Below are 57,516 nucleotides of genomic sequence, written 5' to 3'. Positions count from 1 at the left end.
ATCAGCTTTCAAATCTTCTATAAATCTTGAATCCGTAGTTATTATCGATTTATCTTTATTTAGCTTTTCAGCAACCATTTCAATAACTTTCTGTTCGATCTTATCCGTTGTACTCATAATTTTGAACTCCATAAATCATTTAATTTTATATGCTGTATAATAGCGGTTATTCAGCTATTAGACTTTATTTTAACTGTATGAATATTTATTTAAAATATTCATCGCATTTTATCTTTAACAGAACTTCTAGCACAAAAAATTATTTTATGCTAGCACAAAATAATCTTATTAATTTTTATACCATTAACATACCGCCATTTACATGTATAGTTTGACCGGTAATATATGATGCCTGATCGCTTGCTAAAAATGCAACTGCGTTTGCCACGTCTTCCGGCATACCGTAAGTGCCTAGCGGAATTTTTTGTACTATAGCTTCTCTTTGTTTTTCATTTAGTTTATCGGTCATATCTGATTTAATAAATCCTGGAGCTACTGTGTTAACCGTAATGCCTCTGGTTGCAACTTCGTAAGAGAGCGATTTGGTCATACCTATTAAACCTGCTTTAGAAGCACAATAATTAGCCTGCCCGGGGTTACCTGAAATTCCTACTATTGAAGATATGTTAATAATACGTCCATACCTGTTTTGTATCATTTTTTTTATTGCTTCACGATTTAAAATAAAATTTGCTTTTAAATTAATATCAATAACTTTGTCAAAATCTTCATCTTTCATTCTAATTGCTAGCGTATCGCTAGTAATACCGGCATTACATACTAAAATATCTAACTTTGATGCTTTAGATATTAAATTGCTACATTCTTCCTTATTGGCAAGATTACATACTTCTATCGTATAATTATCTTTTACAACCTTTCCAAGGGATTTTAATTTTTCCTCATTACTACCGCTAATAATTACATGGCTTCCGAGTTTGTGCAGTAACCTCGCTATAGCTCCGCCTATGCCTCCTGAAGCTCCCGTAATTAAGGAAGTTTTACCTGTTAAATCAATCATTTTCTTTCTCCGTTTGATCAAGATTTATATTAGTAATTTTTGACGATTTTTCACGTATTATTTTCTCAATTTCGTTGGAAATTTGTGGATGTTCTTTTAAATATTGTTTGACGTTTTCACGCCCTTGACCTATGCGTACGTTCTTGTAGGAAAACCAAGAGCCGGATTTCTCAACAATATCAAGCTTAACTCCAAGGTCGATTATCTCGCCTTCTTTTGAAATACCTGAACCGTACATTATATCAAAATCTGCAGTTTTAAATGGAGGAGATACTTTGTTTTTGACTACTTTGACTTTGGTTTGGCTGCCTATTACTTCTTCTTTGTCTTTAATGGAGCCGATTCTTCTTATATCGATCCTAACAGAAGCATAGAATTTTAAGGCATTACCGCCTGTCGTAGTTTCAGGACTACCGAACATCACACCTATTTTCATTCTGATTTGATTGATGAAAACAGTAATACAATTGGTACGATTAATTGATGCAGTAAGTTTACGCAAAGCCTGGCTCATTAACCTTGCTTGAGAAGCCATTTGAGCATCACCCATTTCGCCTTCAATCTCTGATTTCGGTACTAAAGCCGCAACACTATCTATTATTATCATATCAATACCGCTGGAGCGAATTAACGTATCGGCAATTTCTAGGGCTTGTTCACCTGTATCGGGCTGTGAAATAATAAGCTCATCAATATTTACGCCTAATTTTTTAGCATAAGCAGGGTCTAGTGCATGCTCGGCATCAATAAAAGCACATGTACCACCCTTTTTTTGAGCTTCTGCAATTAAATGCAATGTTAGAGTGGTTTTACCTGAGCTTTCAGGACCAAAAATTTCGATGATTCTACCTTTAGGAACACCGCCGATTCCAAGAGCTATATCTAGCCCAAGTGAGCCGGTCGATACGGCCTCTATATCAATATGCGGACGCTGCCCTAGTTTCATTACCGAACCTTTACCGTAGCTTTTTTCAATTTGTGCGAGTGCTGCGGCAATGGCTCTTTCCTTATCGATATTTGACATAAATTTCCATATTATAAACTTACCGATTAAAATATAAGCTTGAGAAAGAAAAATCAAATTTTATTTATGTTATTGTGCTTGTAAGATTAAATCTTGACTTCCATACTAGGTGATGCTTAGATGTTAAATTTACTTGTGTTATGGTTAATTGATTTGGACTTGCTTACTATGTTACCAACTGAATTAACCTAGGACTATTAACAAAAGAAATTTTAAAGCTAATTAAATTACTTGTTAACAGTCCCATAGTTCGCGAAAAAGATAGATTTAGTAAAACCCTTATTAAATAACTTATCACATATGGTACCACAATTTCCGCAAACTGAATATATAGCTAAAGATAATTCATCATCTATATCTTATAAATTTAGATGGCATATTTTAATTATTTTAAACATTTGCTTACTTTTGGTATCGATGGATGCTACAGTCTTGTATACTGTTATGCCTACTATAATCCTTGATTTAAAACCATCTAACTTATAACAATTATGGATAATCAATGCATATGCATTAGTATTATCAGGTCTTCTCATTACCGCAGGTGCATTAGGAGATAGATTTGGTCGTAAAAGATTATTACTTTGGAGGCTTTTAGTTTTTTCCATCGCTTCAATGTTAGTTTATGTATTTGATAGCTCATGGGGATTAGTATTATGTCGTGCTTTACTTGGGTTAGGAGGATCAGTGATGATTCCTTCCACTTTATAATACACATGAACGTATGATCACAATATCTGTGTGGGGAATAATGGCAACCGTAGGAGCAGCTATAGGACCAGTATTAGGAGGAGTATTGGGTGAGCTTTTAAGTTGGCAATTTGCATTTTTTAATAAATGCACCTATTGCATTAGTAATTATTGCTTTTGGTATAGTTTGGATTCCTAAATCATCTAATCCTAGTAATGAACCCATGGGATTGGATAGGAGTATTTCAATCGTTTTTTGGGATGGCAGCTTTAGTTCAAGGCATTAAGATGTTGGCTAAATACGGTATTATGAATCTAGCATCCGGCTGAATGCTATTAATTGGCATTGTATTACTAATAATATTTATCTTACGTTATGCCAACTTAAAAGTGATGATCCGTTAGTGGATATGCATTTATTCTTAAATTAGCAATTTTAGTATAGGAGTAATAGTTTATTTGCTGATTATGTGTGTCTTAGGATCCATAATGTATCTTATGTCCTTATGGTTACAGTTTATCAAAGGGTTAAGTCCTTTGTATGCAGGTCTTTATATGTTGCCTGCAGCAGTGTTTGCTTTAATTGCATCTTTAGTTATGCCATATTTATTCACACGGTTTATCACATGTGTAATAATGTTTAGTGGGCTTATCTTTACTACTAATATCATTGATTTTACCTTAGTATATTAGACTATAGAGATTTATTATCGAATACTATATTATATATCTTGGATTGCTTGGTATAGGAAGTAGTCTATGCCTCTCTACACCGTAACAGTTATGATGAATGCTAGTACCGGCAGAGAGATCTGGAGGTGCAGCAGCATTACAAGAAACAGCATATGAATTAGGTAATGTATTAGGTATAGCTGTTATTGTGAGTATTACGTCTTTATATATATAGTAACAATCTAGTAATGCCTCACGGTGTTTCTATATCAATTGCAGACATAGCTCATGACTCAATCAGTGAAGGAATAATTATTGCTCAACAACTACCACCCTCATTTGCTTACGAATTAATTAAGGAGGTTAATATTACTTTTATAAATGCATTTAATATAGTAGGTATTATTCTAGGAATAATCATGCTAATATTGGTGGGTGTGATTATATATGTTCTTCCTCCTTTTAAAGTATCTACCTCTCTACATTAATATGATGAAACTGGTATAGAAACCTTACCGTCTTTTGCTATTTTTGCACTATTTACCATAATGGTTAATAATGATCTTAGTGCTTATTTTTATAGTAGGTAGTTAATAAAATGAGATGATGATATTTTCAAGGCTATAAATCATTACTAAATATTTTTTCTCATTCTGTTAAGCGTTGTTCTATTCTTTCGATATCGCTTTTTGTTATAGGTCTTTCTAGTAAATCTGCTATCTCGGCTCTTAGATTTTTTTATTTGCATTTAAAATATATTCTATGATGAGTCTTGAGATGGTTTTAGTATTGTGGTCAGACATATTTGTTCCCGATTAATTAAACTTAAACTGCTTAAGTTTCAACCACCGAAGAGAAATAAATTCTTGGTGGTCGGGGGAGTAAGAAAACCATCAACAATAGCCATAATAACCTTTAGGTTCTAAGCTTAAGCTTTAAACCTTGGACATAACTATTATAACCCCGACCGTAAAGTCGAGGATTGCATCAGTTTTGTAAGAAATGTTCTCACTTTTGGCAGAGGTTTCGACACCCCGAAATAGCACTTTGCTACTCTAAGCATTATTTTATATATAACTTTCAAAAAGTCAATGATGGTTTGTTATGGCAATAACAACGTTCTATACTTCTATACCCAAGGAATTATATGGTGATGATACATCGGCTAATAACGGCATTTCGCAATTTTGATAGTCAATATCTGTGTAACAAGGATTAAATATCTCAAATATTTCTATAATGCTTTCTTTATATTCTTCAGACTTGGGATTTGCTGTTCGTATAATTGTTATTAAGCGTGTAAAGTTGCTTATAGTCTGAAAACTATCATCACCGCCAAGACTCTTACATATTTCATGCAATATTCCGCTTGAAGAATCTAGGTTTATTGCTATAGCGGATGGGGAATTTAATTTTACAATTTCATTATTTAAATTAGTTAGTGGTAGTATTGAGAATTCATATTCCTTAATAGATTTTGCTAGTTTTATAATATCATGTAAATTATTTATTTTTATAACTTCATCGAATATAACTGCATTCTGCTTAAAATTTTCATATAGTAGTTCTACAAATGCTAATTCTTTATTCTTCATTACTAAATCTAAATTTTCATTTTTTATATTTCTTCCCTTATACCAATCCCATCCATATTTAATGCAATACCCTAAGATCGTACCTACAGCTAATGTTCCTAATGCTATTCCAGCTATATAAGCACCGCTGCTATATCCACCGTCATTTGTATCATTGTTAGGTCTTTCTGTAGTAGTAGGGTCAGTGTAAGCTTTACCGAGTTGATCTAAAATATTTTTACCTATTTCTGTAGGAGAGACATTATCTAAAGAGAGACCTAAGTGATTTAGAGTATTTTCAAGAGTATTTATAAACGATTCACGAGGGATTAAAGTTTCTTTATAAGCGTTATAGTTTTGTAAAGCACTCATAGCTTCTTCTTTAGTGCATTCATTTAAACCTAAGAAATCAGCTCCGCTAGTTTCGGTAATATTGCCTTGAGAGAATATATAATCATTCATTACTTTATAAAGTTGACCAAGAATACTAGCCGTACCGTTTTGATTAGGTATTACGGCTTGTTGTAAAAGTATATGAGGATTATTGTCAGCATCGATAAAAATATTATGTATTGGAATATTTAAACCATTGTTGCACTCTTGGTGTAGTATTGAAAAATCATTTGGGGACTCATTGAAAGATTGTTCAATGTTTTTCCAATTACACTGTGTATTATCCACTATATAACCTTTTTTAAAAGCTCCTTCAATAGTACTATATACTGATGAAAATATAGTACTGCTTAATTTATGAATGATGTGGCTTACATGACCCGGTAAACGGCTTACTATTTCATTGCTAAATATAGGCATAACGCATTTAAAATTTATATTTAATATAGATGCCATAATGTTACTCCTTTAATTAATAACGTGGTTTCTAGAGTATGTTAATGTTTTTGTCAAGATAAAGTTAAAATAAATTAATATATGGAAAGATTTGAGAAAGATGATTGTTATGCTGTAATGTCTCGTTTTTTCGTCATTGCGAGGAGAGACAAAGCTTCGACGTAGCAATCATTTTATACTAGACTTCTTGCATAACCTATCTTATAAAGAGGAATGTACAGGAAACGGATGTGAGTACCAGATTGAAGTACAAATTATCTTTAGAAGGAGGTTATACAAGAAATCTACTGTTTCATGAAGTTGCCATGCTCCTTACAGTCGCTCGCAATGATGATTTGGTGTCCATGCAATAATACCTTGCGGGGATGACATAGAACGAGCTATACAATATTACTTACCTATGCAGAAATTTTTAAAGATCTCGCCTAGTATTTCTTCTACGTTGATAACACCCGTAATTGCACCGATGCAGCGTGCCGTCATTCTAATATCTTCAGTTGCTAGAACTAAATCATTATCTAAGCTAAAAGCCGTTAAATGTAAGAGAGCTTGTTGTAAATAGTTGCGATGACGCTGATTTGTTATATAAGGAGTTGCAGTAAATCCTGCCATATTTTCGGCAATATTTTCAATATTTTTTAATATACTTGAAAGAGCAATATTATTTTTTACTGAAACTCTTAAGCATTTATATTTATTTTCAATAGAAAAGATTTTACTAGCTTCGATTAAATCTATTTTATTAATTATTGTGATAGTATTTTCATCAATTAAATTAATAATATCTTCATTTATAGAGGAGTCTAATTTTTCGGCATCAAACATTATAATTTTAATATCTGCTGTTTTAGCTGAATTTATAGCTCGTTTTATACCTTCCTGCTCGATAATGTCACTACTTTCTTCTCTTATACCTGCTGTATCCTGTAAAATAATAGGATAGCCGCCAATGTCTAAATGTCCCTCAATTATATCTCTAGTAGTTCCTGCAATATTTGAGACAATCGCTATATCTCTCTGCATTAAGAAGTTTAGTAAGCTAGACTTACCAACGTTTGGCGGACCGATAATTGCAAGCTTAAGACCACTTCGTAGTAATTCTCCTTTTCTGTTATCATTAAGATATTCCGATATTGTATTTACAAGAATTGTATGAGTATTAGTAACTTCATTAAGGACGGTATCAGGTATATCTTCATCCGGGAAATCTATATAAGCTTCAAGCAGAGAGATAATTTTTAAAAGCTGACTACGCCAATTATTATATAATGCTTCAAGTTTGCCGCTTGCTTGTCTAATTGCTTGCTTATGCTGCATTATAGTTTCGGCATTAATTAAATCGGCTATCCCCTCTGCTGCTGTTAAATCAAATTTGTTATTTAAAAAAGCTCTTTTGGTAAACTCTCCTGCTTCTGCCAAACGAATACCAGCTATATTTAATAATGCATTTGTCAGCATTATAGATATAGCTTTACTGCCATGCGTGTGAATTTCGACTACGTCTTCCCCGGTAAAGCTACCAGGTGACTTAAAATAAACAACCATAACATTATCGATTAGCTCCTTAGTTTCAGGGACTGTAATTTGTTGATAATACATTAATCTCGATTTAAAGTCCTTTCTACCGGTAAGTAGCTGTAAAACTTCTAAACTTTTAGGACCAGAAATCCTAAAAACTGCTACGCCTGCTTTACCGAATGCAGAGCTTTGTGCAAATATCGTTTCCACTTATTTTCTATGCCTCTTGCTTAAGTTATTTTATATTATATAATAACAACAGAAATAATCATATTATTATTTAAGAAAATCATGACCCCAAAAACAACCTCTTTAAACTTTAGCCGTTTAAATTGTCAAATCCCGAATTATAAAACTAAAATTCTAGAACTTAGCAAGGAACGTGAGTCAAGTTCCATATATATAGATTTTGTTCAAAAGTTTTTAAATTATATTCCGATAGATTATGATTTTGAGAATAGAGCAAAATTATTCCAAAATTTTGCAGATGAAGCCTTTAAGTTTTTTAAGCAAAGGATAGCAAGAGCAAGAAAAATAGCAATAACAAAAGCAGTTATCGAAAATGATCCGGCAATAAATGTCTTGATATTACTTGATAATAAGCCACATATTGTTGATTTTATCATATGTCTGCTTAAAAACATGAATTTACAAACTAAGTTTTTACTCCATCCGGTAATAAATTGTGTCCGAAATAGTAAAGGAGAATTAGAAAAAATATTAGAAAATTCTGTGTCGGATGAAAAATCAGAATCCATACTACATTTAACCATTTTAGGAAATTTTGACGATAAAACTACTACATTTTTAACCGAGGCTATAAATGAAAGATTAGAAAAGTTAGAGCAAAGCTATAGCCATTTACCGCAATTACGCATAAAGTTACAAGATTTATCTAAAAATATAATTGATAATTATAAATTAAATTTTAAAGAGGCTAAAGAATTCTTAAATTGGTTACAAAACGATAATTTGGTTTTATTAGGGACTCTTGATTTTAAAGTAAAATCTTTAAAATTAAGCAATGAAATAGGAGCAGCAAAAATATGGCAAGAAGTAAAAGACGAGATTGATGATATTATAAAATGTTCTGCTAATCCTTTATATCAAAATCAATTAATAATACTCGGTAAAATAAATAGTGCGTCGCTTATCCATTCAGATAATTTAATCGACTATATCTTAGTGAAAAATTTTGACTCTTCGGGTGAATATATTTCGGGAAGTATAATTTTCGGTATGTATAATTCAAATATGTATTACCATTCAATAAGTAATATTCCAATCCTACGACAAAAATTTAATTTTGTAATTGAGAAAGCCGGTTTTGCATTATCTGGTTATAATGCCGATAAGTTAAGAATTTTAATGGAGTCGTTACCGAGAGAAGCTTTAATACAAATTGATCAAGGCGATTTATATTGTATGTGTTTACATATGCTCTCAAGTATGATGAGTAAGAAGCTTAAATTATTTATTCAATATGATTGGTCTAGTTCTTTTCTTAATATCATAATTTTTCTGCCACGAGAACGTTTAACGGCTGAAATCCATAATATGATAGATTGTTATTTAGCAGAAAAATTCGGTAGTAAAATTTTATCCAACTATATCACCGAAGTAGCCGGTAATTTTTCTTATCTTTTTGTAACGCTTGAAGCACAAGGGGAACATAAAATAAATTTTGAAGCAGAAATAATACAGCAAGATTTAGATCGTATCTCTACATGTTGGAGTGAAGATTTTTATTTTAAGTTTTCTAAAAAATTCGGCGAGTATCAAGCAGGTATTAATTTAAAGCTTTTTGATAATGTTTTTTCGGCAGATTATCGGCAAAAATTTTCTCCGGAAATAGCTTTAGTAGATATTGAATATCTAACGGAAGCAAGTAAGTCACAAAAATGTATGTTTAATCTAGTTTCTGTAAATGAAACGGAATTTTACTTAAAAATATATAGTCCAAAAGTAAAACTTGCACTTTCTAATATATTGCCGCCAATAGAAAATTTAGGTTTTAAAGCAATTGATGAACAAACTTTTGCAATTAAGGAGGCTCTCGAAATCAAAGAAAGCTGGATATATAATTTTATCTTAACTTCTATTGTACCTGTAAAGGATAATATTACCGAATTAAAAATAAATGTTGAAGAAGCTTTAGACAAAATGGCACTTGGGATGCTTGCTAATGATTCTTTAAGTAAATTAATAGTGCTTGCCGGTTTTAATTGGAAGCAAGTTAAACTCGTCAAAGCTTTAACAAGATATTTACATCAAACGGGATTTAGTTACGGTAAAGGCTATGTACAGTTAACGTTACTTAAACATCCCGAATATACAAAAATGTTGGTAAATCTATTTGATATAAAATTTAATCCTAAACATTCGGATAATAATTGTGACGTAATTAAAGATAAACTAAATAATTACTTAGTAACTGTTGAGATGAGTAGTGAAGATAAAGTACTACGTAATATGCTTGGTATAGTTAATGCTATTACTAGAACAAATTACTATCAACCACATAAACATATTTTTTCATTTAAGTTTGATTCTTCAAAAGTACCGGATTTACCTAAACCTGTTCCGTTTGCCGAAGTATTTGTTTATTCTAGAAATTTTGAAGCTGTTCATTTAAGAGGCGGTCCTGTATCACGCGGAGGGCTTAGATGGTCGGATAGAGCAGAAGATTATAGGCTTGAGGTCCTTGGGCTTATGAAAGCACAAATGACTAAGAATTCTGTTATTGTCCCTGTCGGTTCTAAAGGCGGATTTTATGTTCATTTTACTGAGGAAGGGCTTACTCGTGATGAATATATGGAAAAAGTAGTAGAATGCTATAAGAATTTCCTTAGAGGTTTATTAGACATAACTGATAATATCATTGACGGTAAAGTAGTACATCCAAAAGACGTTATTATTTATGATAAAGAAGATCCTTATTTAGTGGTTGCTGCCGATAAAGGTACAGCCTCATTTTCGGATTATGCTAATAGTGTGGCAAGAGAATATAATTACTGGCTTGATGATGCTTTTGCTTCCGGTGGTTCTGCAGGTTACGATCATAAAAAAATGGCTATTACTTCCAAAGGAGCTTGGATTTCCGTAACTAACCACTTTAAAACTTTAGGGTTAGATGTCCAAAAAGACCCTATTACCGTCGTAGGTATAGGAGATATGTCAGGAGATGTGTTCGGTAACGGTATGCTCAGATCAGAGACTATTAAGTTAGTTGCTGCCTTTAATCATAAACATATATTTATTGATCCTACTCCTGATCTTTTATCAAGTTTTAATGAGCGTTTGCGTTTATTTAATTTAAAGGGGTCTAATTGGTCTGATTATGATTCTAAGCTTATTTCTAAAGGAGGCAAAGTATTTGAACGCAGTAGTAAATTAATAAAATTATCGCCGGAAATTAAAAAATTACTTGATATAAATGATAATGAATTATCACCGGAAGAATTAATTAAAGCTATTTTAAAAGCAGATGTTGATTTATTGTGGAATGGCGGAATAGGCACTTATATCAAAGCTAAAACGGAAAATAATTTAGAAATCGGTGATAAAGCAAATGATAACCTTAGATGTAACGGTGAAGAAATTAGAGCAAAAGTTATAGCAGAAGGCGGTAATGTTGGGGTATCACAGAGAGGTAGAGTTGAATATGCTAAAAAAGGCGGGCGCATAAATGCTGACTTTATTGATAATTCAGCAGGTGTTGATTGCTCCGATCATGAGGTAAATATCAAGATTGCTTTAAGTAGTGCGATAACCTCAGGAAAAATTACTTTAGAAGAACGTAATAAACTTCTAAACGATATGACAAAGCAAGTTGAAGAGTTAGTATTACTTGATAATTATAAGCAAACCGAAGCAATAACAATTATGCAACTATCTCCTACTTTAACTGTTAATATACTTAGTCAATTTATAGATATTTTAGAAGAAGAAAAAGTATTAGAGCGGGAAAATGAATTCTTGCCTAGTGCAGAAGAATTGAATAGCAGAGCTATTAGCGGTGAAGTATTAACTCGTCCTGAGCTTTGCATATTGCTATCATATAGTAAGAGATCTGCTTATCATGAGTTAATTAATTCTACTTTTTCCCATGATAAATATTTTGATGCATATCTTATAGATTATTTCCCTGAAATGATGCAAAAAAAGTTTCGTAATGAAATTTTATCTCATCCACTTAAACATGAGATTATTAAAACTGTTACTATAAATAAAATAATGAATCAGCTTGGAGGACCGCTTATTAGTATTGTAAAGCGTGAGATTGGGGCTCCTCTTTGTGATATAATAAGGTCATATACCATTATTTGTGAAATTTTTGATCTTGATGATATATGGGAAACGATAAGTAAGCTATCTACTAATATTGATTACAATGTAAAAATCGACATGTTTACCGAAATAACGAAATTAATGCGTCGAGGTATTTCGTGGTTTATTAAAAATTTAAAACATCCTATTAATATTAGTGAAACTATAGAAAAGTTTAGAGTTCCTGCACAAAACTTAAGAAAAACGGTAGATACTTTATTAGTCGGAGAAACTAAAATAAGATTTGAAGAAAAATTAAATTATTATACCACTAGCGGGGTAGAGGAATCATTGGCTGTTACTATCGCTACATTTGACAATTTAATTTCAGTATTTGACATTATATATGTAACAAAACAGACTTCAGGGAATAATAAAGAGATAGCAAAAGCTTATTTTGTTATAAGTGATATGTTTAGTCTTGATTGGTTACGTAAAGCTTGTGATAGGCAATTGAATGATTCATTTTGGCGTCGCTTAGGTATTCAATCGCTAAAAGATGATTTATATGACAAACAACGTAGATTATTAATAAAAATAATTAATAAATCTAAAACAACTATTGATTTAGATTTATGGATTGATAATAATAATAACTTAGTTAGAAATTTGCTTGATTTTATTAAAGAAATTAAAGCTCAAGAAACTATAGACTTAAATATAATTATTTTAGCAAACAAGAAATTTGAAATATTCTTACAAAAACTTGAGTAAATTATGTCGTCAATGCTTAAGCAAATTAGGTTAGATTCAGGTAAAACTTTAAATCAGGTATCTAGTGATTTAAAAATTAGAAAAAAATATTTAGTAGCTTTAGAAGAGGGTGATTTTGATGTTTTACCGGGAGAAGTATACGTAAGAGGTTACTTAAAATTATACTTGGATTATCTTAATGTAAAAGATAGAAATGCAGAGCAGATAGAAGCTACTAAACAGAACGAAACCGAAAAATTATTAAATAATAAAAGAGCTACGGTGATAAATTATAAACGTAAAAAACAATTAGTACTTATATCTATTATAATGTTATCAATTATTATGTAAGTCATCCATTCATAATTAACGCTTAAACGAAAATGGATAATGAAATATTAGACTGCTTACAGAATGAAGCTAATAAAGAGGCATTTGAAGGAGACACGGAACGCGGCACTGCAGCGTACATAGACGTACGTGAGGATGCGAGTACAGGATCGACATACAAATTACCTTTAGAAGCAAGTTATGTAAGCAGTCTAAAGAAATTAATGGAAGAAGTAGAACATAAACTCGATGATTTGTTGAGTATGCTTGTAAATAATCAAAATGAAGTTCAAAAATTACAAAACGAAAATAAAGCATTAAAAGATAATTATATAATAATGCTAGATCAAATTAACATTTATATTAATGAACTTGAAGCAATAAAAAAACAGCAAAAATAATTATGTCAATTGTTACGGTAACATTAAATAACAAGAGTTTTCAATTATATTGTAATAATGGATATGAGGAAGAATTACTATCTTTAGCGAATAAATTGAATGATAAAATAGCGGAAATTAAACTTGGTAGTCCCACAGCTTCTTTTGAGCTATTATTAGTTATGGCATCACTTAATGCACAAGCTGAAATAGCTAGTCTAACAGAAAAACTTAATAAAAATGGTCTTCAAAAAAATCATCCCGACGAAGAAAAATTCGCAGAAACCTTAACTACTATAGCAGGTTACCTAGAAAACCTTGCACGTAAAATGGGAAAGTGATATATTAGCTCTTAGCTGCTTGGTTCGTGAGCTTAATATTAACCTAGGACTACCACTAACTTTTAGGACGTCGTCCCTGTCTAATACTAATTCAGTTTAGATATATGAAGTCCACCTTTACATAAAGGTCTTTGAAGGATTTTAAGTAACGGCCAAAGCGGTCATGTATACTCGTTTAATTTGAAAAATTGGCTATGTTGTCTTTTGCTGATAATCCTCACATACTAGTATGTACACTGCGGTTATCAGCTTCAAGACGCCTTGCTCTTTTTCAAATTAAACTTCGTTGTCTACCTACTTTTCGTTTACTCACAGTATACCTTTAAAATGAAACAAACAAAATCACGCAATAAAGTTCTCGGTGCTTTTTTAGGCACTATTATTGAATATTACGACTATAGTTTATATGGTTTTTCAGCGGCAATTATCGCGGATAAATTCTTTTCAGCCAGTACTGATCTATTAACAAAGCTTGTAAATGTTTTTGCCGTTTATGCAGCAGCATATTTATCAAAGCCTATGGGTGCTTATATTTTTGGACGTATAGGGGATATATACGGTCGAAAAAAAGCCTTAAGTTTTACGATTATTGGTATTGTAATCCCTACCTTAATAATAGGTTTATTGCCCGATTATTCCTCGATAGGAGTTTGGAGTACAATAATTTTAGTTTTATGTCGCTTCATGCAAGGTATTTTTATTGGAGGGGAATATGACGGTGCAGCGATTTATGTTATTGAACATTTAGGAGCAAAATACCGATTTACTGCCTCGGCAATAACTAGATGTACAGGAGTAATGGGTTTATTATGCGGAATCGGTGCAACTAATTTCTTTAATTCTCATATTTTTCCAGAGTGGAGTTGGCGTATTCCGTTTTTACTAAGTTTACCACTTGCATTAATAACTCTTTATTATCGCCGGAAATTTGATGAAACACCGGAGTTTAAAAAAGCACATTATAGCCAAGATTCTATTGAAAAACTTAGCTCTATAATTAAAAAGCAATGGAAAAATATTGCACGGTTAATATTTTTAGCCGGAGGTTTTGGAGCAACATATCAAATTGCGATCATCTTTATGAAGCAATATTTACCGATCGTATTACCTTCAGTCGGTATTATTATGAGTGCTTTTTCGGTCTTAATAGTAATATGTTTTGCTGTTTGCATGCCGATTGCCGGTTTTATTGCCGATCGCTTAGGAGTTAATTCAGTATTAAAAATCGCATTTATATGTACTATTACAGCAAGTGTATTTTTTGTGATAGCAGTAAAATATCAAATGACTAATTTAGGGCTTGCAGCTAGTTTAATGTTAGCTGTATCAGTTGCACCTTTTAATTCTCTTGCTCATAGTATAGTTATTAAGTCTTTTGTAGTTAAAGAACGCTATCGTGTTATAAGTTTAGGACATAATATCGGCTCAATGTTAATGTCCGGTACTGCTAATTATATTTGTGCAAAGGTAATAAAATCATTTGATTTTAACCTATTCCCGATTTTATATCTTTGCATGTTTGCCGTACTTGCTTATTCTATGACCATATTATTTAACTGTAATAGGTAAAAAATAAATCTTGACGATAACTTTAAATGTTATGCATAAAATTTTTCATAAATCTATAATTTTTATTATCTTATGTATACAAGGAAATATTAGTTTTACCGATGCAAACGGAAGTATATACGTTAGATATTGGTCATTGCAAAGAACGTAAATATAACTATGAAGATCATTTGGGAGAATTGTTGAAGCAAGAAATTTCTTTAGCAATGCAGAAGAATAGTTTAAGAGTTAAGCTATTGTACAACAAAGATATTAGAACACAAAAGCTTGATGATTGAGTATCTCGTTTTCGTAGCTCCTATAATAATACTTATACTGCTTTATATACGCCTTTATTATGGTCTGAAGGAAAAGCTTTCTCAATGACTCAAAATATAGGTGAACCTGTTATAATGTTAGGAGAAAAAACAGGAGCTGATATATTTGTATTACTTCATTATGTGCAAATGATAAAGATTAATGGAGCTCGTACATGTGACTTTTTAATGAGTGCTTTAGGTTGTTCAGTAAGTAATGCAGATAATATATTTATGTCTATAGGAATAGTAGAAGCAAAAAGTGGTAGAATATTATGGACTAATGCAATGCCCCAAGCACAACCATTTAGTAGCTCTATTTTCTCTTCTCGTGATAAATCAGAAATTGGCAATTTTTCAGTAATAAATATGCTTTTATCTCCATTATAAACTGAATTTTGTGTCGTTCAGGGGTGGTTGGTGTGGCTTATTATTCCTCTCTGTCATTCCGTGATTTTATTCACGGGATCCAGTAAAACATATGGTATGGGTAGACAAAACACATCTAATTTAAGTGCATAAACTATAAATCATTTTTATCAAATAGGAAAAATTCACCTATTTCAGGGGTAATCAACTTATTTTCATCAATATTATGTTTTTTCCCGATCTCTTTAAAAAGATTATCGTTATAACCCGAATCACCTATAAAACAAATATCTCCTATCTTAGTTTTAATGATCAAAGTTCCCTAAATGCTTTATTTTTATCAAATATTCCTCTAGCCGACAAAAATGCTGTGTCGGTTCTAAATAAAATTCTACATCGCCTTTAATTTCATCTTCTTAGAAACTTTTTGAATTTAGCTGTATTTCTTGTTCTTTATATGACTCTCCCAACCCTAAGGTAACAATTTCTGCATCGGTAATATGTTTTTTGATTATTACGTAATTCATTAGCGGTGTAATAATCTTAGGCTTATCTTGTACCCATAAATCTTTAATTGTTCTGATGTCTAAATGGTCATAGTGATTATGGCTTATTAATATAACATCTATTTTAGGTAAATCGGTAAAATTAATACCGGGTTTTACCACTCTCGTTGGTACTGTAAAAGTAAAAGGACTAACCCGCTCTGACCATACCGGATCGGTTAAGATATTTAAACCGTCTATGTGAATTCAAAAGGTTACATGTCCTACGTAGGCTACTCGTACAGCGTCATCTCGATCGCTTGATACTAATGAATTTCGTGGAACTCGTCTGTAGTCACGTACTAATGTACACTGTGCAGACTCGTCCTTAAATTCATCTTGTCTGAAGCGATCGAGATTTAGCTGTGTATTTTTACTGCTAGTTATTTTTGGTGGTGGAATATCAGTGGAAGTAAACGGCAGTGTTGTTGGCCATTTTGGTCGTTTTGAAGTTATTTTCCATTTTAGAATATCAAGTAAGGTTTTAAGTTTTATATTAGGCTCAATATTGAAAAACATATTTTTATTTAGATAGACCTTCCTTTCGGTTTATTAGAGCTTTTAACTTGTTCAGCAAAAGATTTTGTCTTTTTATTTGTTGGTTTATGAATAACCCCTCTAGTTTTTTCTCCTATCAACATGGCTTCTTGCAGTATATCTTTTGGTAGTTTAGCTATAGATGCCGATATTTCCAGAGTTTGTTTTTTTTCTACCATTATCTTTTTTGTTTTATTTATATCTCTGCCTATTATTTCATCTAGTGGAACATTTTTATAATCTGCAAGAGCAACAATTGCTCCCATATCAGGCATTTTTGTACGACCATCTAGAAAATTTTTCCACGCTGTTTCATGAGTACCTGTTTTTTCACTTAACTTATACGGGGTTATATTGTCTGTTTCTAATATATTCAGTACAAATTTTTTAAAATGGTTTCTAATTTCTTCTGGATCATCTTTATTTGTTTCTGATATATCGTTAATCCGATTAAATTGTTCTTTTGACCTTATATCTTCGCTCATTATTTTTTCCTGTAAAATTTACTCCTAAAAATTGAGAGTTAAAATAACTTCATAGATAGTCTCTTGGACTTATTTATTAATATATAACTAATAAATAGTAAATAGAAGATAATTATAATGAAAATAATAAATTTAAGCTATTGAATTAAGTATTTAGGTCTTATATATGAAATTTAAATTAATCTATTTTAACTTTTTTTGTCACAAATTATAAAATTTTTCTGTAGTATGAGTCATGTCTGTTCCACTTCTTTTTCTATAAATTAAATTTCAGATGCAGAATCTAAGATATTTTAAAAAGATTATATAAATTAAAAATTGTTTTTTCTGCATCTTGATCATTTATGAATAAGGTAATTTTAACTGCTGATAATTGTATCATGTGAACATTTATATTATCGTTCGTTAACTTTGATAATATCGTTTCAAGTAATTTACAATCATTTTTAATCCCATAACCAATAAGAGAGATTGTAGCAATTTCGGTATCAAAAGTAAAATCTTGTATCTGCTTATCATCTTTTAAATTAGTCAGTAAAGCTTGTAAATTATTTTTATCGGTTAAATTTGTAATAAAACTATATTCTTCATTATTTTTTATCTCTTGCATAAACTCAATATGATTATTATTTTGTGTAATCATATTTGCAACTTGCAAAAAACTTACAGACATGCTCTTTACAGATATTTTTAATAAATTTTTATTAGAAGTAATGCTGTTAATAATCCCATTCTCCATATTTTTATCCTTTGAAGTGATTAACGTACCTTCTGTATCCGGTGAAAATGTTGACAGAACACGCATATCTATTTTATACCGCATTACTAACTCTCCGGCTCTAGGGTGTAGTACTTTTGCTCCACTTGATGCTAGTTCTAACATTTCTAAAAAATCTATTTCTTTTATTTTCTTGGCATTTGGAATAATTCTTGGATCAGCAGTAAATATTCCCTCTACATCAGTATAAATATCACATCTATCGGCTTTCATAGCTGCAGCGATTAAGGCGGCAGTAGTATCAGATCCTCCTCTGCCCAAAGTAGTTAACCTATTGGATTTGTTAATTCCTTGAAACCCGGCTATTATAGGGATGGTATTTAACTGTAAATATTTTTCTAGTAAATCTGTAGTAATTGATTCTACTAAAGCTTTACTATGATTATTATTGGTGAGCATCGGTAATTGCCAAGCTAGAAATGATCGTGCCTTTATGTTTTCTTCTTGAAGAGCGAGCGCTAGTAATGAAGCAGTGACTATTTCACCGCTAGAAAGTGCTACATCATATTCTGCAAATTGAGAAATGTTATTAAGGCTTGATACTTCATTACACAATGTGACAAGTTGATTAGTAACACCTGCCATAGCCGAAACTACTACAACTACTTGGTTATTTTTAGCTATTTCGGTTTTTATGATAGGAACGATTTTTTTTATTCTATCAATATTTGCAACGGAAGTGCCACCGAACTTTTGAATTATTAAGGCCATAAGTAAAGAAAGCCTAAAAGAATATTATGTTATATAATTAATTTCCGCCTATCGTCATCTAGCGCACTTACAGACATTATTGTGTGGAATGATTTTCAATTGTCATTTCGCGACTTGATCGCGGGATCCAGCTTAAAATACTAATAATATTAGTATTTTAAATTATTTTATGGCCCCTTTAGTCAAGCCACAGGGTGACCAAGTGGATTTTACCAATCAACGTAACAATGCCATAAAAAGCACTTTTCGTTCCACGTAACACTAGTGGATCAAACCGCAACACTTAAGTACTTGCAATTTCTTTAACATTCACGATTTTATGATTTCGCTTAGTTAAAAATTCTACTCTACCTTCTATCAAAGCAAATATTGTATGATCTTTGCCAAGCCCTACATTCATTCCAGGATGAATTTTTGTGCCGCGTTGTCTAACTATAATATTACCGGGTATTACATATTGTCCATCGGCTTTTTTAACTCCCAGCCTTCGACCGGCCGAGTCTCTCCCGTTTCTAGAACTACCACCGGCTTTTTTGGTTGCCATTTTATAATTCCTTTTAAGTTATTATTATTGTTTGATAATATCTAATATTTTTAATTCCGTCAATTCTTGACGATGACCGGCTTTACGACGATAATTTTTTCTACGCTTTTTCTTAAAGACTATAATTTTATTATCTTTAAGTTGGTTAGTAATTTCAGCCGTAACGACAGCCCCTTTAACTATTGGAGTCCCAATAAAAGAAGGCTTTGAGTATTCGCCAATCATTAAAATTTGATCAAACTGAATTTTAGAGCCAAGTTCTCCATCAATTTTTTCGACTTTAATAATACTATTTCTGTCTACTTTATATTGTTTTCCACCTGCTTTTATAACTGCGAACATGAAAACTATCTCTTTAAAAATTTATAAATATTTATCATATCATATTATTATATTAGAAATTAGTCAATGATCTTTTTTTATAGCAAATCTATTGTAGAATATCTATTAACACAAATATAATTGCGTATTGAGTTACCGCAGCAAATATTGCGGCTAGCAAATCATCAAGCATAATGCCGATACTGCCCTTAATATTTTTGTCCAACCAATTAATAGGCCAGGGCTTTACTATATCAAAAAATCGGAATAGACAAAAAGGTAATACGAAAAGTAATATAATATTTATTGTTAGCGGACTAAAATATTTAATTAAATACGATTCATTAGCAAATAAAGCAGAAAAAAATACTAAAACAATAGTTAGTATTTGCCCTACTACTTCATCAATGACCACTTCTTTAGGGTCTTCTGAATTTGTATAATTTAAATATATTTTAGTAAAATAAGTGCCGAGTATTAAGAGTATCAAACATAGGCTAAAGCTTATAATAAATATACTGACAAGTTGAGCTTCACCGAGAGTAAGACTTAAGAAAGGAATGATTATTTTGTTATTAACAATAAAATATATTAAGAAATAAGTTAGAGGGAAAGCAGCAATCGATCCAAAAGTGCCTGGGCAGTATTTTATTTTCCCGATATAAAAAAAAGTAGCAAAAAATTCTGAAAATTGTTTTTTAGTAAACATTTCTTTAATTATTTTATCCTAGATTAGAGCTATAATATCTTATATAATTAAATTTTAACTTATACAGCAACAAAAATATCATGGGAATGAGCTTTAGCCATTTATTAATAGTTTTATTAATTATTTTTGTATTATTCGGTGCCGGCAAATTACCGCAAGTCATGTCCGATCTTGCTAAAGGTCTTAAAGCTTTTAAAGACGGCATGAAAGACGACGGTAGTGATAATGATAAAAATAAATAATTAATCTTTAGTGTCCCTTTGTCATCCTGTGGCTTGACCAGCCTTGTTGCATGGTTTGAAACACCTACTCAATGTTCATTCCCGCTTTCGCGGGAATGACATCCTGAACATTCGTACAACACATGGTCAGGTCACTGAGTGACTAAGATACAACAACGCCCTAATTTTCTGAAACAGTAGAATATATCCCATTCTTTTTCCTAATAATATCATATCGTCTCTGAGCTACTCCATCGATGAAATAAATATTACCGGATAAACCTATATAAGGTTGTCTACTGTTCATTCTATTTAAAAACCTTTCAGATGCAAATTCATTGCCTATATAGTTTGCAGTCATACGTCCTAAATCATAAGAAAGAAGATGCATGAAGCCTATATGGTTAATACCTAAGTCTTTTGCCCTATCTGGAACGTTGCTATTGAGTAAATTTAAAGAGCCGGTAAAGCTAATATCGATATTTTCAGGGTAATCGATATCAATACGATGATCACCGATTAAAATAGCCTTTTTATCTAAATTATATTTACGAATACTATCAGCGAGTAGGTTTAAATTTTTTGGATCGTCTGATAGATAAATAACCGGTTTTGTCGTGTCGCTACGTTCATTTATAATATCGGTATTGTCTGAAATATTTCTTGCGGCTTTTGCTATAGATTCAGGATTATCCTCATAAAATTCAGTGCATGATAATGATGCATTGTTCTGAATCAATATATTTTGCATTACTTGACTAATAGTTTGTGAATGCTTCCCTTTAGGTAATAATGCCATAAAATCTTTATGGTTATTACTTGCGTAATAATTAATGATACGTATCAGTTGTTTTAAAGGTGCATGACCGAATATAAATAATTTATCTTCTGCAAGAGCCGGATTATTTGACATAGTTATTATAATAATATCATTTGCCTTTGCTTTTTCGGCTATTAGAGAGGTAAAGTTGGAATATAGAGGACCTAAAATAATTTTAGTTTTACGTGCTACTATTTTATCCATAGCGGCTAAAACGTTTTTTTCGTCTGAACCATCGTAAGAAGTAACATGTATGTAAGACTTGATTCCGTCGTTAAGTCCCATTTTAATTAAATCTTTATATTGTTTCCCGACAATACTATCAGGACCCTGATTTGGCATTAAAATTGCAATCTCAATTTCTGTTTGTTCTTTTTTAGGAAAACTTATGGGTTCTTCTTTAGGAGTTTGACAGGACGTTAAATATACCAAGCAAAAAAATGATAGAACGATTCGTAGTTTATGTTTTATACTAGCCATAATGTTACTTAAAATTAAAAAACTATGATTAGATATCTTTCCAAACCAGGATTATATATTGTTTCAACACCGATCGGTAATTTTGAAGATATAACGCTTCGTGCTATATCGACTTTAAAAAATTCGGATATTATCTTATGTGAGGATACTAGAATATCACAAAAATTGCTAGCAAAACATGATATTCATACAAAATTACAAATTTATAATGATCATAGTGACGAGAAAGATAGAGAAAATATCATAAGTTTAATAAAATCTGGCAATATAATAAGCTTAATTTCTGATGCAGGGACTCCTTTAATTTCCGATCCCGGCTATAAGTTAGTTAGAGGTATACGCAATCTTAATTGTCATATAGACGTAGTACCGGGAGTATCTGCACCGGTTACTGCTCTAACTTTATCGGCTCTTCCTACTGATCGATTTTTATTTCATGGGTTTTTACCTAAAACTATAGAAAGTAAGAAAAAGATTTTTTCTGAACTAGTAAATCTTAAGGCTACTTTGATTTTTTTTGAAACAGCTCCTCGTGTGATAAATACTTTATCGGTAGCTAAGGAAATACTAGGAAACCGAGAAATATGTGTAGCTCGTGAGTTAACTAAACTGTATCAAGAAATAAAAACAGGGGATATAGATGAAATAATAGAGTTCTATCAAAATAATATTTTAAAAGGTGAGATAGTATTGTTGATTTCAGGAAATATACAGGAACAAAACCAACACAAAAATTTAGAAAAATTTATAGAACTTTGCTTAAGTAAAAACTTAAGTAGCAAAACTACTACCGAACTTGTTTATGACAAATTCAAAGATGTTTATAGTAAAAAAGAGATATATAGATTGGTGAATAAGCAAAAGATTTAATATAAATTTATAGTAGAATATTTACCTCAGAATATGTAAAATAAAGAGAAAATCACATTCAGTAACATAATAATATGTCAAAAGTTAATCCGAGAGTAGATTTAGCATTTAAAAAAATCTTCGGAGTAAGTAGAAGAGAATAAAGATTTATTGATATCGCTTATTAATTCGATAGTAAGTGAGAAAGATCAGATTGTAGAAGTAACATTACTTAATCCGTATAATCCAAAGAATTTTAAAGCCGATAAACTATCTATACTTGATATAAAAGCCAAAAGTAAAAGTAGTAAAAGGTATAAATCACAATCCAAGTAACCGATGAAGTGGATTACGATAAAAGAGCTTTGTATTATTGGGCGAAAATGTATACGGAGCAACTGAAAGAGGGATCAGATTATGTGGCATTAAATAAAACAATAGGGACATACATACTTAACTTTACCAGTAATTACAGATACAGATGAATATCATAATTCCTTTCAGTTAAAGGAAATAAAAAGTGGTTTAGTATATTTTAAAGATATAGAGTTACATACTATAGAGATTAATAAATTTGCTGAGCATCCTAAGGAGGAGTTATCTGATGTCGTCAAGAAAGTTAAAAATGCTTTAGATATATGGCTAGCATTTTTAACACGTAATGATTTATTAAATAAAAATAATTTATCGAAAGAATTGGATAATGATGTATTGAAAAAAGCATTAATCGTGCTTGAGGTAATAAATTTAAATGATGCAGAAAGAGAGGAATATGAAAATCGTTTAGAGTTGCTTAGAATTGAAACTAGTGCTTTTAAAAAGATGAAAGAGGAAGGAAGAGCTGAAGGCGAAGCTAGAAGAAATATTGAAATAGCAAAAGAAATGCTAATTGATAAAGAGTCTCTAGAAACAATAATTAAATATACTAAACTTTCAAAAGAAGAAATAGAAAAGCTAAAAGCAGAAATCGATAAGGCAGAAAAATAAAAAGTCGTCTGCGATATATACTCCGAGTAAATGAAGAATCGGCAGACGACCCATTATAAAAAACAGTATATTTAGTTAGCTGAGTTGTGAGGACAGCCGCAACCTTTTTGAGGCTTATTGCTTTCTGCCGAATCTTTAAGTTTTTTACCGGCTGCCTGCATATCTTGACCTGCACCTTGCATTGTATTACAAGCACTTGTTAAGAAAGCTACAGCTACTAATATAGAAGTTATAAGTGCTGAACGCATAAATTTTACCTTTATAAAATTGAGCCTAGATATTATGAAGTAAGCAAAAAATTGTCAACTTGAAAATATATTAAAATTTAAAGTATTTGTACACATCACTTAGCCGTATCTTTATAATCACATAAGATATTTTGTTGATAAAATATTAATTTTTAGTATTTCTTTAAGAATTAATATTTAAAAGAGTTATAAAATGCAAGAAAAATCAATGATCAATTGAAAGAAGCACTATCTTTTATGAAAGACGGTGTCTTAGATTGTACAAATTTAGAGGGAATAAGCTTACAAGAGATTTTTAATTTTCTTCAAAATCCTTATATAGTAAAGGATAAAATTATCGCTCTTGATATATCAACTTATGAACATTGGAAAGAAGTAAATGATTTTATTTTGCAATTAAATGATAATTCATCTTTTAAGCCCCAAACTATAGAAATTTATACCTTCTATTAGATATATGGAAGATATTTTGAATTTAAGATTAAAAACAGGCATAAATATTACTAATCATATTGATGTTAATATGACAGATCCTAGAAAAGAGGATTTATTAAAAAAATTCTTAGAGAGATTTAAAAAAAATAATTTTACTAAAGATGAAGAACAGTTAAGTCAATTTATAAAAGCTGTATGTAAAGAAGATAAAACCCCGGATGGAATCGAAATGCAATATGGGTGAGCTTTACGGCTTGGTTCTAAGTATAATTTCAGTAAAATAGATAAAATATTCTGATTTACAGGGTATTTTTAAAAAGTTATAAGAGACACAAATACAAAAAGTAAATTCAGAAATTCATCATTATAAACAGGAAGATGATTTACATTTTTATATGGTAAAAGTCAACGGAGCGAATATGTCTGCTTAGCAAGATTTTTTGGGTAAGCAGAGTAGCTTTCAAAGTTCTTATCAAGATAATGATCTGGTGATAAAAAGTTTTAAGGGGAAGTATGCCTTTTCCGCTAGCTTAGATTATCATGATCAAGGCTTAACCTATGTATTATGTAGCCTTTGTTTCCAATAAAATATGATTCGCGTGATACTTCATCTATAGAGATGTTTATAACCATGCTGACTTCTCAAAATGCAAGCTTTATTTCGCATTCTGGTATAGCAAGACTTCCAATATATCACGAAAAACCTTTTATTATAAAACATAAAAATCTTATAGTTAAACTTCATAGTTTTATTGCCGCCTGTGCTAAAGATATTTATTCTAATAAAAAAGACTATATGATTACTGTATCGGTAAAAGAAATGACACAAATAATTCTTAAAGAATATGAGAAAAAAGGAGTTTTAGATAAAATATATATAGGACATCAGCAAGAAAATTTAGATAATAAACAAACCCCTATAAAACTTATTGAAGATAATGACTAAACTTTATTTAGTCTTTATGATAAAAACGGTAATATATTACATGAATTAACTAGTGCACAAATGGAAGGAGAATTCGCTTGGTTTTGTAAACATCCGTATCTATGCAGGGGGCAAGGTAAAAAGGTGCACCGTTCGTTATTTGTCATTTAGAAACATTAGCAACACTTGATCCTAAACCTAATTCTATAGAACATGAATATTATTCAGAAATAATTGGTAATTTATAAGATTTACTATAACTCATTATTTAAGGTTAAAATAATAATCGCAATACTCTTTAATAGGGCAGATGTCGCAATCGGGTTTTCTAGCTTTGCATATATATCTGCCGTGCAGAATTAGCCAGTGATGGGCATGCGTTAGCCATTTTTTATCGATAATCTGCAGTAGCTCTTTTTCTATTATTTCAGGAGTACCGCCTTTAGCAAGCCCGATTCTGTTGGCTACTCTAAAGACATGTGTATCAACTGCCATTGTAGGCATGCCGAATAAGCAATTTAGTACAACATTAGCAGTTTTTCTGCCAACGCCCGGTAGTTTAATTAATGCCTTAAAATCATTCGGTACTGAAGCTTGATAATTGCTTATCAATATTTTACATAATGCGATAATATTTTTTGCTTTGCTGTTAAATAGTCCTATAGATTTTATATATTTTTTAAGTCCTTCTTCGCCGAGTGCTAAAATTTTTTCTGGTGTATCATAAGTTTTAAATAAAGATTTAGTTGCTAAATTTACTGATATATCGGTGGCTTGAGCAGATAATATTACCCCTACTAATAAGGTAAAATCATTCTTATATATTAATTCGGTTTTCGGATTTGGATTATTCTTGCTAAAAATCTCAAAAATTTTATTAACTATTTGTGCTTGCATATATTGCTATAGAAAGTGTATTTTAGAAGATAAATTATTGAGTCTTAAAATGCTAGAAAATAAAAATTTTAAATTTATAGAAAATGAGATAAAAAATAATAAAGTAGTATTGTTCATGAAAGGTATTAAAAAGTCGCCTGCATGCGGGTTTTCAGGAACCGTAGTAGCTATTTTGAATAAATTAGGTGTAGAATTTCGTGATATTAATGTACTTTTTGATGCTGAATTACGTGAAGATTTAAAAAAATTTAGCGACTGGCCGACATTCCCACAATTATACATTAACGGAGAATTAGTCGGCGGGTGTGATATTGCTAGAGAGTTATATCAAAGTGGAGAACTTGAGAAGATGTTGAAAGCGTATACCCGGTGAATTTCAAAAATTGGCGTATTCGTCTAGTAAGTGCTGCGGTGTTCACGTATTCAGTATACGTTCCGCTCCTCGCCTTGCAGACTCCTTGCTCTTTTTGAAATTGACCTTCACTACTACTCAACCTTAATATTTTAAGTACATAAACATATAAAAACATGAGCAAATATTTAGAATACCCCGAAGTAGAAAGTAAAGAGCAGCCGCCGAAGAAGCTAGTAGTATTACTGCACGGTGTCGGCTCGGACGGACATGATTTAATAGGACTTGTGCCTTATATCAAAAATTATTTATCCAATTGTCATTTTATTTCCCCGCATGGTATCGAGGCTTATGATATGATGCCTTATGGTAGACAATGGTTTAGTGTGCAAGACCGCAGCCCGCATATTATGGCAAAGCTAATTGCAAATAATATTTCTAAGGTTGAAGATATAATAAAGCAAAAGCAGGACGAGTTAAATCTCACCAATAAAGATACTATCATTATTGGCTTTTCTCAAGGTACGATGATAGGATTATATTTAACGCTAGTTCAAAAAGAGCCATTTTTCTGTACTATAGGTTTTTCGGGTGCATTAATTCCACCTATGGAAGTTAATAATAAGCTTACTCCTATATGCTTGATTCATGGGGAATTAGATGAGGTGGTCGGTGTTAGCGAGATGTATAATGCTTCAAACTATTTATCTAAACTGCATATAGAGCATAGCGGACATAAATTAACGTCTCTTGCTCATTCAATAGATGGACGGGGGCTTAAGATTGCGATTAATTTTATAAATAACCGTCATTGCGAGCAGCCGTAGGCTGCGTGGCAATCTCAGGATTTTGGTATGAGATTGCTTTGTCAAAATTTTCAATTTTTCCTCGCAATGATGATTAGATATCCGCACAACAAAACCAAAAAAATATGAGGATGAATGAATATTTTTAATAATAATTTACACGAAACGGATCAAGAGATTAATGAAATAATAAAGCATGAAAAGCTACGTCAAAGTAGCGTAATCGAGCTTATTGCATCAGAAAATTTCGTAAGTCCTGCTGTGCTTGAAGCTCAAGGGGCGCTTCTGACTAACAAATATGCTGAAGGATACCCAAGTAAGCGATTCTATAACGGTTGCGAGGAAGTAGATAAAGCTGAAAATTTAGCTATAGAACGAGTAAAAAAACTCTTTAACTGCAAATATGCAAATGTCCAACCTCATTCAGGATCACAAGCAAATCAGGCTGTATATCTTGCTTTATTACAGCCGGGTGATACGGTTCTTGGTATGTCCTTAGATAGCGGCGGGCATCTAACGCACGGTGCAGCTCCTAATATGTCTGGTAAATGGTTTAACGCCGTTTCTTATAGTGTAAATAAAGAGACTTATTTAATCGATTATGATGAGATTGAACGCTTAGCGGATTTGCATAAACCAAAATTACTTATAGCCGGTTTTTCTGCTTATCCTCGTAATATTGATTTTGTAAAATTTAGAGAAATCGTGGATAAAGTAGGAGCTTACTTTATGGCAGATATTGCTCATATTGCAGGACTTGTTGCCACAGGTGAGCATCAAAGCCCTATTCCTTATGCTCACGCTGTTACCTCTACTACTCATAAAACACTTAGAGGTCCAAGAGGCGGTTTAATTTTATCTAACGATGAAGAGATAGGTCACAAAATAAATTCTGCATTATTTCCAGGACTACAAGGTGGTCCGTTAATGCATATAATAGCTGCAAAAGCCGTAGCTTTTTTAGAAAATTTGCAGCCTGAATATAAAAGTTATATTCAGCAGGTAATAAGTAACGCTAAAGCTTTAGCAAGTATCTTGCAAGAAAGAGGATATGATATATTAACAGGTGGTACCGATAATCATATTGTTTTAGTGGATTTGCGTAAAGACGGAATCACTGGTAAGCTTGCCGCAAATTCTTTGGATAGAGCAGGGATTACGTGTAATAAGAATGCTATCCCGTTTGATGAAACTTCGCCTTTTATCACTTCAGGTATTCGCCTTGGTACTCCCGCATGTACTACTAGAGGCTTTAAAGAAAAGGATTTTGTATTAGTCGGTCATATGGTAGCAGATATTTTAGACGGCTTAAAAAATAATGAAGATAATAGCGCTCTTGAGCAGAAAGTATTAAATGAAGTGACAAAATTAATTGAATTATTTCCGTTTTATGGCTAATTTAAATAAACGACCTGATTGGATAAAAGTAAAAGCTCCTAATTCTACAGAGTACTATAATACAAAAGATTTAATAAAGAATCTGAGATTAAATACTGTGTGCGAGGAAGCTGCTTGTCCTAATATTGGTGAGTGCTGGTCAAAAAAACATACAACTGTGATGATTTTAGGTTCGGTTTGTACTAGAGCTTGTAGGTTTTGTAACGTTAAAACGGGTAGACCGGATTTACTTGATCCGTATGAACCGCAAAGGTTAGCGGAGGCAGTACAAAAGCTAAATCTTAAGCATGTAGTAATTACTTCCGTCGATCGTGATGATCTTGAGGATGGCGGAGCGTCACATTTTGCGGAGTGTATTAGCGAAATCCGAAAATCATCGCCAAATACTACTATTGAGATTCTAACACCCGATTTTTTAAGAAAAGAAGGAGCAGCTGAAATAATAGTAAACGCAAAACCTGATGTTTTTAATCATAATGTCGAAACAGTACCGTCTTTATACAAAACGATTAGACCGGGGGCTAGATATTATAATTCTTTAAGCTTACTTCATAATATTAAAAAATTATCTCCTGAAATTTTTACAAAATCCGGTATGATGGTAGGACTTGGGGAAGAAATAAATGAAGTAGTACAGGTTATAGATGATTTAAGAGAAGCAAAGGTTGATTTCCTAACTATCGGGCAGTATCTGCAGCCTACCAAAAATCATGCTGAGGTCGCAAAATATGTTACGCCGGAAGAGTTTAAATATCTAGAGCGAGTAGCAAAAACAAAAGGATTCTTGATGGTTTCAGCAAGCCCGCTAACCCGTTCTTCATACCATGCCGATGAGGATTTTCAAAAATTAAAAGAGAATTACCAACAAAAACTGGTGTCTTAAAATATCATGCTTATTGTCTGTGTGGTCAGTTTGCATAAATAATCCTTATGTTGATTAACTTATATATATAATATCATACGTGTAACACACGTGTATACGAGTATTTTATGCAGAAGAAATTGACAATTACTATAGATGAAGCGGTTTATTATAGGCTTTATTCTGTAATAGGTGAACGTAAAATTAGCAAATTTATTGAGCAACTTGTGTAAAACCTTATGTAATTAATGGGAAGCTTGGAGCCGCTTACAAAGCCATGGCTCAAGATACAAAAGCTGAGGAGAAGGCCAATGAGTGGGTAGAAGGGTTAATAGAACGCGATTTTTATGAAAAGAGCTGAGGTATGGTGGTCCCTTTGTTAGGTGGAAGTCGCTAAGGTAAGACCGGCAATAATGACTCAAATGCTTCATTAAATCGTGTGCAAGTAATACCTTTAACTAGTAACATCGATCAATGGTATCCTTGTGAAGCCTACGTAATGATAGGTAGCAAAAAAGGTAAAGCCATGACTGATCGAATAATGACAGTAAGCAAATTAAGATTAAAATCTAAAATTAACGTTATCTCTAATGAAGATATACAGCTTTTAAAATATGCTCTTAAGTTACAGCTAAGTCTATAACGACTATTTATTCAATATTTGATACAATGATAAACGTAGAAATTGTAAGACACTACAACAAATGGCGTGAGCATAAGCAGATAAATAAGAGTTTAATCAAAAAAATAACTCAAAATATTTTATTGCGGTTTGATAATTTTAGTAAAATAAAACAATTTGAATTATCAATTTTACTAACAAATGCTGCAGAAATATTGATCTTAAACAAACAATTTCGTAATATAGAAAAAGCTACTAACGTTCTTTCTTTTCCAAGCAACAAATTAAATTGGCAGGATTTATATTCTAAACTTGAATTTTTAGGTGACTCTGATTATATGCATTTAGGTGATATAGCATTTTGTTATGAGGTAATATATAATGAATCGTGCGAGCAGCACAAAACTTTTGAGAATCATTTTATTCATCTTTTAATACATAGTATTTTACACTTAATTGGTTTTGATCATCAAAATGACACAGAAGCAAATATTATGGAAAATCTAGAAATTGAAATATTATCATATTTCGGTATTTTCTCCCCTTATTAACTAAATAAAAAAATTTATGTTAAAATCTTCAAAAAAAGAAGATTCTAGTAAAAAAAATCAAAATAATAAGTTAATTTTTACTGTACGAAAATTATTCTCTCCGATAAAAAATTTTTTTAGAAAAACAAAAACGCCCGATAATTTTTTTGGTGTCATAAAACGCCTTAAAATTAATAGCCAAAAAATGACTTTAGACGAGCGTAATATTTTAGCTAATTTATTGGAGCTAGAAGATAAAACTATTGAAGATATAATGGTACCGCGTTCCGATATTGCGGCAATAAAATTAACTACGAATCTAGAAGAATTAAGTGAGTCTATTAAGTTAGAAGTCCCACATACACGAACTCTTATATATGACGGTACTTTGGATAATGTAGTAGGGTTCATTCATATCAAGGATTTATTTAAAGCATTGGCTACAAAGCAAAACGGTCGTTTAAAAAAGCTTATACGTAAGCATATAATTGCAGCTCCTTCTATGAAATTATTAGATTTGCTAGCAAAAATGCGTCGTGAGAGAACACATATTGCAATAGTTGTTGATGAGTATGGCGGTACTGACGGTTTAGTTACTATTGAAGATCTTATAGAAGAAATAGTAGGACGAATAGATGATGAGCATGATCAGCAATTAGATAGCGATAATTTCAAGGTTATTAATAACTCAACAATTATTTCAAATGCACGTGTTGAAGTAGAAGTGTTAGAAGAAATAATAGGAGAAAAGCTACACAATGATTATGATGAGTTTGATACGATAGGTGGATTAGTATTGACTAGAGTCAGTAGTGTTCCGGCTATCGGTACTAGAATAGATATTTCAGAAAATATTGAAATTGAAGTTACGGACGCAACTCCTCGTTCTTTAAAACAAGTCAAAATTAGACTAAAAAACGGTTTGAATGGTCAATGAATACGAATTTAGAGTCGGTGTGTCCTCTAAATTCGTTAAAAATATTTTATTATTATATTGCAGCTTGTGCTTCATTTCCTATCATCGGATTTTCTTGCGAAGTTGCGTCTGTATAATGCTCATATGCTAGCATTGCTCCCATTGTTGCTACTATATCGGCACCACATTTGAGAAGAAAAGCTGGAGATTTAAGTAAATCACCTGTTATCACATAAATTCCAACAGCACATGCTCTTACTACTGCAAGCTTACCATACCAAGGGGTTGGTATCATCACTTCTAAATAATTCGACTATTTTGTTAAGCATAAAAATAAATCTAATTAGTTCATATTAAATTTTAGTTATGCGATATATAACTAAACATTAACTAATTGTCAATGATAATTACCATGAAACATGGACAATATAATTTTATGCAATTATTGTCATTTGACTTAGCAGAGAAATTTGAGCTAAATATCAAAGCGCTATACATAAAAAATTATCATTATGAATGAATTACATATTAAACTACAAAATTACAGTAGTACATATCCTGAAGAAATTGTTACAAAAACAAAAATGCTTGAATTTTTAAATGAATATGAAAACCCTTTTAGCTGAGATTTACAAATAGGACATTTCACTGCTTCGGCTTTTTTACTTAATAATGATAAAACTAAATTTTTATTGATGCACCATAAAAAGCTTGATAAGTGGCTTCAACCAGGCGGTCATTGTGATGGAGATAGTAATATATTAAATGTAGCGGTTAAAGAAGCTATAGAAGAATCCGGAATTAATGAAATCAAAACGATAAATAAGGAGATTTTTGATATAGACACCCATTATATTCCGCGAACTCATAAGGAGCCTGCTCATTATCACTATGATGTACGATTTTTACTAAAAACAGTAAATAATGATAATTTTATAAAAAATAACGAATCAAATGAACTTAAATGGTTTAACTTTTCTGATTATTCAAAATTAGATATTGAGCTAGAACGTTCCGTTACTAGAATGATAGAAAAGTTTATGACAATTAACCATCCTGCTTGTTAAATATAAATTATTGCCCTATAATAAATAGCGTTTTTTAAATAAAATGTAAATCAAATGCCATCATCTAGAATTTTTTCATTCCGTAGTAAGAACAAGGAAGATAATACTCCAAAAAACCTAGAAATTACGCATCCAGATTCAATTAATAAGAACAGATATCCGAACTCTCTATCAGGCGAAGTTGTTACTATTAAACTTAAGGATTAACCTCAGCCTCATAATTTTATAAAGAGTGAAAAAGTTACCCTAACTTCATTTAAACCACCTGCTTCTCAAAGTAAAGACGATATCTTAAAGGATTTTGAGATTTGCTTAGATAATATAGAGACTAAAGCTTTAGGAGAGATTGATTCATAGTAACATCGATAGTTTTATGTTGTAAGGTTCCTAGCTAAAAAGGGCCATTACCCGCGTGGATCACAAAACGCGTTCGGTGTCATACCGTGGCTTGACCACGATATCTTGGTCACAGACTTGTATTCTTAGACTCCATGGTCAAGTCGCAGGATGACAATAATTTATTTTATGCTATTTTTTGATATTCAAAATATATTTTTCTTACTGCATAAATCCACGCTAAGCATACAAAAGTAAATACCACCATTAGAATTGGTGAGATTAAGGTAAAAGTAGCGGTTGGAACTAAAGTAAAAATAATAGATTGCACAAGACCGCTAGAGGATTTGCCGACTTTTGCACTTATCACATCAACTGCAGCTTTGCCTTTAGTTTTAAGCTCCTCATCAAGAGGGATATATAACATTTCTCTTGAAGTATCCCATATAGAATATTTAGTACCTTTAGCTAAAATATTTTGAATACCACCGATTGAAACGGCAAGAGCAAGAGGTGACATTAAAATTGCTCCATCAAATAATGATAAAATTTGTTGGTCAAATACGATAAGTACAAAGAACAAAATGCCGGTTACCATTATTATAACTGGTGAAATAACTGCTGCTACAAACCAGTTGTGCATACGCATAAGATTATTACCGATGATGGTCATAACCATTATTGCCACGCCTGTCCAAAGTATATACAGACTGTTAAATTCAGCATAGGTATTTACAGTCGGATATAATTCCTTAATTTTTGCTTTCCATACGGCTTCGACTAAGTTAATAGCAAATCCGAAAGCTGCCGAACAAATTAAAAGTAGCCATAAATATTTTGATTTCGCAATATATTTAAAGCTTTTAATTAGCCCCATACGTTCTGAAGTTGAGCGACCGCTTTTTGCTTTAGCATAAAATAACGGATTAGTAAAAACGTTCTTGCTAATAAATCTAACTAACAAACAACAAATAATAGCAACAATTGCCACAATTGTCGTGGATACTTGAACTAAAGTGATTTTACTATCCGAAATACTCATAAACTTCTTAATAATAGTATCTTCCGATGACAGATTCATCATTAAAAAGCCGACTAATATTAAAGAAGAGTTGCCGAATAGCGAAAAGAGAGTATAAAATCTTTTTGCTTCTTCGGTAGTAGTAAGTTCATTAGCAAACTGCCAAAATAATAATACGTAAAAAATATTAGGCCAAAGCTCGGCAAGACTATAATATACTATATAACCCCAATTACCTACTAATGAGATGTACCACTTAAAATGAGGATAACGTTCCATCCAGTCAGCTAGATTATCGGGATGTACATGAAAAATATGAATATTAGGATAGATTACAAAAGTGAATAAAACAAAAAAGCTGATAAAAAATGCACTTAAATAATAAAAGATCTTTTCAAAAGTAAGATAATTAATCATTTTAGCATAAATAATCACGAATAAAGCAGCGGCAGGCGTAACACAATAAACTTTAGCAAAACCTGCTATTTCTGCACTAATCTCGGAGATTAAAATACTATCTTTTAAGATGCGTAAAACATTTTGATTAAATAAAATACAAAACATTAAGGTACTCATCGGAATAAACTTTCCGAGTTCATAATTATGCACAGGCCAAAATGCCGCTCTGAATTTGTTTTTAAACGATCGTGATGAGGTACTTAGCATTATAAATCCCTAAGGACAAAAAAAAAACTTAAGCACTTCAAGATTTTATGAAAAGATATTTCCCCTAAAACTTTAGAGCCTATATACTTGTTATTACATTCTGAAGGTGCTGAACTTATACAATATATTTAGCCTTTTGTCAAGAATTACTAGATACTCTCAATGCTAGATAGTAATAAACTACAGGAATATTTTGACCTTTATAATAATTATACAAAGACACAGAATTTAGGTAATTAATATTTAAATCAGGTAAAATAGTAATGCAAACAGAGCATTATAGGGTGTTGTATTACTCGGCGTTATCCCGTGGTTTGTCCAGAGGTTTCAGTAAAAATAAATTAAAAATGGATGCCCGCTTTCGTGAGAATGACACAGGGGAGGTCGGGAATGACATAGAAAGAAGTCAGGATGACATCAAAAATTTCCTAATCATCCTCTCTATCTTCAACTCACTGGAAATATTTTTTTAGCTCGTGACAAAAGTTTTATTGAAAATTTGAGAAGCTACGGTGAAGTTTATTTAATAGATTGGCTAGAGATTGAGGAACCTAAATATTTACTAGACGACTATGTGCATAAAATAATCGAAGTAATAGATAATTTGAAAATTAAAGACATTAGTTTAATAGGTCATTGTATCGGCGGTAACCTTGCGATAGCTACAAACGTACTTATGCCTAAATTTATCAAAACTCTGACTTTACTTACCTGTCCGTGGGATTTTTCTCATTTTTTCTATATAAGAATGTTGCATCGATATTTAAAACTAGATAGTGGCATAGACAATTTACCGATAATTCCTTGAATTCATATTCAAATTTTATTTTTTCTTTTATTCCCTGATTATTTCAATGCTAAATTAAAAAAATTTTTCTCTATAACTTCCGATAAGGAGCAAGAATTAGTATTGAGAATAGAGAATTAGCTTATGTCAGGTAATAGTATATCTAAGGAGGTTTATAATCAAATTATACAAAATATATTAGATGAAAATATGTTTATAAATCTTAAATGGAAGATCGAATAATTTTATTATTGATCCGAGTTTAATTCATTGTCCTGTATATATATAGTAGCAGCAGAAGATGATCAAATAGTACCTAAATTTTCCATTTTACCTTTGCAAAAATTATTAAAGAACTCTAAGCTAGATGTAGCAGGCGGACATATTAGTTATTTAATAAATGATAAACTAGATAAATTGTTTAAGGAGTACACATTATGACAAAACCGGTTTATATAACTTATGCGAAAAGGACTGCTTTCGGCTCGTTTATAGGTAGCCTTAGTACAACAGCTGCACCTATGCTTGCTGCTCATTTAATAAAGGATATACTGCAAAACAGCAAAATCGATTCAGCTTTAGTAGGTTAGGTAATCTTTGGACAGGTAATAACCGGCGGTAGCAGGCAGAATCCAGCTAGGCAAACTTTGATTTATGCGGGAATACCGAAAGAAGTGCTGGGCTATACGATTAATAAAGTATGTGGCTCAGGTCTTAAAAGCGTAGTACTTGCAGCAACTTCAATTATGACGGGTGATAATGAAATAGTTATAGCAGGTGGGCAGGAGAATATGTCGCTTGGTATGCACGGTAGCTATATCAGAGCAGGAGCTAAATTCGGCGATATTAAAATGGTTGATCTAATGCAGTATGACGGATTAACCGATGTATTTTTAGGAGTATTTATGGGTATTACAGCCGAAAATATCTCGAAACAGTTTAATATTAGCAGACAACAGCAGGACGAGTTTGCCTTAAGCTCTCACAAGAAAGCAGCTAAAGCACAGCTAGCAAGAGTTTTTAAAGATGAAATCTTACCTATCGAAGTAACGATTAAAAAAACTACTAGTTTGTTTGATCATGATGAAACAGTAAGACCTGATATCAGCCTTGAAATTCTGAGTAAATTACGTCCTGCTTTTGATAAAAACGGTGTAGTTACAGCGGGTAATGCTTCCTCTATTAATGACGGTGCGGCATGTCTTATGGTAGTTTCCGAAGAAGCTTTGAAAAAGCATAATTTAACGCCGCTAGCTCGTATTGTTTCTTATGCTTCAACTGGTGTTGATCCAAGTATTATGGGTACTGCCCCTGTTCCTGCATCCAAAAAAGCTTTAAGTAAAGCAGGTTGGAGCGTTGATGATTTGGAAGTTATCGAGGTTAATGAGGCGTTTGCCGCTCAAAGTATTTATGTAAACCGTGAAATGAAATGGGATATGGAGAAGGTTAATGTTAACGGTGGAGCAATAGCCATCGGTCACCCGATCGGGGCAAGCGGCGGACGTATACTTATTACTCTGATACACAGCTTACGCAGCGCTAAAGCTAAAAAAGGCTTAGTTACTCTTTATGTATCGGTGGCGGTATGGGTATGGCTATGTGCGTTGAAGCGGTTTAAATGTGCATTTGACTATATAGGCATTCATTGCTTTATTTGCTAAAGAAGAAAGTTGTATTCATCTGAATTAATTATAGTTCATTGTAATATATATCTGATCTAATATCTCTACAACCTAATAATGCATCATTACAATGTGTTATTGTATTTATAAACTCATGAAAGGTAGAAAAATGAGAGAATGCCTCCAGTTCATAACTCTCCCAATCATTTTCTGCTTCTTCTATATTATTACAAACACGCTTTAGCTTATGACCAAAATATTTAGGAATATTCCCTAAATTTTTTGCCTAACTCCATACCATAAAATAGTTAGGATTAAAATCAGTAGAATCTATAAGAGGAGTTAGTTTAAATTGCTTCAATAAATTAGAAAAGTTATTTATGAGCTTATGAGAGGCTAACGCTTGGGTATATAATTCTCATCATCAAATTGATGAAATATTTTTAATCTTTTTAGGCATATAGGTATCTCGTTTGCAAGTTCCATATAACGGAGAAGATAGAAATTGGGTATTATAAAAGGTATAAGTTTGATTGCTTTTAAGCCATTCCTGGTCATTATTTATTATTTATGCATCTTAAAATGGATATGCATCATTCCTATCAATTAAACAAGACAATATATAACTTAAGGTAGCTAATTGTATGCTTGGTGACCAGTTTATAGGATTCCAATAAGACCAAATGCTAGACACTATATATTTAATAATTTCCTTATTAGAGAACATACCGATAAAAAAGGCAGTTTTAGTTGCAAACTGGATAAGAAAGAAACACTTTGTTCTTAAAAGATGCTTAGTTTGTGGATAAAACAAAAATCGGTATTGATCTTGAGAAAAACGAAGTAGCAGTTCATTGGCATATTTATCTCGGTTATTTAAAATGGTCGGAAGCTGCACTTGATATTTTAAAGAAAATCCAAACTATAACTAAATTAGATCAAGAGTTCTTAAATGATTATAATAACCATCAAGATAAGCAAGAGCAACCGACAAACACCTATTGCTGGTTTAACTATAGATGAAAACGGTAAATATATTGAAGGATTGATGGTTATCTCTACTGCTGCTTATGCTCTCGGTAGAATCATGAGAGATTGAGTTCCAAGAAAAAGAATTAAAAGATTTACCAAATTTTGTAGATAATAATAGCCTAATAGAGGAAGTATTTTCAGAAAGTGAGAGAATATATTTTAAGGATAAAAAGCAAGATGCTTGAGTTAAAACTCTAGATTTAAAAATGATTAATCTTATGATTGATCTTGTAGTACAGAAGTTAGAAATTGACAAAAAATATTTATTTAGCCGCTCTGAAATATGCTTAAGAAGAGTTACCTCGCATAAAAAGAAAAAAGATAAACCGGTAATTTATAATTTTGCCGCTCCTTCCTTAGAAATGTTTAATAGTTTTTTTCTAAGACTATTAGATTTTGTACGAAGTAATATAGCAAAATTTGACTCGGAATCAGCAATTGCCAAATATCTCGGTAAAGAAGATAAGCCGGATTCCATAGATGTTTTAAAGCATCAAGAAAGTCTACAAGAACTGTTATCTCCATTTATGATGCAACCGACGCGTTGGTGTTCATCGCCGAGTCACTCTCTTGCGGTATTGCAAGCTGTTGCGATTAATTTGGTATTACCCTCTTTTCAGGAAAGCTTTTTGCTGTTAATGGTCCACCTGGTACAGGAAAACCACTATACTTTTTGATCTTATAGCAAATAGATCGTGCTTCATATTTAACAACTTTAGAAGATCCTAAGGAGGGGTTTCAAAATAAAAAATCTTCCTTACATACACCAAATTTTGATTATCATGTTAATTCTTTAAAACCGGAATTACAAACTTACGGTATGGTTGTTGCATCATCTAATAACAATGCCGTTGAGAATATATCTAAAGAAATATCGTTATATAGTAAAATAGATAAGCTATATCATAAAGATTTAAGTTATTTTAAATAACTTTTATTGAAAGAGGAAAAAGAGAAAGATAGGGGTATATTTGCTGCGGTGCTCGTTAATCATGGAAATAAAAAGAGATTTTCAAATAAGTTTTGGAAATATAAAGATGAAGAAGAAAACGATGATAAGAATGATGAAAACATACAATGCTGTAATATCTTAATCTGCTAGTTAATAATAAATGTAAAGATAAAGCCCCTGCACATTTTAAACCTGAATATTGTAATTCTATAGATGAAATTAATAATGAATGGAAAGAAGCGTGTGCTGGTTTTAACATTTATACAGTGAAATTCATGAAGTTTATGAAAATATTGCATCAGTTATTGAATTTAATAAAAAGAAAAGAGAGTTAATTAAGGAAGAGGATTTAGGAGTGATATATGCAGCAAAAAAGAAGAGTAAAATGAGTTAGAATTAGAGCTTGATTATAAAAGCTCTAAAATACTTGAAATTGATTGTGAAATAAAATTATTAAATTTGGTTTTTTTGAAAAAATTCATGCATTTTTTAAAACCGCAAAACACAATTCTTGCTATGAGCAAAAATGGGCTTTAATTAAGCTAAAAAATAAATCTTCAGAAGAAATTGACCGGATAAAAACTGATATTAAGAATATTAAAGCTGCAATTAAGAAAATTGAAGCTTCTGTAGAAGAAATAAAACAACGTAACGACTATATAAGCTTGGCTATCGTAAGTTTAAAAGATAAATATTGCAATATTAAGGATTTTGAAGAAGATTTATTGTGGAAAAATTGGCAAGAAAATTTTTAACTTACAAAATTGCTTGGCAAAATTTCTGTATGGTCATACCTGTTGTGTCTACAACTTTTTACTCATTCGATAAAATGTTGGCAACATCCGAACATAATGCAATTCCTTGGTTATTTATTGATAAAGCAGGGCAGATACCGCCACAATACGTAGCTAGTGCTATTTACAAAATCGAAAAAAGTCGTAGTAGTCGGTGATCCGCTGCAAACAGATCCTATTTCTATATTAAAGCAAGATTTAATGAACAAATTATGTGAACATTTTAAGGTTTCATATCCTGAGTGGTCACCTTCGGAAGTTTCATTGCAAAACCTAGCTGACCGTAATTCTTTATATCAAACAAAAATAGATGATGTTACGGTTAGTTTCCCTTTATGAGTGCATAGAAGATGCCAAAATCTGATGTTTAAAATATGTAACAAAATAGCTTACGGTGACAAAATGATTTTTGCTACCTCTGACTGTAACTCTGATATTAGAACGATTTTAGGTACTTCAAAATGGATAGATATAAAAGATAATAAGGTTCAACGTTATAAATATGAATCGGAAGCCGAATTTCAAAAATTACTAGAGTTATTAAAACCAAGTATTAAAAGAGAAAAATGGGGATGATGCGCTCAAAAAAATTTACATTATTACAATGTATAAAGATTACAACGAATCTATTCGTAGAAAATTGAATGAAATATATGACGATTCAAGATATGAGAAAACAATTCAAGCATTTGGATATAAAAATATCGCCACTATTCATCCATTTCAAGGCACAGAAAACGATACGGTAATAATACTACTAGAAGTTCAGCATCCTCTTGATAAAAGGTGCACGAAATATAATGACGCAAAAGCCAAATGTTTTAAACGTCGGTATTAGCAGAGCTAAAAATAACCTTTATATTATCGGTAGCCTTGAGATTTGGCTGAAACATAAATATATGCCGGAAATCTTATACTTAGATAGCACTACAAGAATTAAGTAAAAAATGAAAGAACAAAAATTATTTATAAATGATATGAATTATATAAATCAACACTTGGAAATACAGAAGGAGTACAAGGTTGGTGTTGGGGTTTGTGTCACAAATATGATAGTAGTTTACCTTATGTTTCTTGGCGTACTAATGAAGATATAAATGATATAAGAAGGATAGTTTCGTAAGGTGTAAATAATATATTTAATGAAGTAATAAATGGTTTTCGCAACATAAGTGATATAAAAGGCTACCTTAGAGGAAGTAACACAATTAAAAGATTTAGTAGCAAATGATAAAGTAAAATTAGGATGTACCATGTGTAATAATGGTAGCACAGACTGTAGTAATAAAGAAGAAACGTTGAAATTTTTAAATCTTTATATTTCCGACCCAACCCTTGAGCTTTATTTAAGTCCTCACTCAATTCTGGTAATAGGTGCAATTTTTATACACAAAAACTGAAAAATTTTGGTATATAAAAAAATTTTTACAAAAAGTCCTCCAATCCCTTATTTTACGAGGAATAGCCCCTAGTTTGCATAGTGTACATATTTTTAGAAAAAAAATGGCTAAAATTGGTGAAATTTATAGAAAATAACGTATAAGTAGCAGAAAATATTAGAGAAAAGTCTAGTATAAACTAACATATGAATAGCATAGAACAATAGAACATATTAGTAGGTTTGTATTAAGAGCTAAAATCCTTGTTAAATCAAGGCAATAAGGTGATAATGTGTACTTGCGACCCTAAATTTGAAAGGCGGAAATCTTGATTACTCCTTGGCTTTTCCATTCGATCAACTACAAGAATTGGCTAACTGTCCAGACTGGCGGAGAGAGAGGGATTCGAACCCTCGATACGGTATGACCCGTATAACGGTTTAGCAAACCGCCGCCTTCGGCCACTCGGCCATCTCTCCGATTATGGCTTTACTTTATATCATCTAATAAGCAAAATTTCTAGAATTATTTTATAATTTTTCTAACTAAATATATTTTCCGGCTTTACGGAATTGCCCATAATCAAAGCTTCCTTATCACATCCGGATAGCCCTTTAAAGTCCATATACCAATAACTAGGTAAATCATCCCAACTACGGAAATATTCACTATATTTGTAAAACTGTTTAGCCTTGGCTTCGAGAGTTTTAATATCCGTGTTATCATCACAAATATAAAAAAGTTGTTGGGTTATGTAATAAATAGCTTTAGTATCATTGTTATATTTATCTATTAAGTACTCTATAATTTTGATTCGCTTGTTTAAGCTAAGATTATAAGAGTCTGAAATTAACAATGTTACAAAATTCTCACTATCACTACAGATACTAAATAATATGTTCTGAATGTTCTCAAATAATTTCTGATATTTAACTAAAAATCTATTCCAAGTTATTGCTTTAAGATTGACAAAACTCTTATAGTCTTTTGGTTGGTATTCGGGAATATATTTTTGTAACGGAAAAATTGAGGTTATCTAAATTTTGATGAAAATTGTTTAATTCTTCAAAATATGCAGCCATAAAAATGAGTGTACACTGAGTAATAAGAAAATCTACAAAATAAAATTGATGATATTTGAATATCTGCTACTAACTTACTGTCTAGTTTTCTAATATCATTTACTATATCACCTATATATTTTAACTCTTCATCCGTGTGATCTACATATATTTAATATTTAAATCTTCAAAGGTAATAACTTTACCTTCAGCTATTTTATCTATTATTGTATAGTGTTTAATTATAGGTTCTTTATAATTAGCAATAATATAAATTTTCGGATTATATATATCTTTGAAGTTATTTCGCAGCATATTTTTTACTGCTTTTACCGTATTTTGATTAAGCTCTAATATATGAGAATATTGGTAAGTAATAAACTTGCATGATCTATTTTATTAAAAGGAGCAACATAGATATTCACCTTCTTTAATGTCTTTTTGGATAAGAGCAATTATAACATTCTTCTTTTAAAAATGTATCATTAGTATCTGTTAAGGCTAAATTTTAAAATCCTTTATTACCTTGTCTAAATAGCTCTGCCAGTCACTAGTGAATAATTCTAGCAATTGCTTAAAAAACTAAAACTAATTTGCATATAATTAATATTAAGTTAATTTAAAAACTTTATGAATTAGAAGTTATTAGAGACAGTTATTGACTAATGTTATCTAAACAATGCTGTAGTTCTTCTAAATTACTTATATTACTTAACTTATATGGATAATTAATTTTCCGGAGCATATTTGTTAGTACGCTTCCTGGCCCTATTTCTACTATATGAGCGATTTCTAATTTGTGAAATAGTTCTAAAGTCTCACGCCATCTAACTCGCCCGCATATCTGAAGCATTAAATTTTGTTTGATTTCTGTAGGATCTAGAGTAGGTTTTGCAGTATAATTTTGGATTATCGGTATCAGAGGTTTATTAATTACAGCTTTATCAAGAGCTACTCGCATTTTTTCTTCTGCCGGCTTCATTAAGCTACAATGAAATGGAGCACTGACTTTCAGCTTTATCGCTTTATAACCTAAATCTTTAATTATACTAATAGTATGATCTATAGCTGTGGTCTTGCCGCTAATAACTATTTGTCCTTCGATGTTATCGTTGGCAATTTGGCATAAATTTATTTTGTTGATCTCTTCTAATATTTCTTCAAGTTTTTGAAGTGGAATATTGATACAAGCCGCCATGCTTCCCTCACCTTCAGGACATGCTTCCTGCATAGATGTACTACGTGTATGAAGTAGTTTTGCTGCTGTCTCAAGGTTAATACTTTCGGTGCTACATAAAGCACTATATTCACCTAGCGAATGACCGGCAGCATAATCGCAAAGACTATCCAAACTTTTACCGGTTTCAGCTTTGATAATATTTATTATTGCCATAGATACTGCCATTAATGCCGGTTGTGCGTTAGTGGTTAAGGTAAGTTCTTCAGAAGGTCCATTAAAAATTATATCAGTGAGTTTTCGGTTTAGTACTTCATCAACGATTTGAAAAGTTTCTTTGGCGGGTTTAAAATTATCATAAAAATCTTTTCCCATGCCGATCAATTGCAACCCTTGACCGGGGAAGATAAAAGCTGTTTTCATATTTTGTATTATCGATTGAGTTTATTAATAGATTTTATTAAAATTTTCTAAAATAGTCAAATTATTTTAAGCATTTTAACACTGTTTTTCAATTTTTACGCTATATATAATTTTTACAAAAGTATTAATTTTTCTTAGCTCTATAACTTGATTACTTCCAACTAATACTATAAATTAAACTAAGAAAATATAAACAAGGAAATTAGTCATGAAGTTAAAAGAATATTTTAAAAAGTTAGAAAGTATGACTTTTGGTCCGTGGCTTGCTGCATTTAAAAAATTATTTAGTAAAGAGGCATTAGAAGAGGTAATACTGAATATAAAACTAAAGGAATCTGAAAAGTAAGAGGTTAATAAAAAAGATTTAGTTATTTTATCTAATAATGTTATTGAAATTGGACAAAAAGCTACAATAGCGCATGAAGTTTCAAGAGTTAACCAATATAAAGAAAATATAGGTTTGGTATTTACTCTAATTACCAATATTCAATTAGAAAAATTTGCAGAATTTATCTCTAATTTACCGAAAAAACATAGTGAATTTAAGGATTACTTTCGTAGTGAAGAACAAAAAGATGGGTTTTTTAAAGAAGATGCTTATAAAAAAGTTGTTAATAAAGGTAAATTAGTTGAAAAATTCCAAAACTCATATAAATATAATTATGAAAAAATAGAACAAAATGTTCATGAATTACAAGCTTATTTAGATTCATATGAATATAATTTTGGTATTCTTAAATCTGATTTATTAAGGCATGATTATTATCATAATGCATAAATTATTATGCTATCTATTTTAGAAGTAGCGGTTTCAATAAAAATCTTATTAATTTTCTTATGACAATATCTATTAATGATTTAAATTTAAGATATAGGAGTTAAATTGCAATAAAAAATATTTAAGTTGAAATTCAAATAAATGTTACTACTATTATGTAGTATCTAACTAAATTCTGTGAAATTAATGATGTTTGATCAGTTAAATATCTTATATCCTCTGTTAATAAGTATTTTTATTTTTCTTGTTGTAGTTGTTATTTCTAAAATAACAAAGTATAAACAAGCCTTAAAAGAAAAAAATTTAAGTATTATGCCTTATGACCTTTTTCATAAGCATAATGCAGGGATGGTAATTGTTTAACCTTTCTATTTTGATTCTTGCTTTATTTTCAAAGAAACTTTCTAAAATTTTTAACATAAGACGCTATTTAAATATATGTGCGTCTTAATAGACTATTATATTTAATATAGCAATAGCAGCTACTAATTGAGAGATTGATCGCAAGTTTGTTTGGCTATTTCATACCAGCAATTTTCAGGAGTGGTAGATTTATTACTAAAACCGTATATAATCAGCCTGTCTTTAGCTCTTGTCATTGCAACGTAGAGTAGTCTTATATATTCTTGCAAATCTTTTAATTTTTCAGCTTCTTTCAGCTCTTGCAAAAACTCAGGAGTATCGGCAGCATTAGCAGAGAAAAACATTTCTCCTTTATCATCCCAAATAAATTTATTGCTGCTTATCGGTAAAGTAGTAGAATCGCATAATATAACAATAGGAGTTTCAAGCCCTTTAGAGCCGTGGACGGTCATTACTCTTATTTTGTCTGAATGCTCTATATCACGTTTAATATAGATATCGTTATTCTCAAACCAAGTAACGAATCCTTGCAGTGAATTATCTATATCATTTGCATAGTTTTTGCTTAATGTTAATAGCTCATTTATCATATCATCACTATCATTATCGTAAAGCTCTCGTAAATTTAGATTATGTACCACTAAATCAAAGAAGTTCTCAACAATCGATATTTTATAAATTGCAATTAGAGAATCTAACTTATTATATATCTCCTCATGTGAAGAGAGTATATCCCATAAGCTATTCTCATTTTTATTTACAAGAAGTTCGTATAATTGCTGCTCGCTTATTCCAATAATCGGTGATTTTAGTAAACCGGCAAGATTTAAATCATCATCAGGTAGTAACACAAATTTAGCTAATGAAATTAAATCCATTATAGTTAGATTTTCCTTAAGGTTCATTCTATCGCTTGCCTCAACTTTAAGCTTAGCTTTGCTAAGTTCTTTGATCAGATTATTACTAAATTCATCTCTCTTTCTGACTAATATCATGAAATCTTTTTCAGATATTCTGTTTGCAGTAGACGGTAAAATTTCTTCGCTTTCTATTTGTTCTTTTATAAAATTTACGATTTTTTCTATGAGTAAATCGGCAGCAGATTTAGAATTTTCATAATCTTCAGGTAGTGCCCAAAAAAGCTCTTCTTGTTTTTCACTCGTCACTAATGGCCAAACCGTTACAGAGCCTTGATGTGTACGAAATGAGGATATTAAAGGATTATTCGCAAGGAATAAACTCGGGTAATTGGATTTTATATTTTTTAAAACATTATAAGTAAATTGTAAAATCTCTGTACATGATCTATAAGAATATTCAAGGGTGATATTTTTGAATTTCTTATTAGCATTTGTAAGATTTGCTTTTAGTCGCTCATTTACTAAGTTGAAATTACGAAGATCAGCCCCTTGAAAACTGAAGATCGATTGTTTATCATCGCCGACTATGAAAACACTATTATTTGGCCTCTCTACAGCATTAAACTCTGTTATTAAAGTAGTAATAATATTCCATTGCGAGAGGCTTGTGTCTTGTGCTTCATCAACAAGAATATGATTTATCTCGCTTTCAAGCTTATGCAGCAACCACTTATGAGTAGTTTTATTATTGAGTAATTTCTCGGTGTAGTAAATTAAATCGTCGTAATCGAGTAAATTATTTTCTTTCTTATATGAATCGTATTTTTTTAAAATAATATGCGCAAGTTTAGTAAGTAAGTTTGTATGATATTCTAGCTCTTCTATGCGACGCAGCTCATCTAATCGGTAAATTTCAGAGGTAATTTTTTCGAGCTCTAGTAATAATTTAGGATATTTCCTTATTAATTCTTTCGATAAAAGGCTTTTTCGTTTTTTCCCATCTTTGGTAAAAAAAATTTCTTTCGGTGCTATCTCCACATCATACTCGGCAAATAAGTTTTTTACCTTATCGTAAATATTATTTAATTCCCCTAACGCTAATCTTTTATTAGATATTTCTTTGGGAATTTGCTTATTTATAAATAACTTTCTGAATTTAATTTGCTGCTCGATTATCTCGGTAAAAATATCTTGCAGAGTTATTTCATGAAATCGGTTAAGTAAAATTTTCATTAAGTCATTATGTTCATCGCTTAAGTAAATTTCGTTTCTGATATTTAGGAAGATATCTTGTAATTTAGTTTCTTCAAGGATTGTAAATTCTGGTGTTATGCTGGCTTCTAAGGGAAAAGTGTTAAGGATTTTTTGACAAAAAGCATGTATTGTATAGATATTTAAAAGCTTATTGCTATTTAGTATTTTATCATATAAAGTTTTTGCGTTTTCTGTGTCTTGCGGCGATGGCTTATTGCCGCTCATTAAGAAAAGTGCTTCTTCTAGTTTCTCGGCGTTGCAAAGAGAAAGATATTTAAGTCTGCTATTAATCCTTACTTGCATCTCTATAGCTGCAGCATTAGTAAAAGTAAGGCATAAAATATTGGAAGGCTCTACGCCCGTTATTAACAGACGTAAAAATCGATCGGTTAGGATTTTGGTTTTACCGGTACCGGCAGATGCCGATACCCAAACAGAGTAATTCGGATCGGATGCTTCTCTTTGTAAGTCACTCATTTATGTATCGATTTTCTACTGTTACCCCGTGGCTTGACCACGGGGTCCAGTCTTTTTAATTATTTTTCTGGATCCCGCTACAAGCTCGTGGGATGACATCCACAGCCATATAACGACGCCGATAAATTACATATATTACGATTAAAGAAATAGCAAGTCCAAACCAAGTTAGAGCGTATTCTAAATGGTCATTTCTGATTGCTGCTAAATGATTTATTGCAAGAGGTAATAAAATATCTAGATTGCTAATATCTTTTCCTTCCGCAATAATATAAAAATTCTCAAGATCTAAGCCTAACACTTTGGATGTTTCTTTTAAATTTAGCGTTAGCCACACATTATTTTTTATATCGTTAGCAGGTAAGTAGATACGAGTTTTTTCTGATGGCATGGTAACACCGATAATCTCGTGTTGCCGGTCGTTTGTAGCTTGCGTGATAATATTTTTATTGTGATTACTGAACCAACCTCGTGCTACTAAAATAACTTTATCTTCTATGGTTTTAAAAGGAGTAACTAAATAATATCCGTCTTTTTCACTCGACATTGACCTTCTACCGTATAAATATATGTCTTTATTAGGCAAAAATTGACCGGTAATTTTTACTTTGTGATAAGGTAAACCGTCTTGAATTTCTGCTAAATTAATTGCAGGTGAGGTTAGGTTAGCTTGCATTGCAGCTAAAAATAATTTCTTTTCTTTTAAACGACTAAGCTGCCAAAAGCCTAAAGAGATAAGTATTGTAAAGGTTATAAATACAAGAAAATTTGTTTTCATAGATAAGGGGATTATTGATAATCGTTATTGCGAGCGACTAAAAGGAGCGTGGCAATCTCAGGAATTTTATATTATTTCATGAGATTGCCACGTCGAGGCTTTGCCTCTCCTCGCAATGACGTTTTACTAAGCAGTTTTTAAAATCCTACTGAGAAACTCTTTATGTTTTTGTAGCTCTTCTTTTGTAGGTTTAATAACAATAGTAGTTTGCTCTGTTTTGTTATTTACTTGATTAGTTGCTAAATTATTTATTACGGCCGATTTATCAACCATTTTAAAAGCCGATTGTCTGCCGCCCATTAACTCTACATATACTTCTGCAAGTAATGCGGCATCTTTCAAAGCTCCGTGAAGCTGCCTACCTGAATTATCAACTTTAAATCTTTTACATAATGCATCAAGATTATATTTTGAGCCTGGAAATATGCTTCTAGCCATTACTAAAGTATCAATAGTATTTGCTAGTTCCAAGAGTTTAATGTCGGTTCTTTTTAATAATGATAATTCGTGATTTAGAAATTTAATATCGAAAGGAGCATTATGAATAATCAGTTTGCTATCTGAAATAAACTCTAAAAAATCATCGGCTATTGTATGAAATAGAGGCTTGTCTTTTAAAAATTCGCCGGATATGCCATGAATTCTATAAGCCTCAAACGGCATATCTCGCTCAGGATTAATATAAAAATGAAAATTCCTGCCTGTTAATATCTTATTTACCATCTCAATAGCACCGATCTCAACGATTCGATGACCTTGTCGTGGGTCAAGTCCCGTAGTCTCGGTATCTAAAATTATTTCTCTTAAACTCGACATTCCAAATCCTTTATTAGTTTCGCTATTTGTTGTTCCAAGTCTAACATATCAACACCGCTATTTATAGCAAAATCTGCTTTTGCTATTTTGCTCTCTTGTGATAGTTGAATTTCTTTGATTTTATTATAAATTTCTATATCAAACGAAGATCTCGTTATTGCTCTTTGCATTCTTATTTCTTCAGAGCAGTATATTGTTACGACAAAATCAAAATATTTCTCAAATTTAGCTTCATAAAGCAGCGGTATTTCGGCAAAGCCAAATTTAGAATTAGCATTTTCTTTTTTAAATAAAATGAGTTTATCTATTAGTAAAGGGTAAATAAAATTTTGTAGTTTTTCTCTAGCTAGGTCGTTATTGTAAATTAAATTACTGATTTTTCTAATATTGAAAGACTCAAGTTCAGGTAGTAATTTTAAAATCTGAGTTTGCAAAACTACATCTTGATATAATTCTTTTATGCATCTATCGGCACAAAAAGTTTTATATCCTTTTTCTGCTAAATAATCCAACATAAAAGTTTTACCCGATGCATAGCTACCGGTAATACCTATTGCTAACATTTTGTTATAAAGATTTTATGTTCATTAGCGAGTTTTATAGTTAATTCCTCTTCGACTATAATTACGTTATTTTTTTGAATCGCTACCCCTTTGTAATTATATTTAGCAAGATTCTTTATAGTATTAGGACCGATCGTCGGCATATCTAGTCTATTATCTTGACCTAATTTCGCTATTTTTACTAATACTCCTCCATGAGGATTTTTACGTAAATCTGTACATCTCGTTATTAAAGTATCCGTTCCTTCGGCAGCCTCTATACCAAGTATATAGCCACTTTCAACTATAACCGATTGTGCGATATCGAATGCACTTAGATGATTCAATAATTTTATTCCAAGCTCAATATCATTTTTATCTGAACTTATAGGGTTAGTATCGGTTATAATATTGGAGTTACCTTGTTGATTTTTATATATTTCATTACTTGAAATTACCTTGAAACCATAACTTTCAAAAAAATCCGCTATTATTTTTAGCAAACTATCATCTCCTCGAATTTTTTGCCTAACTATTTTGAAAAGCAATAAACCGCCTATTTTATCTACGGCTAAATTTTTAAAATTTGGTCTATTAACTCCACCGATAAAAATAATATTTTTTACCTTATGCTCTTTAAAATATTTTATAGTTTCCCCGACCATACCGATTTTTAAAATCTTATATTCAAAATCTTTAATTTGCTCTATATCAGCTTCATCTTTAATTGCTGCGATATAGCAATTACCGCCTTGCTTTGTATAATTACCTGCTATTAAGTAAGGTAATGAACCTCTGCCGGCGATAATTCCAAGATTTGGTAGCATAATTAAGTTTTTAATTTAGAATTCTAACCATTTATTATAAGTCCATTTTTAATATAAATCTAGAATTCTTATTTGACCTTTACATTTTAATCAAATTAAGGCATAATGTTTGGTGCTAATATAGCTATAGTAATAAACGTAATTTAGAATAGAGGTTGCGGACTCGGGGGCAGTACCCGACGCCTCCACCAAAACTTTCTAAATAACTTGCTCCTAAAGGTAATTTGTACGTCGATCCGGTACTCGAATCCTCACGTTACTTGCGTGTATCCTGCGGTTCTGCGTTCCGTGTCGCCTTCAAATTTCTCTTTATTCGCCACGTCATTTAGAAAAGTTTAAATATGTAATGACTCTTAAAGAGTAGACAATACGAAGTTCATCGAGTATTTTTTGGGGGCGAAATAGGATCGACGTGCCTAATAAAAAGATTGCTTTTACTCGGGATGATTCCGCCGATGGCTTGTGTCATATGGGTCAAAACAAAGAAACGCAAACGATAATAATCGTTCTGTAGGTCGTTTAGCTTTAGCAGCTTAATCTTACGCGGCTGGAGGGTGTGCCGGGCAACAGAAAAACCCTCACTTATACTTGTTTAATTTGAAAAATTGGCATTGCCTAAAAACGGTTGATCTTGTCATTGCAGGCGAACGTAGAGAATGTGGCAATCTCATAAAGTAGGACTTCTGAGATTGTTTCATCAAAACTTACAGTTTTTCCTTGCAATGACTTAAACTGTTCAAATTAAACTTTGTTGACCTATTTTTATTTATTTTTCTCGTATGAATATTGAATATAAAAAATTTGTGCATGAATATATGCTAGAATTTGTGAAAAAAATTCTAACAAAAATTCAGCATGAAAATTTATATTGGGATCAGTTAATATACATATCGTACAGAACCGATAATCCTGCGGTAATTTTACCTTCAAAAGTTAAACAGGCATATCCGAAACAGATAACAATAGTACTGCAATATCAGTTTGAAAATTTAATAGTAAATGATACGGGCTTTTCTTTAACGGTAAGTTTTGACGGTGTTAAAGAAATAATTTATGTACCTTTTGATGCACTTATTAGTTTTGTTGATTCCAATAATAATTACAGTCTCACTTTTAGTCAGTCGTTAAATATACATGAAAATCCTCAACATGAAGAGGCAATAAGTAATAATAAAAGTTATCAGACTTCATCATCTTCAAGTCCAAATGTTATAATGTTAGATAAGTTTCGTAATTCTTCTAAACCTAGTTAATGCATATTATGGATTCAAAAGTAGTGATATATACTGATGGTGCATGTGCGGGTAATCCAGGTCCCGGAGGGTGGGGAGCTTTGCTTCAATTTAATGATACTAGCAAAGAAGTATTTGGGTATGAGTTAGATACGACTAATAATCGTATGGAAATTACGGCAGCACTTGAAGCCTTGAGGATTTTAAAAAAATCTTGTAATGTTGAGATCTATACCGATAGTAAATATTTGCAACAAGGAATTACTGCTTGGATTCATAATTGGATAAAAAATAATTGGTGTAAAAGCAACAATGAACCCGTTAAAAATGCCGATTTATGGCAAAAATTATACGCAGAATTGAGTAAACATACTATTATTTGGAAATGGGTAAAAGGTCATGCAAATAATAGCGGTAATATTGCTGCCGATAAACTTGCAGTGCAAGGAAGAGAAACTGCTATAGAAATTTTAAAATGTCGTGGATAGATAAGTGTTTTATTACTTTTTTTCACAAAAAAGTAGGAGAAGATGAGTTTTTGAATCAATATTATGAAAGCCGTAATATTGATTATTTAGGGCGTCCAAGGAGGTTTGTTATTTATAAAAATGTAAATGAACCTACAAAAATTCCGCCAAGTTGGCATGCTTGGTTACATCATTTAGTAAATGAGATACCAAAAAATATTCAGCTTTTTCCATGGCAAAAGAATAATAAAATAGTTAAAAAGCTGCCTAAAACATCAAATCTTAAATATAATAGATGGCAACCGTAATTAATTAATAAAATATAAAAAACAATGCAACAGAACATTATTGAAACAATTATAGGCTTTGTAGTATTAATTATTGCTTTGCTATTTTTGATTTTTGCTTACAAAACAGGTAGTTCTATAACTAGCTCAAAAGGATATCAGGTAACTGCTCATTTCCAAAGTGCGGAAGGGATAGCAGTTGGAAGCGACGTAATGATTTCAGGTATAAAAATCGGTAGTGTAAAGCAAATTACTTTAGATCCCAATAGTTTTGATGCAAGTGTATATCTAAATATTAATGATGATGTTAAAATACCTAAAGATTCTAAAGCCCAAGTAGTCACCAGCGGGTTACTTGGAGGTAAATATATTTCAATTGTACCAGGTAATGACGATGAAAATTTAGCGGCTAATGAAGAGATAAAATATACTCAATCAGCAATTAATATTGAATCATTAATTAACAAAATTGTTTCTTCATTCGGTAGTAAGTAGAAGTAATACGAAATAAAAAATCATTAAATTTAGCCGAATCTAGTTTAGATTCGGTTTTTTTATTGTTTAAGCTATTGTAAAGTGCTTATAAGAGGAGCATCGTATAAGTTTTGTAGGCAAAATAATTTGCTTAACAAAATGTAAACTAATAAAAGAGTAAATTATAAAAGAATCAAATTCAAACTCTGCTAAAGCAGATGTCGAAGGTATCAAAAAAGATATTGAAAGCTTAGTGTCAAGATTACGTAATTTAAAAGGTAATCCGGAGATATTCTAGATGAGCAGTTAGGTAATTTATTATCCCGTTATGGAACATTATAAAGATAAAGGAATGGATAAAGGTAAAGCTAATGTAGTGGATTTATGTGAGTCGACACGTGACCACCCTTTGCAGAATCTCGCTTACGCTTTTGGTGTAGGTGTATTGCTCGCTATTCTTATGAAATAGGTAATTCCATGTTAAAATCTCTAATATATAAATTATTAAAAAGTAGCATTAAGCAAGAAGAGAAATCTTATGGCAAACCATTTGTCTATTTTTTTAATATTCTAGGTTTAGTTTTAATAATTATTGCTAATTATTGTTATTGTTCGGATAGTCTGGAATTTTATTTTCTTATGCAAAGTGGAATAATTTCTATTATATCTTCTATGGTTATTGAAGCTGTTAGATGTTATTTAGATTGTTTAAGATCAAAAAGTAGAGAGTTAGTAGAGAGCATCAGTACATCGTTTACTGACTTAGTCTCAACTAAGACCTTAATAAGATATTTACCTACGATACTATGTTCCAAGTACCGTACTGACATTTTTAGTATGTACTTATATTAAAAGAAAATTCTTAAAAAATGTTACATATCCACTTTTAGGTAAGTAGTAATTTATCTCTCGGTTTAGGTAACTCTAAACCGAGCTTTAAATAACTCTGTCTTACTTAAAAATATAGTTTCAATTTAAGCTCTTGATACTGCATTTGGTAAGGTTCGCTTATACGACTTCGTTAAGCTTACTCTTAAATTTGTTATTTGAGTGTCTGATTTTGTTTTTGGGAAATCTACATTATCTTAGCCAAGTTTATGAAAGTGTTTAAGCTTTCTTCATCGTCTTTGGTCATTATATAATGCACTTTGACATATATAAGCATTTGATGTGTTTTGTCTGATATTTTTTTCTCTAAAAACGCATATGATTTATGAATATTGTTATGTTCATCTTGTATACTAAACACTTTATTTACTGTAACTGATTTATCGGATTTTGATATAAAATCATCAATAAAATAGTTTAAGAATCTCTAAATAATTCGCTTAATTGCTTATCATTTTCAAGTTCTTCATATGATAACGATCTTGCAGTTTTCAACTTAAAATATGATTTAATCATTTCAAGAGCAGAATATCTATCGCAGTTATTATTAAGAATTTTATATAACATTTTTTTATCAAAATATGCAGGTATTATTAATCCTTATTAATAATTTGCTGTTTGTAATAAGATAATTGACGCATAAACACGATAAAAGTAGCTGTAATACCTACAACTAAGAGAGAGTATAAATTTAGTGATTGAAAAAGCATATTTTGAATATATTTAATTATAACTACCAATGATAGTATAGTATTTTATTTTTCAATCTAAAAATGAACCATTATTACTGTATATTATTTATTTTTTCTTTCAATTAGTTTATTGATCACATATCTATCCATGCTAAAAAATAAAGTAAATTTAAAGTACTAATTGTTAGCTTGTTTCTTGCTTTTAACGTTACTATTTGCTGGGGAATACAGTTAAATCTATATAATTACAACTATAAAAAACATCGCAATATATTATAGCTTTTTTCTATCAATTCACGGAATATATTACGTTGCACTTCCTTTGCTTATTTATCGTGTAAAGTGAAATTTTCTATTGACTTTTATATAAAATAGTATAAATTTCTTTACAATTTAATTTTTTGTAAAGAATTTATTCTAGGCTATGAAAAAGAACAGAGAAGTTTAACAAGCGACCAAAAAGTAGTCACGGGCATTTTATCTACAGCTACTTTTCTTGAGTATTGTGATTTAATGTTGTACGTCCATTTAGCAGTATCAATGAATTGTTCTTTCCTACATATGATGCGAGTGCAGCTGCTCTTCTCTCTGCCTTTACCTTTTGTGCTACCTTTATATTTAGACCACTAGGAGCATATGTTTTTGGTTGAATAGGTGATAGATATAAATTAGGGTGAAAATCTACTGTTATTATCTACCTTAATGGCTTTATCCTGTATAATTATGGCAAATGCTCCTACTTATGAACAAGTAGGTTATTTTGCTGCTGTATTAATCACAATTTGCCGTGCAATTCAAGGTATAGCTTCTGTAGGTGAAATAGTAGTAGCAGAACTTTATTTAACTGAAATTACAAAACCACCTATACAATATCCCGTAGTTTCTTTTATTGCCGTAGCATCAGTAATTGGGACAACTGTAGCTTTAGCTATAGTATCTTTAGTTACTACTCAAGGATTTAATTGGCGTCTTGCCTTTTGGATAGATGCAATTATTGTAGTTGTGAGAGGTTACGCTAAAGCTCATCTTAGAGAAACGCATGATTTTGTAGATGCAAGTGCTAGACTTTTACAAAAATAAAAGAATTAAAAAACGATGAGATTTTTTACCAAAAACCTAATAAGAAGACAACTATATATTTTTTCATAATGGTTGTGCTTGGCCCATATTTTCTACTATACTTATATTACTTGTGGTGAAGTTTTAAAGAATGCATTTGGATATAGTGCAGCTCAGGTTATTCATCATAATTTTATTATTTCAATGTTCCACCTAGCTAGTATGTCTTTAATATGTTTTCTAAGTTATAAAATATATCCTTTAAAAATTCTTAGAGTAAAATTAGCTTTACTCTTATATTTATTCTATTTGTACCATACCTTTTAAAAAGTCACCTTTCCAGCTTCTTTTAATTCAAATAGGTTTGATAATATGTTCATTTGATACTGTTCCTGCTGTTTCAATCTTTTTTAGGCTCCGGTTTTAAACGCTTTACAGTAGTATTATATATGCTGTTTCTAGAGCCTTAATGTGTATAATCACTTCGTTTGGAATTATATATTTAACAAAATATTTGGGTCAATATGGTTTGTTTGTTGTGATGGTTCCATTACTTATAATTTGTATGTTTGGTCTAAATCATTTTCAAAAGTTGGAAAAAGAAGCAGGTTATTCATAGTGAATAATGATATTGTATAAAAACCTATAGCAAATTTCATTAAACTTTTCTTCAATTTCATGACACTCTAAATGTATAGCAACAACTAGAAACTTCTTAAATGTTTCCACAATGATCTGCTTCGCTTTTTCAGGTGATTTAGCTCCTAATGTTTGTACATTATGAATACGATCAAATAATTTTATAAGTGCGGTATCCTATCTTTTTTGCTTAATTAATAGGTTTAAGCTTTCCTTGACACTGATTTGTCCGTGAGGTTTAATTCTAGTTAAACCTTCTACATGTTTTGCTATTTCTTTACCAAAAATTTCAATGATCAGTTTTTCAGTAAGTTCTGTATCCTCAATAGTATAGTGGAAGTAGAGCAGCATTTATCATATTAGAAGTAAAAAGCTTAGGCGCTTCGTCTGCTACAAACTTTGCAAGCATAATCGCTACTTTGATCGGGTGCGAATAATACGGATCACCTGACTGACGCATTTGTGAACCATGATATTTACGAGCGTAGTAGATACCTGTTTTAACTTCCTCTATATCAACAGGATTTTTTACTTTAGTGTTTAAATATTCGAGTTTATCAACTAGCTTTTTAGCGTAAACACACATTTTAAACTTTTCTTTCCAAGAGTTTATATCTTCCATAAAAGTTATTTTATTTATATTAATAATAGTTAATTACAATTAAAGCAAAAGTGTAAAAATTGTAATAACAAATAATTTTTTAACTTTAAATAGATTAATAGTTTTTGGTTACATTGTATTTAAACAATTTCATTTTGTGTTATTATTTATTTTTGCTTCTTGTTCTTGCTGTAATTTATACCCTGCTGCTTTTTCTTCTATATATTTAAAAAAGAAATAACAAAAAGTTAAAAAACTAGTGAGAATAATAGCAAATGTTATTAATATTAACTTAAGCTCTTTCCTTGCATTGTGAGCTTTTAAACGCTTTTCCTCCTCTTCATCTATTATTCACTCAAAGGTTAAAGTTTCTTCTTCTTTATTTTCCATATTTTAACTCTTATAAATTAAATTATATTATGAATGACAGAGTTTAATTATCATTTTTAAGAAAAGTAATCTATAAAGTAATTAAAATAAGTCAATGACTATAATTATTTAGAGTTGAAAAGATTATCATTACGCGGGAATG

At 31.1% G+C, this 57,516-nt stretch carries 66 protein-coding genes, 1 tRNA gene, 2 other RNA genes and 7 pseudogenes (1 of these 76 cut by a window edge); 46 read left to right on the top strand and 30 right to left on the bottom strand.

All coding sequences use genetic code 11. The annotated features are described in order from the left end of the window. The 3 genes from acpP to recA all read right to left on the bottom strand — a co-directional run. Positions 1-132, bottom strand: partial view of an acyl carrier protein gene (acpP, locus tag BG75_RS06225; RefSeq protein ID WP_217284889.1) — the 5' portion only. Its footprint begins 129 nt before the window's first position; the window shows 132 of its 261 coding nt (coding positions 1-132); its start codon is at positions 130-132; its stop codon lies beyond the left edge, outside the window. Between the two features lie 163 nt (positions 133-295). Continuing rightward, positions 296-1,021, bottom strand: coding sequence for a 3-oxoacyl-ACP reductase FabG (fabG, locus tag BG75_RS06220; RefSeq protein ID WP_062811797.1), 726 nt, complete (start codon positions 1,019-1,021; stop codon positions 296-298). After that, entirely contained in the window at positions 1,014-2,045 is a 1,032-nt protein-coding gene (gene recA / locus BG75_RS06215; RefSeq protein WP_062811902.1) for a recombinase RecA, read from the bottom strand. Before recA ends, fabG begins: the two co-directional genes overlap by 8 nt. 495 nt (positions 2,046-2,540) lie before the next feature. Here recA and BG75_RS10195 point away from each other — a divergent pair, with 495 nt between their 5' ends. After that, positions 2,541-2,756 (top strand): MFS transporter, encoded by a 216-nt coding sequence (locus BG75_RS10195; RefSeq protein WP_368072234.1) that lies wholly within the window; start codon positions 2,541-2,543, stop codon positions 2,754-2,756. A gap of 899 nt (positions 2,757-3,655) precedes the next feature. Continuing rightward, positions 3,656-3,895, top strand: a complete 240-nt coding sequence (locus BG75_RS06195) for a hypothetical protein (RefSeq protein ID WP_062811795.1) — start codon at positions 3,656-3,658, stop codon at positions 3,893-3,895. 633 nt (positions 3,896-4,528) lie between these two features. Here the strand turns inward: BG75_RS06195 and BG75_RS06190 are convergent. After that, positions 4,529-5,830 (bottom strand): DUF5460 family protein, encoded by a 1,302-nt coding sequence (locus tag BG75_RS06190; RefSeq protein ID WP_062811794.1) that lies wholly within the window; start codon positions 5,828-5,830, stop codon positions 4,529-4,531. A 390-nt stretch (positions 5,831-6,220) separates the two neighbouring features. Beyond that, the gene (mnmE, locus tag BG75_RS06185; protein ID WP_062811793.1) at positions 6,221-7,558 is read right to left on the bottom strand and encodes a tRNA uridine-5-carboxymethylaminomethyl(34) synthesis GTPase MnmE; all 1,338 of its coding nucleotides are present in this window, start codon (positions 7,556-7,558) and stop codon (positions 6,221-6,223) included. A gap of 81 nt (positions 7,559-7,639) precedes the next feature. Here mnmE and BG75_RS06180 point away from each other — a divergent pair, with 81 nt between their 5' ends. The 8 genes and pseudogenes from BG75_RS06180 to BG75_RS06145 all read left to right on the top strand — a co-directional run bounded on the left by BG75_RS06180 (position 7,640) and on the right by BG75_RS06145 (position 15,676). Then, positions 7,640-12,391: an NAD-glutamate dehydrogenase gene (locus BG75_RS06180; protein ID WP_062811792.1), complete on the top strand. Its 4,752-nt coding sequence runs from the start codon at positions 7,640-7,642 to the stop codon at positions 12,389-12,391. Positions 12,392-12,394: 3 nt separating this feature from the next. After that, positions 12,395-12,747, top strand: a pseudogene (locus tag BG75_RS06175) (helix-turn-helix domain-containing protein). Between the two features lie 6 nt (positions 12,748-12,753). After that, positions 12,754-13,101, top strand: a complete 348-nt coding sequence (locus tag BG75_RS06170) for a palindromic element RPE1 domain-containing protein (RefSeq protein WP_062811791.1) — start codon at positions 12,754-12,756, stop codon at positions 13,099-13,101. Between the two features lie 2 nt (positions 13,102-13,103). After that, the gene (locus BG75_RS06165) at positions 13,104-13,421 is read left to right on the top strand and encodes a cell division protein ZapA (protein ID WP_062811790.1); all 318 of its coding nucleotides are present in this window, start codon (positions 13,104-13,106) and stop codon (positions 13,419-13,421) included. Between the two features lie 9 nt (positions 13,422-13,430). Beyond that, positions 13,431-13,589, top strand: a non-coding RNA gene (gene ssrS, locus BG75_RS06160) — 6S RNA. A 159-nt stretch (positions 13,590-13,748) separates the two neighbouring features. Next, on the top strand, positions 13,749-14,990 hold the full coding sequence (locus BG75_RS06155; protein WP_062811789.1) for an MFS transporter: 1,242 nt from the start codon (positions 13,749-13,751) through the stop codon (positions 14,988-14,990). 101 nt (positions 14,991-15,091) lie between these two features. Then, positions 15,092-15,268, top strand: a complete 177-nt coding sequence (locus BG75_RS08860) for a hypothetical protein (RefSeq protein ID WP_196242488.1) — start codon at positions 15,092-15,094, stop codon at positions 15,266-15,268. 84 nt (positions 15,269-15,352) lie between these two features. Further along, positions 15,353-15,676: a hypothetical protein gene (locus BG75_RS06145; RefSeq protein WP_252903700.1), complete on the top strand. Its 324-nt coding sequence runs from the start codon at positions 15,353-15,355 to the stop codon at positions 15,674-15,676. Positions 15,677-15,809: 133 nt separating this feature from the next. On the opposite strand, the gene BG75_RS06140 is transcribed toward BG75_RS06145, so the two are convergent. From BG75_RS06140 to BG75_RS06105, 8 genes are all read right to left on the bottom strand, one after another. Next, a complete protein-coding gene (locus BG75_RS06140; RefSeq protein WP_004997461.1) occupies positions 15,810-15,971 on the bottom strand; it encodes a hypothetical protein in 162 nt (53 codons plus the stop codon). 100 nt (positions 15,972-16,071) lie between these two features. Beyond that, complete coding sequence (locus BG75_RS06135) at positions 16,072-16,386, bottom strand: MBL fold metallo-hydrolase (RefSeq protein ID WP_084777247.1); 315 nt, start codon at positions 16,384-16,386, stop codon at positions 16,072-16,074. Between the two features lie 21 nt (positions 16,387-16,407). Beyond that, positions 16,408-16,719, bottom strand: a complete 312-nt coding sequence (locus BG75_RS06130; protein ID WP_062811787.1) for a palindromic element RPE3 domain-containing protein — start codon at positions 16,717-16,719, stop codon at positions 16,408-16,410. 8 nt (positions 16,720-16,727) lie between these two features. Beyond that, positions 16,728-17,222, bottom strand: a complete 495-nt coding sequence (locus BG75_RS06125) for a helix-turn-helix domain-containing protein (protein WP_062811786.1) — start codon at positions 17,220-17,222, stop codon at positions 16,728-16,730. Between the two features lie 283 nt (positions 17,223-17,505). Beyond that, positions 17,506-18,711 carry an aspartate kinase gene (locus BG75_RS06120; protein ID WP_062811785.1) on the bottom strand — a complete coding sequence of 402 codons (1,206 nt, stop codon included), beginning with the start codon at positions 18,709-18,711 and terminating at the stop codon, positions 17,506-17,508. Positions 18,712-18,994: 283 nt separating this feature from the next. After that, positions 18,995-19,255, bottom strand: a complete 261-nt coding sequence (gene rpmA / locus BG75_RS06115; RefSeq protein WP_012151280.1) for a 50S ribosomal protein L27 — start codon at positions 19,253-19,255, stop codon at positions 18,995-18,997. Positions 19,256-19,279: 24 nt separating this feature from the next. After that, positions 19,280-19,597 (bottom strand): 50S ribosomal protein L21, encoded by a 318-nt coding sequence (rplU, locus tag BG75_RS06110; protein WP_062811784.1) that lies wholly within the window; start codon positions 19,595-19,597, stop codon positions 19,280-19,282. An 88-nt stretch (positions 19,598-19,685) separates the two neighbouring features. After that, entirely contained in the window at positions 19,686-20,285 is a 600-nt protein-coding gene (locus tag BG75_RS06105; protein WP_062811783.1) for a phosphatidylglycerophosphatase A, read from the bottom strand. 80 nt (positions 20,286-20,365) lie between these two features. Between BG75_RS06105 and BG75_RS06100 the strand changes: the two genes are divergently transcribed. Beyond that, the gene (locus BG75_RS06100) at positions 20,366-20,527 is read left to right on the top strand and encodes a Sec-independent protein translocase subunit TatA (protein WP_004997483.1); all 162 of its coding nucleotides are present in this window, start codon (positions 20,366-20,368) and stop codon (positions 20,525-20,527) included. 160 nt (positions 20,528-20,687) lie between these two features. Here BG75_RS06100 and BG75_RS06095 read toward each other — a convergent pair whose 3' ends face one another. Further along, positions 20,688-21,806, bottom strand: coding sequence for a penicillin-binding protein activator (locus tag BG75_RS06095; RefSeq protein ID WP_062811782.1), 1,119 nt, complete (start codon positions 21,804-21,806; stop codon positions 20,688-20,690). Positions 21,807-21,830: 24 nt separating this feature from the next. Between BG75_RS06095 and rsmI the strand changes: the two genes are divergently transcribed. The 4 genes from rsmI (at position 21,831) to BG75_RS07920 (ending at position 23,642) form a co-directional block, all read left to right on the top strand. Then, the gene (rsmI, locus tag BG75_RS06090; protein WP_062811781.1) at positions 21,831-22,676 is read left to right on the top strand and encodes a 16S rRNA (cytidine(1402)-2'-O)-methyltransferase; all 846 of its coding nucleotides are present in this window, start codon (positions 21,831-21,833) and stop codon (positions 22,674-22,676) included. Positions 22,677-22,826: 150 nt separating this feature from the next. Further along, positions 22,827-22,991, top strand: coding sequence for a PD-(D/E)XK nuclease family transposase (locus tag BG75_RS07925; protein ID WP_012151275.1), 165 nt, complete (start codon positions 22,827-22,829; stop codon positions 22,989-22,991). An 8-nt stretch (positions 22,992-22,999) separates the two neighbouring features. Beyond that, on the top strand, positions 23,000-23,140 hold the full coding sequence (locus BG75_RS08500) for a PD-(D/E)XK nuclease family transposase (RefSeq protein ID WP_196242487.1): 141 nt from the start codon (positions 23,000-23,002) through the stop codon (positions 23,138-23,140). Further along, entirely contained in the window at positions 23,124-23,642 is a 519-nt protein-coding gene (locus BG75_RS07920) for an Rpn family recombination-promoting nuclease/putative transposase (protein WP_217284898.1), read from the top strand. Before BG75_RS08500 ends, BG75_RS07920 begins: the two co-directional genes overlap by 17 nt. Positions 23,643-23,713: 71 nt before the next feature. Here the strand turns inward: BG75_RS07920 and BG75_RS06080 are convergent, their stop codons facing one another. After that, positions 23,714-23,890 (bottom strand): entericidin A/B family lipoprotein, encoded by a 177-nt coding sequence (locus BG75_RS06080; protein WP_062811779.1) that lies wholly within the window; start codon positions 23,888-23,890, stop codon positions 23,714-23,716. A gap of 237 nt (positions 23,891-24,127) precedes the next feature. Between BG75_RS06080 and BG75_RS07915 the strand changes: the two genes are divergently transcribed. The 3 genes from BG75_RS07915 to BG75_RS06070 all read left to right on the top strand — a co-directional run bounded on the left by BG75_RS07915 (position 24,128) and on the right by BG75_RS06070 (position 25,271). Then, a complete protein-coding gene (locus BG75_RS07915; RefSeq protein WP_196242467.1) occupies positions 24,128-24,343 on the top strand; it encodes a hypothetical protein in 216 nt (71 codons plus the stop codon). Between the two features lie 4 nt (positions 24,344-24,347). After that, positions 24,348-24,569 (top strand): hypothetical protein, encoded by a 222-nt coding sequence (locus tag BG75_RS08855; protein WP_196242489.1) that lies wholly within the window; start codon positions 24,348-24,350, stop codon positions 24,567-24,569. Positions 24,570-24,899: 330 nt separating this feature from the next. After that, on the top strand, positions 24,900-25,271 hold the full coding sequence (locus tag BG75_RS06070; RefSeq protein ID WP_062811778.1) for a hypothetical protein: 372 nt from the start codon (positions 24,900-24,902) through the stop codon (positions 25,269-25,271). A 243-nt stretch (positions 25,272-25,514) separates the two neighbouring features. On the opposite strand, the gene nth is transcribed toward BG75_RS06070, so the two are convergent. Beyond that, positions 25,515-26,147: an endonuclease III gene (gene nth / locus BG75_RS06065; protein WP_062811777.1), complete on the bottom strand. Its 633-nt coding sequence runs from the start codon at positions 26,145-26,147 to the stop codon at positions 25,515-25,517. Positions 26,148-26,196: 49 nt separating this feature from the next. Here nth and grxD point away from each other — a divergent pair, with 49 nt between their 5' ends. The 7 genes from grxD to tlyC all read left to right on the top strand — a co-directional run bounded on the left by grxD (position 26,197) and on the right by tlyC (position 31,654). Further along, on the top strand, positions 26,197-26,520 hold the full coding sequence (gene grxD, locus BG75_RS06060) for a Grx4 family monothiol glutaredoxin (protein WP_012151266.1): 324 nt from the start codon (positions 26,197-26,199) through the stop codon (positions 26,518-26,520). A 155-nt stretch (positions 26,521-26,675) separates the two neighbouring features. Beyond that, positions 26,676-27,326 (top strand): hydrolase, encoded by a 651-nt coding sequence (locus tag BG75_RS06055; protein WP_062811776.1) that lies wholly within the window; start codon positions 26,676-26,678, stop codon positions 27,324-27,326. 114 nt (positions 27,327-27,440) lie between these two features. Then, a complete protein-coding gene (gene glyA, locus BG75_RS06050) occupies positions 27,441-28,703 on the top strand; it encodes a serine hydroxymethyltransferase (protein WP_062811775.1) in 1,263 nt (420 codons plus the stop codon). After that, on the top strand, positions 28,696-29,586 hold the full coding sequence (gene lipA, locus BG75_RS06045) for a lipoyl synthase (RefSeq protein WP_062811774.1): 891 nt from the start codon (positions 28,696-28,698) through the stop codon (positions 29,584-29,586). The genes glyA and lipA overlap by 8 nt, the downstream gene beginning before the upstream one ends. A 418-nt stretch (positions 29,587-30,004) precedes the next feature. Continuing rightward, positions 30,005-30,208: a type II toxin-antitoxin system PemK/MazF family toxin gene (locus BG75_RS06040; RefSeq protein ID WP_084777246.1), complete on the top strand. Its 204-nt coding sequence runs from the start codon at positions 30,005-30,007 to the stop codon at positions 30,206-30,208. Between the two features lie 26 nt (positions 30,209-30,234). Further along, positions 30,235-30,738 carry an rRNA maturation RNase YbeY gene (gene ybeY / locus BG75_RS06035; protein WP_062811773.1) on the top strand — a complete coding sequence of 168 codons (504 nt, stop codon included), beginning with the start codon at positions 30,235-30,237 and terminating at the stop codon, positions 30,736-30,738. Between the two features lie 16 nt (positions 30,739-30,754). Further along, positions 30,755-31,654 carry a hemolysin C gene (gene tlyC / locus BG75_RS06030; protein ID WP_012151259.1) on the top strand — a complete coding sequence of 300 codons (900 nt, stop codon included), beginning with the start codon at positions 30,755-30,757 and terminating at the stop codon, positions 31,652-31,654. A gap of 52 nt (positions 31,655-31,706) precedes the next feature. Here the strand turns inward: tlyC and BG75_RS06025 are convergent, their stop codons facing one another. After that, a complete protein-coding gene (locus BG75_RS06025; RefSeq protein WP_062811772.1) occupies positions 31,707-31,928 on the bottom strand; it encodes a hypothetical protein in 222 nt (73 codons plus the stop codon). A gap of 217 nt (positions 31,929-32,145) precedes the next feature. Here BG75_RS06025 and BG75_RS06020 point away from each other — a divergent pair, with 217 nt between their 5' ends. Both BG75_RS06020 and BG75_RS06015 read left to right on the top strand, forming a co-directional pair. Next, positions 32,146-32,259: a hypothetical protein gene (locus BG75_RS06020; protein ID WP_014014742.1), complete on the top strand. Its 114-nt coding sequence runs from the start codon at positions 32,146-32,148 to the stop codon at positions 32,257-32,259. A 9-nt stretch (positions 32,260-32,268) separates the two neighbouring features. Beyond that, entirely contained in the window at positions 32,269-32,700 is a 432-nt protein-coding gene (locus BG75_RS06015; protein WP_081463632.1) for an NUDIX hydrolase, read from the top strand. A 523-nt stretch (positions 32,701-33,223) separates the two neighbouring features. On the opposite strand, the gene tlc5 is transcribed toward BG75_RS06015, so the two are convergent. Continuing rightward, positions 33,224-34,723, bottom strand: coding sequence for a GTP/GDP exchange transporter Tlc5 (tlc5, locus tag BG75_RS06010; protein WP_062811771.1), 1,500 nt, complete (start codon positions 34,721-34,723; stop codon positions 33,224-33,226). Between the two features lie 162 nt (positions 34,724-34,885). Here tlc5 and BG75_RS10750 point away from each other — a divergent pair. The 9 genes and pseudogenes from BG75_RS10750 to BG75_RS10180 all read left to right on the top strand — a co-directional run bounded on the left by BG75_RS10750 (position 34,886) and on the right by BG75_RS10180 (position 40,854). Beyond that, positions 34,886-35,951, top strand: a pseudogene (locus BG75_RS10750) (alpha/beta fold hydrolase). Further along, positions 35,948-37,128 (top strand): annotated as a pseudogene (locus tag BG75_RS05995) (acetyl-CoA C-acetyltransferase). Before BG75_RS10750 ends, BG75_RS05995 begins: the two co-directional pseudogenes overlap by 4 nt. Positions 37,129-37,933: 805 nt before the next feature. After that, positions 37,934-38,155, top strand: a complete 222-nt coding sequence (locus BG75_RS05990; protein ID WP_062811770.1) for a hypothetical protein — start codon at positions 37,934-37,936, stop codon at positions 38,153-38,155. 227 nt (positions 38,156-38,382) lie between these two features. Then, positions 38,383-38,841 (top strand): hypothetical protein, encoded by a 459-nt coding sequence (locus BG75_RS05985; protein ID WP_252903697.1) that lies wholly within the window; start codon positions 38,383-38,385, stop codon positions 38,839-38,841. Positions 38,842-39,101: 260 nt separating this feature from the next. Continuing rightward, positions 39,102-39,266, top strand: coding sequence for a hypothetical protein (locus tag BG75_RS08845; RefSeq protein ID WP_196242486.1), 165 nt, complete (start codon positions 39,102-39,104; stop codon positions 39,264-39,266). A 761-nt stretch (positions 39,267-40,027) separates the two neighbouring features. Further along, on the top strand, positions 40,028-40,249 hold the full coding sequence (locus tag BG75_RS10185; protein ID WP_252903696.1) for a hypothetical protein: 222 nt from the start codon (positions 40,028-40,030) through the stop codon (positions 40,247-40,249). Positions 40,250-40,273: 24 nt separating this feature from the next. After that, positions 40,274-40,486 carry a hypothetical protein gene (locus tag BG75_RS05975; RefSeq protein WP_041471938.1) on the top strand — a complete coding sequence of 71 codons (213 nt, stop codon included), beginning with the start codon at positions 40,274-40,276 and terminating at the stop codon, positions 40,484-40,486. 28 nt (positions 40,487-40,514) lie between these two features. Next, the gene (locus BG75_RS05970; RefSeq protein ID WP_252903695.1) at positions 40,515-40,748 is read left to right on the top strand and encodes a hypothetical protein; all 234 of its coding nucleotides are present in this window, start codon (positions 40,515-40,517) and stop codon (positions 40,746-40,748) included. Continuing rightward, positions 40,711-40,854: a hypothetical protein gene (locus BG75_RS10180; protein ID WP_252903757.1), complete on the top strand. Its 144-nt coding sequence runs from the start codon at positions 40,711-40,713 to the stop codon at positions 40,852-40,854. Before BG75_RS05970 ends, BG75_RS10180 begins: the two co-directional genes overlap by 38 nt. 822 nt (positions 40,855-41,676) lie before the next feature. Here the strand turns inward: BG75_RS10180 and BG75_RS05965 are convergent. The 4 genes and pseudogenes from BG75_RS05965 to fabD form a co-directional block, all read right to left on the bottom strand. Next, a tRNA-Ser gene (locus tag BG75_RS05965) sits at positions 41,677-41,768 on the bottom strand. Positions 41,769-41,830: 62 nt separating this feature from the next. Then, on the bottom strand, positions 41,831-42,145 hold the full coding sequence (locus BG75_RS05960) for a hypothetical protein (RefSeq protein WP_062811900.1): 315 nt from the start codon (positions 42,143-42,145) through the stop codon (positions 41,831-41,833). Between the two features lie 209 nt (positions 42,146-42,354). After that, positions 42,355-42,665 (bottom strand): annotated as a pseudogene (locus BG75_RS10745) (hypothetical protein). 340 nt (positions 42,666-43,005) lie between these two features. Next, positions 43,006-43,950 carry an ACP S-malonyltransferase gene (fabD, locus tag BG75_RS05940; protein WP_062811768.1) on the bottom strand — a complete coding sequence of 315 codons (945 nt, stop codon included), beginning with the start codon at positions 43,948-43,950 and terminating at the stop codon, positions 43,006-43,008. 208 nt (positions 43,951-44,158) lie between these two features. Here fabD and BG75_RS10175 point away from each other — a divergent pair, with 208 nt between their 5' ends. Next, complete coding sequence (locus tag BG75_RS10175) at positions 44,159-44,296, top strand: hypothetical protein (protein WP_252903694.1); 138 nt, start codon at positions 44,159-44,161, stop codon at positions 44,294-44,296. A gap of 114 nt (positions 44,297-44,410) precedes the next feature. Then, a complete protein-coding gene (locus BG75_RS10170; protein WP_252903693.1) occupies positions 44,411-44,728 on the top strand; it encodes a hypothetical protein in 318 nt (105 codons plus the stop codon). A gap of 485 nt (positions 44,729-45,213) precedes the next feature. Here BG75_RS10170 and BG75_RS05930 read toward each other — a convergent pair whose 3' ends face one another. From BG75_RS05930 to BG75_RS05910, 5 genes are all read right to left on the bottom strand, one after another. After that, on the bottom strand, positions 45,214-47,682 hold the full coding sequence (locus BG75_RS05930) for a UvrD-helicase domain-containing protein (protein ID WP_062811767.1): 2,469 nt from the start codon (positions 47,680-47,682) through the stop codon (positions 45,214-45,216). A gap of 55 nt (positions 47,683-47,737) precedes the next feature. Then, positions 47,738-48,460 (bottom strand): SURF1 family protein, encoded by a 723-nt coding sequence (locus BG75_RS05925; protein WP_062811766.1) that lies wholly within the window; start codon positions 48,458-48,460, stop codon positions 47,738-47,740. Positions 48,461-48,586: 126 nt separating this feature from the next. Continuing rightward, positions 48,587-49,276 (bottom strand): DNA polymerase III subunit epsilon, encoded by a 690-nt coding sequence (gene dnaQ, locus BG75_RS05920; RefSeq protein ID WP_062811765.1) that lies wholly within the window; start codon positions 49,274-49,276, stop codon positions 48,587-48,589. Continuing rightward, positions 49,264-49,839 (bottom strand): dephospho-CoA kinase, encoded by a 576-nt coding sequence (coaE, locus tag BG75_RS05915; protein WP_062811764.1) that lies wholly within the window; start codon positions 49,837-49,839, stop codon positions 49,264-49,266. The genes dnaQ and coaE overlap by 13 nt, the downstream gene beginning before the upstream one ends. Next, positions 49,833-50,645, bottom strand: a complete 813-nt coding sequence (locus tag BG75_RS05910; RefSeq protein WP_062811763.1) for an LpxI family protein — start codon at positions 50,643-50,645, stop codon at positions 49,833-49,835. The genes coaE and BG75_RS05910 overlap by 7 nt, the downstream gene beginning before the upstream one ends. Before the next feature lie 74 nt (positions 50,646-50,719). Here BG75_RS05910 and ssrA point away from each other — a divergent pair. The 7 genes and pseudogenes from ssrA (at position 50,720) to BG75_RS07880 (ending at position 54,003) form a co-directional block, all read left to right on the top strand. Beyond that, positions 50,720-51,228: a transfer-messenger RNA gene (ssrA, locus tag BG75_RS05905) on the top strand. A gap of 196 nt (positions 51,229-51,424) precedes the next feature. Further along, entirely contained in the window at positions 51,425-51,898 is a 474-nt protein-coding gene (locus tag BG75_RS05900; protein WP_012151238.1) for an SspB family protein, read from the top strand. After that, positions 51,898-52,365, top strand: a complete 468-nt coding sequence (rnhA, locus tag BG75_RS05895; RefSeq protein WP_012736474.1) for a ribonuclease HI — start codon at positions 51,898-51,900, stop codon at positions 52,363-52,365. Before BG75_RS05900 ends, rnhA begins: the two co-directional genes overlap by 1 nt. After that, entirely contained in the window at positions 52,353-52,652 is a 300-nt protein-coding gene (locus BG75_RS05890) for an NADH-ubiquinone oxidoreductase subunit NDUFA12 family protein (RefSeq protein ID WP_004997578.1), read from the top strand. The genes rnhA and BG75_RS05890 overlap by 13 nt, the downstream gene beginning before the upstream one ends. 24 nt (positions 52,653-52,676) lie before the next feature. Then, positions 52,677-53,126: an outer membrane lipid asymmetry maintenance protein MlaD gene (mlaD, locus tag BG75_RS05885; RefSeq protein ID WP_004997581.1), complete on the top strand. Its 450-nt coding sequence runs from the start codon at positions 52,677-52,679 to the stop codon at positions 53,124-53,126. A 163-nt stretch (positions 53,127-53,289) separates the two neighbouring features. After that, positions 53,290-53,574 (top strand): annotated as a pseudogene (locus tag BG75_RS10740) (hypothetical protein). An 8-nt stretch (positions 53,575-53,582) separates the two neighbouring features. Further along, positions 53,583-54,003, top strand: a pseudogene (locus BG75_RS07880) (hypothetical protein). A 177-nt stretch (positions 54,004-54,180) separates the two neighbouring features. Here BG75_RS07880 and BG75_RS10735 read toward each other — a convergent pair. Beyond that, positions 54,181-54,733 (bottom strand): annotated as a pseudogene (locus tag BG75_RS10735) (hypothetical protein). Between the two features lie 675 nt (positions 54,734-55,408). On the opposite strand from BG75_RS10735, the gene BG75_RS09135 reads away from it, so the two are divergent. Next, complete coding sequence (locus tag BG75_RS09135) at positions 55,409-55,765, top strand: MFS transporter (RefSeq protein WP_252903692.1); 357 nt, start codon at positions 55,409-55,411, stop codon at positions 55,763-55,765. A 940-nt stretch (positions 55,766-56,705) separates the two neighbouring features. Here BG75_RS09135 and BG75_RS05870 read toward each other — a convergent pair. Further along, the gene (locus tag BG75_RS05870) at positions 56,706-57,005 is read right to left on the bottom strand and encodes a bifunctional (p)ppGpp synthetase/guanosine-3',5'-bis(diphosphate) 3'-pyrophosphohydrolase (RefSeq protein ID WP_062811762.1); all 300 of its coding nucleotides are present in this window, start codon (positions 57,003-57,005) and stop codon (positions 56,706-56,708) included. Between the two features lie 129 nt (positions 57,006-57,134). Further along, positions 57,135-57,335: a hypothetical protein gene (locus BG75_RS10160; RefSeq protein ID WP_252903746.1), complete on the bottom strand. Its 201-nt coding sequence runs from the start codon at positions 57,333-57,335 to the stop codon at positions 57,135-57,137. Positions 57,336-57,516 lie beyond the last annotated feature (181 nt).

This window comes from Rickettsia endosymbiont of Proechinophthirus fluctus, assembly GCF_001602635.1.
Classification (GTDB): domain Bacteria; phylum Pseudomonadota; class Alphaproteobacteria; order Rickettsiales; family Rickettsiaceae; genus Rickettsia; species Rickettsia rickettsii.
This window is presented reverse-complemented; position numbering and strand designations above follow the sequence as displayed.

Excerpts from the sequence above, each read along its gene's own strand:
- rpmA (WP_012151280.1), bottom strand. The coding sequence starts at position 19,255 with ATGGCAACCAAAAAAGCCGGTGGTAGTTCTAGAAACGGGAGAGACTCG.
- BG75_RS06190 (WP_062811794.1), bottom strand. The coding sequence starts at position 5,830 with ATGGCATCTATATTAAATATAAATTTTAAATGCGTTATGCCTATATTT.
- coaE (WP_062811764.1), bottom strand. The coding sequence starts at position 49,839 with ATGTTAGCAATAGGTATTACCGGTAGCTATGCATCGGGTAAAACTTTT.
- lipA (WP_062811774.1), top strand. The coding sequence starts at position 28,696 with ATGGCTAATTTAAATAAACGACCTGATTGGATAAAAGTAAAAGCTCCT.
- BG75_RS06170 (WP_062811791.1), top strand. The coding sequence starts at position 12,754 with ATGGATAATGAAATATTAGACTGCTTACAGAATGAAGCTAATAAAGAG.
- BG75_RS05970 (WP_252903695.1), top strand. The coding sequence starts at position 40,515 with ATGTATAAAGATTACAACGAATCTATTCGTAGAAAATTGAATGAAATA.
- fabD (WP_062811768.1), bottom strand. The coding sequence starts at position 43,950 with ATGAAAACAGCTTTTATCTTCCCCGGTCAAGGGTTGCAATTGATCGGC.
- BG75_RS06100 (WP_004997483.1), top strand. The coding sequence starts at position 20,366 with ATGGGAATGAGCTTTAGCCATTTATTAATAGTTTTATTAATTATTTTT.
- BG75_RS06125 (WP_062811786.1), bottom strand. The coding sequence starts at position 17,222 with ATGAGCGAAGATATAAGGTCAAAAGAACAATTTAATCGGATTAACGAT.
- BG75_RS05930 (WP_062811767.1), bottom strand. The coding sequence starts at position 47,682 with ATGAGTGACTTACAAAGAGAAGCATCCGATCCGAATTACTCTGTTTGG.
- fabG (WP_062811797.1), bottom strand. The coding sequence starts at position 1,021 with ATGATTGATTTAACAGGTAAAACTTCCTTAATTACGGGAGCTTCAGGA.
- BG75_RS06105 (WP_062811783.1), bottom strand. The coding sequence starts at position 20,285 with ATGTTTACTAAAAAACAATTTTCAGAATTTTTTGCTACTTTTTTTTAT.
- rplU (WP_062811784.1), bottom strand. The coding sequence starts at position 19,597 with ATGTTCGCAGTTATAAAAGCAGGTGGAAAACAATATAAAGTAGACAGA.
- dnaQ (WP_062811765.1), bottom strand. The coding sequence starts at position 49,276 with ATGTCGAGTTTAAGAGAAATAATTTTAGATACCGAGACTACGGGACTT.
- BG75_RS06195 (WP_062811795.1), top strand. The coding sequence starts at position 3,656 with ATGCCTCACGGTGTTTCTATATCAATTGCAGACATAGCTCATGACTCA.
- BG75_RS05870 (WP_062811762.1), bottom strand. The coding sequence starts at position 57,005 with ATGGAAGATATAAACTCTTGGAAAGAAAAGTTTAAAATGTGTGTTTAC.
- rnhA (WP_012736474.1), top strand. The coding sequence starts at position 51,898 with ATGCATATTATGGATTCAAAAGTAGTGATATATACTGATGGTGCATGT.
- BG75_RS06020 (WP_014014742.1), top strand. The coding sequence starts at position 32,146 with ATGAATGAATTACATATTAAACTACAAAATTACAGTAGTACATATCCT.
- BG75_RS05925 (WP_062811766.1), bottom strand. The coding sequence starts at position 48,460 with ATGAAAACAAATTTTCTTGTATTTATAACCTTTACAATACTTATCTCT.
- BG75_RS05985 (WP_252903697.1), top strand. The coding sequence starts at position 38,383 with ATGATTGATCTTGTAGTACAGAAGTTAGAAATTGACAAAAAATATTTA.
- BG75_RS09135 (WP_252903692.1), top strand. The coding sequence starts at position 55,409 with ATGGCAAATGCTCCTACTTATGAACAAGTAGGTTATTTTGCTGCTGTA.
- mlaD (WP_004997581.1), top strand. The coding sequence starts at position 52,677 with ATGCAACAGAACATTATTGAAACAATTATAGGCTTTGTAGTATTAATT.
- glyA (WP_062811775.1), top strand. The coding sequence starts at position 27,441 with ATGAATATTTTTAATAATAATTTACACGAAACGGATCAAGAGATTAAT.
- rsmI (WP_062811781.1), top strand. The coding sequence starts at position 21,831 with ATGATTAGATATCTTTCCAAACCAGGATTATATATTGTTTCAACACCG.
- BG75_RS06155 (WP_062811789.1), top strand. The coding sequence starts at position 13,749 with ATGAAACAAACAAAATCACGCAATAAAGTTCTCGGTGCTTTTTTAGGC.
- BG75_RS05910 (WP_062811763.1), bottom strand. The coding sequence starts at position 50,645 with ATGCTACCAAATCTTGGAATTATCGCCGGCAGAGGTTCATTACCTTAC.
- BG75_RS08860 (WP_196242488.1), top strand. The coding sequence starts at position 15,092 with ATGCAAACGGAAGTATATACGTTAGATATTGGTCATTGCAAAGAACGT.
- BG75_RS06130 (WP_062811787.1), bottom strand. The coding sequence starts at position 16,719 with ATGTTTTTCAATATTGAGCCTAATATAAAACTTAAAACCTTACTTGAT.
- BG75_RS10180 (WP_252903757.1), top strand. The coding sequence starts at position 40,711 with ATGACGCAAAAGCCAAATGTTTTAAACGTCGGTATTAGCAGAGCTAAA.
- BG75_RS07915 (WP_196242467.1), top strand. The coding sequence starts at position 24,128 with ATGAAAGACGGTGTCTTAGATTGTACAAATTTAGAGGGAATAAGCTTA.
- BG75_RS05900 (WP_012151238.1), top strand. The coding sequence starts at position 51,425 with ATGAATATTGAATATAAAAAATTTGTGCATGAATATATGCTAGAATTT.
- tlc5 (WP_062811771.1), bottom strand. The coding sequence starts at position 34,723 with ATGCTAAGTACCTCATCACGATCGTTTAAAAACAAATTCAGAGCGGCA.
- BG75_RS05890 (WP_004997578.1), top strand. The coding sequence starts at position 52,353 with ATGTCGTGGATAGATAAGTGTTTTATTACTTTTTTTCACAAAAAAGTA.
- BG75_RS06120 (WP_062811785.1), bottom strand. The coding sequence starts at position 18,711 with ATGGCCTTAATAATTCAAAAGTTCGGTGGCACTTCCGTTGCAAATATT.
- BG75_RS05975 (WP_041471938.1), top strand. The coding sequence starts at position 40,274 with ATGTTTAAAATATGTAACAAAATAGCTTACGGTGACAAAATGATTTTT.
- BG75_RS06145 (WP_252903700.1), top strand. The coding sequence starts at position 15,353 with ATGACTCAAAATATAGGTGAACCTGTTATAATGTTAGGAGAAAAAACA.
- BG75_RS06165 (WP_062811790.1), top strand. The coding sequence starts at position 13,104 with ATGTCAATTGTTACGGTAACATTAAATAACAAGAGTTTTCAATTATAT.
- nth (WP_062811777.1), bottom strand. The coding sequence starts at position 26,147 with ATGCAAGCACAAATAGTTAATAAAATTTTTGAGATTTTTAGCAAGAAT.
- BG75_RS06055 (WP_062811776.1), top strand. The coding sequence starts at position 26,676 with ATGAGCAAATATTTAGAATACCCCGAAGTAGAAAGTAAAGAGCAGCCG.
- BG75_RS08855 (WP_196242489.1), top strand. The coding sequence starts at position 24,348 with ATGGAAGATATTTTGAATTTAAGATTAAAAACAGGCATAAATATTACT.
- tlyC (WP_012151259.1), top strand. The coding sequence starts at position 30,755 with ATGTTAAAATCTTCAAAAAAAGAAGATTCTAGTAAAAAAAATCAAAAT.
- BG75_RS06095 (WP_062811782.1), bottom strand. The coding sequence starts at position 21,806 with ATGGCTAGTATAAAACATAAACTACGAATCGTTCTATCATTTTTTTGC.
- BG75_RS06180 (WP_062811792.1), top strand. The coding sequence starts at position 7,640 with ATGACCCCAAAAACAACCTCTTTAAACTTTAGCCGTTTAAATTGTCAA.
- BG75_RS10175 (WP_252903694.1), top strand. The coding sequence starts at position 44,159 with ATGAAGTTAAAAGAATATTTTAAAAAGTTAGAAAGTATGACTTTTGGT.
- ybeY (WP_062811773.1), top strand. The coding sequence starts at position 30,235 with ATGATAAACGTAGAAATTGTAAGACACTACAACAAATGGCGTGAGCAT.
- BG75_RS06025 (WP_062811772.1), bottom strand. The coding sequence starts at position 31,928 with ATGATACCAACCCCTTGGTATGGTAAGCTTGCAGTAGTAAGAGCATGT.
- recA (WP_062811902.1), bottom strand. The coding sequence starts at position 2,045 with ATGTCAAATATCGATAAGGAAAGAGCCATTGCCGCAGCACTCGCACAA.
- BG75_RS06080 (WP_062811779.1), bottom strand. The coding sequence starts at position 23,890 with ATGCGTTCAGCACTTATAACTTCTATATTAGTAGCTGTAGCTTTCTTA.
- grxD (WP_012151266.1), top strand. The coding sequence starts at position 26,197 with ATGCTAGAAAATAAAAATTTTAAATTTATAGAAAATGAGATAAAAAAT.